This window comes from Enterococcus sp. DIV1375a, assembly GCF_051712205.1.
Classification (GTDB): domain Bacteria; phylum Bacillota; class Bacilli; order Lactobacillales; family Enterococcaceae; genus Enterococcus; species Enterococcus faecalis.
The window spans coordinates 671,372-727,625 of record NZ_JBIOOM010000001.1 but is presented as its reverse complement, the minus strand read 5'-3'; the positions used below and the strand labels follow the sequence as shown (position 1 = coordinate 727,625).

Below are 56,254 nucleotides of genomic sequence, written 5' to 3'. Positions count from 1 at the left end.
TGCTTGTTCGTTTTCACCTTTTGAAGCAGCTTCTTCCGCTTGCTTCTTCAAATATTCTTGGTTTTGTTTTTGCCAAGGTGTCAGTTCAGGTTGAGACTCTTCCGATTTTTTTGGAGGTAATGGTTTTCTTTTTTTGAATATATCGTTCTCGTTACTAATCTTCCACACCTCCTATCTCAGACTAATGTTTTCACAACTTGATACAAACGATCACTTGCATCTGGGATGCCTTCCCCTTTGGACGCCGTTGCCATCTGTTGTCTTTTTTCATTGTTTAATAAAATATCATCAATTGCCGCAACTAAACGAGCGCCGGTCAATTCTGCATCTGGAATCATTTCAACAGCACCAACTTTTACTAAGCTTTGCGCGTTTTTCGTTTGATGATCATTCGTGACGTAAGGACTCGGAATTAAAATTGCTGGTAATCCTAATGCGGTGAACTCCGCAATTGAGGTTGCTCCTGCACGTCCCACCATTAAATCGGTATTAGCCATCACTTCAACCATTTTATCAATATACGGTTGCACACTTATGTTTGTCAATTTCTTTTCAGAAAGCTTTAGACTTTCTTGAAGTTCCTGATAATATCTTTCTCCTGAAGCGTATAAAACTTGATACTCTCTCTCTTCAAACAAAGGAAAGGCCTGTTCAAACGCTTGATTGATTTTCAAGGCGCCACGACTTCCGCCAAATAAAACCACCGTTTTCTTTGCTGGATCCAAGCCAAACTCTGATAAAATAGCTGACTTTTTCACCGTTACGACTTCTTGTCCCCGCGGGTTCCCTGTTAAAATTGTTTTTTCTTTCGGGAAAAAACTAGCGACATCTGGAAAACAAATCGCAATTTTATCCACATAACGACTTAAAAATTTATTTGTCATTCCGGGGATACTATTTTGTTCATGAATAATTGTCGGTATTTTCAATTGGTGGGCCGCATAAACTACTGCACCAGAAACATAACCACCTGTACCAATGACCACATCTGGTTGAAATTCACGAATAATTTTTTTTGCTTTATTAATGCTTGTTAAAAATAAATAAATTGTTTTAAAATTTTGAGGACTCAGCGAACGCTTGAATCCTTGAATTTTAATCGTTTTAAATGGAATTTTCGCCTTTGGCACAATTTGACTTTCTAAACCATTTTCTGTTCCCACATACAAGAATTCTGTTGCAGGTGCTTCTTTTTTGACGTGTTCGACGAAGGATAACGCAGGATAGATATGCCCACCTGTGCCACCACCAGTTACTAGTATCTTCATTTTCTCACATTTCACTTTCTTTTAATTGTTGAACAGCTTGCATAAAGGCTTCCCCGCGTACTTCAAAATTCGGGTATTGATCCCAACTTGCGCAAGCAGGTGATAGTAAAATAGTATCATCTTTTTCCGAATAATCAAAGGCAATGGTAACCGCCGTTTGAACATTTTCAGCAAATAAAATTGTTTCAATGTTCGCTTTTTTAGCAGCTTCCGCCAATTTTTCTTTAGTTTCTCCAAACAAAACAATTGCTTTGAGTCCCAACAGGGCAGGAACCAATTCATCAAATGAGTTACCGCGATCCAAGCCACCCGCAAGTAAAAGTAGCTTTTGGTTGTCAAACCCACTTAACGCCATCTCTGTAGCTAAAATATTGGTTGCTTTTGAATCGTTATAAAAACGTCTTTGCTGAACTTCGCCAACAAATTGCGTTCGATGGGGAACGCCTGAAAAGTTTGTCAAAGTTTGTCTAATCTGAGCATTCGATACATTTTTTAATTTAGCTACACAAATCGCTGCGAGTGCATTTTCAATATTGTGACTGCCAGGAATACCTAACTCATCGGCGGGCATAATATATTCTTCATTAAAATATAATTTCCCATCTAAAAGATAAGCCCCTTCTACTGCTTCTTTCGTTGAAAAAGGCAATACGTTGGCAGCTGTGGTTTTGGCTAACGTTTGAAGCTCTACTTGATTCCAATTTAAAATCAAGGTGTCATCTGCGGTCATGTTTTTTTGAATAGCCCATTTTGCAGCAACATATTCTTTCCGCGAACCATGATAATCCAAGTGTGCCTCAAAAATATTTGTAATTACTGCAATTTGTGGGTGAAACGTCTCAATTCCCATTAACTGAAAACTAGAAAGTTCCATCACAAGATCATCCTTGGCTGTTGCTTCTTGAGCCACCGTACTCGCTGGAAAACCAATATTTCCCGCCAAACGTGCCTCACCAGCCGTTCTGTCAGCGTTTAGCAATAAACCAATCATCGTGGTCGTGGTTGTTTTGCCATTGGTGCCCGTAATGCCGACAATTGGACATTCGGCAATTTGACCTGCTAATTCCACCTCAGTTATGATAGGAATTTTCCGAGTTAGTGCTTCTGCCACAAGTGGATTTGTATAAGGAATACCAGGATTTTTAACGATTAGTTCAAATTCTTCATCCAACAATTCAATTGGATGCCCCCCTGTAACAACACGAATACCCAAGGTTAATAAATCTTGGGCGTCAGGGTTTTGATCAAATTGTTTTGCGTCATTAACGGTAACGAGCGCACCTAACTCATGTAAGAGTTTCGCTGCGCTGACACCACTTTTAGCTAGTCCTAAAACCAACACTTTTTTGTTTTGATAGGTTGTTATTTTTTTCATTGTCAATTTCCCCTTTGATAGATTAGAAAAGAATCCATAATGTGATTCCTGAACAGATTAAACCGACAGACCAAAAGACAAAATCAATTTTCCATTCAGACCAACCACACATTTCAAAATGGTGATGAATTGGTGACATTTTAAAAATCCGTCGACCAAATAATTTAAATGAAGCAACTTGTAAAATAACACTTGCTGTTTCACAAACGTAGACAAGTCCAATTAAAAGTAGCGTCCATTCTTGATGCAAAATAATTGAAATTGCTGCTAACAATCCACCTAATGCTAATGAACCAACATCACCCATGAAGATTTTTGCTGGTTTTCTATTATAAGGGAAAAAGCCAATCAGCCCACCAATTACACTTAGGCAGATAATCACAACATCAAATTGTTGTTGTTTCCAGGCAATAATTGCATAAGTACCAAATGAAATTGTTCCTAAACCAGCAACTAAGCCATCAATCCCATCTGTCAAATTCACGGCATTAGAAAAACCGACTAACCAAAAAATAATAAACACACCATAAAAAATACCTAACGGAACTTCTGCTACTCCAAACAAATCTAAGGTGTCTGAAAAGCCTTCACTTCGATAAACAAAGTAGAAAACCAACCCACCAAAAATTTGACCAATTAATTTTTGACGAGAATTCAAGCCCATGTTCCGTTTTTTAAAGACTTTAATGAAATCATCTAAATAACCTAGCAAACCGTATAATACTAAAATAAATAGAATAATTAGTAGAGACGGCGTAAATTGGTGGAAAAACAACCCCATTGCTAATGAAGTAATCAAGCTGGCTACAAGGAAAACGACTCCCCCCATTGTAGGGGTACCTGTTTTCACGCTATGCCAAGTTGGGCCATCTTCACGAGTAACCTGCCCTTGTTTTTTCATTTGAAAATAGCCAATGAATAGTGGCATTACGCTCACTGTAATGGCAAAACTCACCACTATGGGAATAAAAATCTGTGTCCACTCCATGTTATCTCTCCTAATTATTCTACGTTATTATTCTGTGCCTTCTAAAGTCACGGTTAATTTTTTCTCCGTAATTTCAGTTTCAGCAGCGATACTTTGTTTCGTCACATAGCCTTCACCTTTAAACTCGACAGTCAAACCTAATAGATCACCAAACTTGGTAACATCGCTCTTCGACCAGCCGGTTAAATCAGGCATATAGTTCGTTCCATTTGTAATCAAAATCAATTTCTGATTAGGCATTAATGTTTGACCAGACGGTGTTGATTGTTTCTTGATTTTTTCACCATCACCGATAATCACAGGATCCACCCCGTTCACTTTGGCATTGGCCAACGCTTCCGCTGGTGTCATGTTTTTATAATCAGCAACTGTGACTTTATCAGAAGCTACTTTCGTTGTTTCCGGATCTGTCTCTTTAATGTCTAACGCTAATTTCATTAATGGGTTTGCAATTGCCGCCATTGCTTCTGAAGGCGAACCTGATTTTGCTTGTCTCAGTGTAATATACAAAACATATTCAGGATTATCCGCTGGGACCATTTCCACTACAGAAGACAAGACTTGACTTGCTCCATCAACGTACCCTTTACCATCTGAAATCTGGGCAGTTCCTGTTTTGGCAGCAACATGATAGCCTGGCACTTTATAAATATCATACGCAATCCCGTAAGTCGGGTCTTCAACAGTATCAATCATGTACGTACGAATCTGTTGAGCTGTTTGCGCTTTGATTGGGGTTCCTACGATTTGTGGTTCCGTAATCGTTTCTTTTCCTGTATTTTTGTCAACAATTTTGCTGATGTAATGAGGTTGCAACATTGAACCGTCATTTGCAATAGCTGAGAAACCTTTCATCATTTGGAAATTAGTAACCGTAATTGCTTGACCAAATGCCGACATTGCTCTATCTACAAAGTTTGTTCCTGGCAATTTACCAGCAGATTCACCACTTAAACCTGAATGCGTGCTCGTACCAAAACCAAATTTTTTCAAATACTCCATCCATTTTTCATCACCCATTTTTTGTTCTAGTTTTACCATACCAATATTACTAGACCAAGAAATGGCTTGACGATAATTCAAATATTCTTTGCCGTTCAACCGAGTGTAGTCATGGTCATTCACAGTTACATCCCCAACCTGAATTCCACCAACACGATTGAATAATTCATTAGGATTAAACTGTCCTTGTTCCATAGAAGCAGCTGTTGTAAATAATTTGATTGTTGAGCCTGGTTCATAAGGACTTTCAACTAATAGGTTCTGCCACGTGCCATTATCGTCTAACCCTTGTTTCGTTTCAGGATTAAATGTTGGCCGTTGAGACATGGCAACAATTTCGCCTGTTTTTGCTTCCATTAACATGGCAGTCATAGAAACTGGTTCATATTTTTCATTAACTTGCGTCATTAAATCTTCTAAGGTATTTTGCAAGCGACTATCTAGCGTCGTGTAAATATCTTGACCATCCACTGCTTTTTTCTCTTCCGCCACAGTTCCTGGTAAGGCATTGCCATAAATATCTTTTTCAAAATACACACGGCCATCGGTTCCACTTAAAATATCATTATAGGTCTGTTCTAGTCCCATTGCGCCTACTAAGCCTTCTTTATCATCATCTGGATTGGCTGCTTTTGTATAGCCAATAAAGTGAGAAGCAAACTGACCATTGGGATATAATCTGGCTGGATGTTCATTGAAATAAACACCTGAAATTTTTTTCTTTTTCAAATCTGCTTCAATTTTTTGGCGTGTTTCCAAGGTGATGTTTTGACCACCCGTACCAAATTCCACTTGATATTGTGTTGACCCATCTTCATGGATCCCATTATTCAAGTATTTCAATGCTGTTTTTTTGTCTAGTTTGGTATATTTCGCTAAAATTTCAGCAATATCATCGAAGTCTTTTTTCTCCGCATATAGCTTTTCATTATTTTGTCCCGTATATTTTTTTGATAATACGACATATAACGAATAGGAAGTAGCATCTTCTGCAATTGGATTACCATATCGATCTAAAATTGATCCTCGCTTAGCTTTTACCACTTGGCTTCCTTCATATAGAGAAGCTGTTTTTTCCTTTAGTGATACACCGGCTACTTTGCCTGTTGCCACAATGTATGTCGTTCTAAAGGCAAATAAAAAGAACAATCCAATACTCGTAGCGAATAAAATGATGCCTACTTTTTTACGATTGTTCATCGGATTTAAGTTTTTCTTTTTCATGAATTGTTTAAATTTATGTCTTTTACTCATTATTTAACAGTCCTAACATTGTCGCCGTTATTTTCTAGTCCTTGTTTTTTAGCGACATCTTTGATTCGATCTGATTTAGAAAGTTCGCTTCTTTCTTGTTCCAATTTCAAAGCGTTATCTTCCTTTTCTTTAATGACTGCTTGTGTTTCTGTAATATCGTTCATGGTTTGGACAATTGTCGTTCTTACTTGAATTGTCGCAATTGCAATACCAATCGTTGCACAAACTAATACAACACCGATTAATTTTTCTAGTAAAGAGACATTTTTTAGTTTCTTTTTGGGTAATAGAGTGGGGACAGGTAGTGTTTCCTCTTGCATTTTTCTGTCTTGCTCTGTTGCCACAATTGGCTGATCCATTTCTGGTGCTTCATAATGGAAATCATTTACTTTCTTCAATTCAGCCATGTGTCTACCCCTCTCTCTATCTAGATTTTATTTTTTCGGCAATGCGTAACTTCGCACTTCGTGAACGATTATTCTCAGATAACTCACTGTCACTTGGTAAAATTGGTTTTCTGGTAATTACTTTTAATTCTGGTTGAAATTCTTCTGGTACCACTGGAATGCCTGGTGGCAAATCTTGTACCGTACTGTATTCTTTAAACATTGTTTTAACAATACGATCTTCTAACGAATGGAACGTAATCACACTGATTCTGCCATTTTTCGCTAGCAAATCAATTGCTTGTTCTAGCGACTCTTCAACTGCCCCTAATTCATCATTAACGGCAATGCGAATTGCTTGGAAAATTCGTTTTGCAGGATGTCCACCTTTGCGTCTTGCTGGAGCTGGAATCGCCGTCTTAATAATCTCAACGAGTTCACCTGTTGTTTCAATTGGTTGCTTTTCACGAACACGTTCAATTTCTCGAGCAATCTGTTTCGAAAATTTCTCTTCCCCATAACGAAAGAAAATTTTTACTAACTCACTATAGCTATACGTATTCACCACTTCGCGAGCCGTCAAGGGTGCGTCTTGATCCATGCGCATATCTAAGGGCGCGTCTTGATGATAGCTAAAACCACGTTCTGCTTCATCTAATTGTGGTGAAGAAACACCTAAATCGTATAGAATCCCATCAACATGGAACACCCCGTGTTCTGCCAATTCTTCTTTAATATTTCTAAAATTTGATTTGATGAAGGTCACTTGACCTTTGTCTACATATTTCTGCAAACGAGTCTTAGCATGTGCCAACGCTTTTTGGTCTTGATCAAAGGCATATAAATGACCGTGCTCATTCAATTGTGTCAGTAAGTATTCACTATGTCCGGCACCACCGAGTGTGCAATCTACGTATACGCCATCCGGCTTCACTTGTAATCCATCCACTGTTTCTTTTAAAAGAACGGTGTAATGGCGAAATTCTTCAGTCATCATTTGCCTCATTCCTAAAATCCAAAATCAATCATTGTTTCTGCTAATTCATCAAAGTTTTCTTCAGCTTCATCAGAGAATGCATGCCAACGTTCGTCACTCCAAATTTCAATTCGGTTAGAGACGCCAATAACAACACAGCCTTTTTCTAAACTGGCATGTGTTCGTAAATTCGCCGGAATATTGATACGACCTTGCTTATCAATCTCACATTCTGTTGCAGCGGAATAAAAGAATCGTACAAAGGTACGTGCATCTTTCTTAGCTAAGGGCATTTCTTGAAGTTTTGCTTCAAGTTGTGACCATTCATTTAAAGGATAACCAAATAAACAGCCATCCATCCCTCTCGTTACCACAAATTTTTCACCAAGTTCCTCACGAAACTTTGATGGAACGATTAGGCGGCCTTTGGCATCGATATTATGTTGGTATTCACCCATAAGCATAGCCAATACACCCGCTTTTCCACTTGATAGAACAAGTCTACCACATCCCACCACTTTCTACCACTATAAATCTAAAAACTTCTATTTTTTAACTGTTATTTAAAATTTCTGTAATATTTACAGGGTTTTATGTAACAAGCATCACCCAACAAAAAATGTTATTATAACAAGGTTTTTACTATGTTTTTTATCAAATAACCCCCAAAATAACAAAAAAACCCCACGGAGTGGGGAGTTGTGGGGGACATTTTCCCACAGCGTATTTCCCCTATTGTCTCCACGCTTTATTACAGTAGATAATGACTGATATTTAGCAAGATAAGCAACACATACAACACAAACGTTAGTAAAAACGTCAACCGCCAAAACATCTTGAAATATCGTCTATATAAAATCTCTCCATAATAATAAGCTTGAAACAGGGCAACAGCGACTCCTAATAACAAAATAGAAATCACAAAATACGGCATAATCGATTCATCATAACTATCTTTGGATAACTCATGGATCCCTATGAATAAAAACGGAATGGCCAAATCCGGTGCTTTTATTTTCCAACGTTCCGTTAGGGAAAAAGTGGACACGAGAAAATTGCACGCAAAGAGCACAATTACCGGAAAAATATACCAAAATAACATTATTGCCGAAAACGACACCATTCTCTCAACAAATCCTTTCATTCCACCTGCTATAACTATACTTCATCAACGTTACACAGATGTTTCATTTCGTTTAAATATATGTGCTAAAAGCCCTTTTTGCTTGCTTTTTCATATAAAAAACGGATTACTTATCAAACCATTTTCAAAACGAGGCCTCACCTATCGCGGCCACTTATTTTTGAATGTTTTTTATAAGCTTTTCTTCTCGTATTGTGTCATACTTCTATTATAATGGATTTAGAACAAAAAATGTTGATTCGGGGTGAATCTTTTGATTAATTATTTATTATTGAAAAATGACTATTTTGAACCTTGTTCACCAGACGATGAAGCCCTAAGTTGGATTTCGGTAGAATCTCCTACAGAAGAAGAAATCGAGCGTCTCGTCAATCAATACCACTTACCAACAGATTATCTTACCGGCGTTTTAGATGATGAAGAAAATGCTCGAGTGGAAGGCTTCCGCCACGAAAAATTACAAACGCCTACGTTACTTTTATTTCGTTATCCCAAAGCTAGTATCAGTCCTAGTGGCTATCTGCAAGTAGAAACGGTGCCGATTGCTTTAATCGCAACCATCGATAACAAACTAATTACTGTTAGCAACGGGCCTAACGACATCGTTCATGGGATTCAAAAAGAGGCGTTCACCCATCAAGATCTTTCTATTGAGAAGGCCTTAATTTTAGCCCTTTCATGGAAGATGGCCCTTTCCTTCAATAAAAACTTACAAGCACTTATCCAACAAACCAACAAACTTGAAGGAGAGCTCCAAGTAGCCACAGAAAATAGTCAATTGTATCAGATTATGGACATTCAAAAAAGTCTAGTTTATTTCGAAGCAGCTTTAACGGATAATTTAAAAGTATTAAAACGTTTATATAGCGCTGAAATTTTTAATCATCCAGAAAAACATTTGCCATTTTTAAGGGATATTCTGATTGAACTAGAACAAGGACTGAATACGACTAAAATACAACTAAAATTAGTTGATAACATTAGTAATACTTTTTCAGCAATCGTTTCAAATAACTTAAATAATGTCATGAAAATTTTAACATCCTTAACAATTGTCCTGACCATTCCGACCATCATCGGAGGAATTTACGGCATGAATGTGAAACTCCCTTTTGCAGAGCATGAATATTCTTTTTGGATTATTTTTGCCATCACTACCTTAATCTGCGTAATTAGTATTCGAATTTTAAAGAAAAAGAATCTCTTATAACTTTAGGTTGCTGTTTTCAGGAAAAGGTTGTACACTATTAGCAGAAATTAAAAAGGACGTGTCATTTATGAACGACAAAGAACAAAGTCGCTTTTCAAAAATCACGAAAGTCGTGGTTTGGCTAATGCTGATCGCAATTGTAGGTTCAACTGTTTTAACAGCAATTCTTAGTCTTTAAACTGGAGAACTTTTTCACACATTAAAAGTAAAAAAACAGTCCCTTCTATCAATTGAAGGGGCTGTTTTTTTACTTGCTCAAATAGAGCGGCTATTTTTTCGCCATCGCCAACAGCTCTTGTGCATGTTCAATGGTTAATTTCGTAATTTCACTTCCTGCGAGCATACGCGCAATTTCGTTTACTCGCTCTTTTTCAGATAAAATTCGGACGCTTGTTTCTGTCCGACCCGCCACGATTTCTTTTTCAATAAAATAATGTTCATCGGCAACGGCCGCCACTTGTGGCAAGTGCGTGATACACAACACCTGCGAATTTTCTGAAATTTGATAAATTTTATCGGCAATCGCCTGTGCTACTCGACCACTGACTCCTGTGTCCACTTCATCAAAAACAATACTAGTAATCCCTTGCGTTTGAGAAAAGATTGTTTTCATAGCCAGCATCACTCGCGAAAGTTCTCCGCCAGAAGCCACCCGAACTAACGGTTTTAATGGTTCCCCTGGGTTAGTAGTAATATAAAATTCTACTCCGTCTAAGCCATTTTCTTGTAAATGCTCAAGTTCTGTAAAGCGGACTTCAAATTCCGTTCGCTCCAAATATAGTTCTTTTAATTCGGTTAAAATTTGTTGTTCAAGCTCTTTGGCTAGGCGCTTTCGTTCTTTTCGTAAAGCTAACGCTTGTTGATGAGCCGCTTGTTGTTTCTCTGCAAGCAACGCTTCTAAGTCACCTGTACCACCTTCCAAAAAATCAGCCTCTGCTAACTCTTTGGTGATTTCTTCATAGTAAGATAAAATCGTTTCGATCGAATCACCATATTTACGTTTCATTTGACGGATTAATTCCAAACGATTTTCTACTTCATTCAAGCGGCCTTCATCTAGTTCTAAGCCATCAATCAACCTAGAAAGATCTCCACTAGCTTCTTGTAGTAAGTAGTAAGCATTTTGAACAGTATCTGACAATGATTTATATTCTGGATCAAGGGATTCAATCGAAGCGAGTTCATTCATACTTGTTCCAATTTTATCCAAACTACTATCGTCTTCACCATTTAGTGCGGCATAACTAATCGTCAGTGCATCAGCAATCTTTTGAAAATTGTTCAGTTTATTGCGTTCTTCTAGCAATTGTTCTTCTTCGCCAGCGACTAACTGTGCACTAGCAATTTCATCACTTTGAAAATGAAGCATGTCCATTCTTTGGGCAAATTCTTTTTCATTTTTTTGTCGCTTTCTGACTTTGGCTTCGAGTGCGCGATACTCTTGATATGCCCGTGTATATTTTTCTTTGACTGCTAAAAGTTTTTTCCCACCAAATTCATCTAACATATCAATATGGCGTTCACTTTGCATCAATTCTTGATGTTCGTTTTGGCCATGAATATCTACTAAATATTCCCCAATTCTTTTTAAATTAGTAATGTTGACAATCCGTCCGTTGACACGGCAAACATTTTTACCAGAAGCGGAAATATCTCGTTGAATCACTAAAGAATCTTCTTCTGTTTCAATACCTAATTCTTCTAATAATTTCTTTAATTCTTGACTTTTCGGCATTGAAAAAAGTCCTTCTAAGGTGCATTTATTTGCTCCTTGACGAATATAGTCACTGGAGCCGCGTCCGCCTGTGAGTAATCCCATTGCATCAATAATGATGGATTTCCCCGCACCCGTTTCTCCCGTTAAAACGGTCATACCCATTTGAAACTCTAATTGTAACGAAGAGATAATCGCAAAATTTTTCACGGAAAGTTCTTGTAACATCTTGTTCACCTCATTCTTTATAGATAGCTTAACAGCTCTTTATGAAGTTTTTCTGCTGCTTCCTCAGTTCGTGCAATCATGAGGACACTATCATCATCGTTGATGACGGCAAAAAGTTTCTCTTGGTAATTCTTTTCGATTAAACTACCACACGCCGCCGCATTGCCAGGAATGGTTCGTAATACGACATATTTTTCCATTTGTTCTGCAGCTACAAAGGCATCTTTTAAAAGCTTTGCAAGTTTAGCACTCGTATTAGCTTGTGTTTCTAATGGAAGGCTATATCGATAACCCCCTTCTGCAGATGGAACTTTGATCAGTTTCATATCTTTAATGTCGCGAGAAATTGTTGCTTGTGTTACAGCTACGCCCTTTTCTTGTAAGTAGTTGACAAAATCTTCTTGCTTTTGAATATTTTTTTCAGTCAATAAACGTGTAATTAAACGGTGTCTATCTTGCTTTCTCATGGCGCCGCTCTCCTTTTCAGTTTACTCTTGCTCATCATAGCTTATTTTTATGCATTTTAAAAGATGAATTACTAGATTTATACAAAAAAGAAGCTTTCACCTATAGGCGTCCACTTCTTTCTTCTAACTTTTCTCATCATTCCGCTAATTTTTGATGCGCATGCGCGACAACTTCTTCAATGGATTCTGGCGCTTGATAGGATCCTTCCCCTTCAACAGAAACTAAATGTGCCAAAAATTCAATGTTTCCTTCGCCACCAGTGATTGGTGAAAAATCTAAGTTTTTCACATCATAACCGTTATTCATGGCAAAGCGTGTAATTTCCTCCACAACCATTTGATGGGTTTCTGGATCACGCACGATTCCTTTTTTCCCAACAAACTCTTTGCCAGCTTCGAATTGTGGCTTAATTAACGCCACCACACTACCGCCTTTTTTCAAAATATCATGAAGAGGTGGCAAAATTAAGCGTAATGAAATAAAGGAAACATCAATCGTTGCAATATCCGGCACCCCTTCAGTGAAATCTTCAGGTTTACTATAGCGAAAATTGGTACGTTCCATTACCACCACGCGTTCATCTTGCCGAATTTTCCATGCTAGTTGGTTATAGCCAACATCTAAAGCGTAACTCAAACGAGCCCCATTTTGTAAAGCAACATCGGTAAAACCACCTGTGGAGGAACCAATATCTAACATTGTTTTGCCTTGAACGTTGATTGCAAAAACATTTAGTGCCTTCTCTAGTTTTAAGCCCCCACGAGAAACATAAGGCATTACTTGGCCCTTAGTATGTAAGGGTGTCTCCACAGAAATTTTTTCCCCTGGTTTATCTAAACGTTCATTTTTATCATTGTAAACCAAACCAGCCATCACACTACGTTTGGCTTTTTCTCGTGTTTCAAATAGTCCTTGATTAAACGCCAAGACATCGACGCGTTCTTTTTTCATAAGTGCCTTCTTTCTATCTCAATTGTAACTGAGTTAACAAGTTTGCTAAATGTTCTTCTGAAAAGTTGGGAACATTTGCTTTGATTTTTTCTAAAACAGCGCTACCTTCTGCTAATTGATGTGTTAGCGCATCTTTCGCGCCAGCAATCCCTAGAAGAGCTGGATACGTACTTTTATTCAACGCTTCATCTCGGCCTACTTTTTTACCTAAATCTGCTTCTGTACTTGTGGCATCTAATAAGTCATCACGAATTTGAAAAGCCAAGCCATAGTGATGCGCAAACTGTGTCAGTAAACCAATGACTTCTTCTGTTTGATTGGCTAATACGCCCCCAGCAATTAAGGCGAATTCAATTAGCGCTCCGGTTTTCTTTTCATGAACAGCCGCTAACTCTTCTAAAGTCAAGCTGACTTTTTCTCCTTCAATATCACCCATTTGGCCGGCAACCATGCCTTGATTCCCCGCTGCCTTTGCCAGTTGTTGCATCAGTAAAACTTTTTCACTTAAGCCTAATTGGCTCAAAGAAAGTAACTGAAACGCGCCTGTTAATAAGCCGTCCCCTGCTAAAATGGCAGTCGCTTCACCAAACACTTTATGATTGGTTGGTTTGCCACGACGTAAATCATCATCGTCCATTGCTGGTAAATCATCATGAATTAATGAATACGTATGAATCATCTCTAAAGAGGCAGCCACTTGATAGTCTTGTGTTTCCATCTCTTTTTGAAAAGCGGCCACTGTTGTTAACACTAATAGCGGGCGTAATCGTTTGCCACCTGCGTGTATTGAGTAGAGCATCGCTTCTTTCAAACGCTCATTTTCAGTATATTCTGCGATAAAATCGACCATGACTTTTTCAACCAACGGTAAATGCTGTTGACTAAAATTCGTCATTACACTTCCTCGCTCTCTTCAAAAACAATTTCTTCATTGTTTTCTGTCATCATTTTCGTTAAAGTTTTTTCCGCTTTTTCCAATGTATCTTGACATTGTTTACTTAATGCCATGCCCTCTTGAAAGGCAGCTAAGGCTTCTTCCAAAGGAACATCTCCTCGTTCTAAGCGCTGAACGATTTCTTCTAAGGCATTTAATGATTCTTCAAACGTTTTTTCTTTTGCTGGCATGTTAAAACTCCTCTTTTTTCGCTGTTATTGTTTCGACGTTTGCTTGAACTGTACCGTCAGCATAATGAATCGTTAATTGATCTGCTGGCTGTAACTCGGTAACAGTTTTAACGACACGGTCCTCTTTTGTAGTATAACTATATCCTCGACCCATAATTTTGAGTGGGCTGAGTAAGTCTAATTGTTGAACAGCAGACGTGAATTGCTTTTGTTTGTTTAGGAACAATTGTGTCATTTGTGTTTGCAAGTTTCGTTGTAAAAATGCCAATTGTTGCTGACTTTCTCTTAATTGTCCCTTTGGTGTCTGTTGTTGCAATTGAGCGATAATTCCTTGGGCTTGACGTTGTTTTTGGTGATGAATTGTTGTCATTGCTTGGAAAAGACGTTGCGTCATTCGATCTAATTTAATCGTTTGACCTTCATAAAGCCGCTCAGGTTGCTTAAACACATAAGAGTTTTGTAGTCGTTGGAAACGTTCTGTTCGTTGTTGCAAGAGATATAAAAAGCTTTGTTCTAAACGACTACGCCGTTCACTAATTCTTAATAGTTCTTCATTTAAAACTGGTACCGCTAGTTCCGCTGCTGCCGTTGGCGTTGCTGCACGAACATCTGCTACCATATCGGCAATTGTCACATCTGTTTCGTGACCAACCGATGAAATAATCGGTGTGGTGGCAGCATGAATGGCTCGAGCCACTTTTTCTTCATTAAATGGCCATAAATCCTCGATTGAACCACCGCCACGGCCGATGATCATCGTATCAAAATCGCCTTGCGCATCGGCTCGCTGAATGTTCCGCACAATGTCATCCGCCGCCTGCTCGCCTTGGACCAAGGTTGGAAAAAGGACCAGTTGTGCAATCGGATACCGTCTTTTAACTGTCGTAATGATATCCCGAATAACAGCACCACTAGGACTTGTAACCACAGCGATTCGTTTGGGATAACGAGGCAACTGTTGTTTAGGCCCTTCAAAAAGTCCTTCTTTTCCTAGTTTTTCTCTTAATTCTGCCAATGCTTGATAAAGTGCACCTACACCATCTGGTTCCATATGTTCAATATAAATTTGATAGGAGCCGCTGTTTTCATAAAGCGAAATCCGCCCCACCACCATGACTTTCATGCCTTCTTTTGGTTGAAACTTCAATTTTTGAAAGGCTGATTTAAACATAATTGCAGAAATCTTCGCATGATCATCTTTTAAACTGAAGTACTGATGCGCGTTCGCTCGGAAGCGAAAGTTCGAAATTTCACCTGTTAAATAGACACGTCCTAAGTAAGGGTCTGCATCAAATTTACGTTTTAAATACTTCGTTAAGGCTGTTACTGTTAAATACTGTTGCGTCATTTTTTCACCTTACTTTTGTTTTTTTGCTGCCTCGACTGTTTGATACATTAACATGGTAATCGTCATTGGGCCAACACCTTTGGGAACCGGCGTGATATAGCTTGCAATTTCAGAAACTTCATCGAATGCTACATCACCAATCAGTTTTCCTTCTTGATTGCGATTCATACCCACATCAATCACTACCGCACCTGGTTTCACGAACTCTTTGGTGACAAAATGCCCGCGTCCAATTGCTACAACTAAAATATCCGCTTCTTTTGCAACTTCTGCTAAATGTTCAGTTTTAGAATGGGCAATCGTCACGGTCGCATTTTTCATTAACAATAATTGTGCCATTGGCTTGCCAACAATATTACTTCGACCAATAACCACCGTACGTTTACCTGTTAAATCAATATCATAAGCTTCAAACATCTTCATAATTCCATACGGCGTGCAAGGAATCATTTCAGGTTTGCCTACAAACAAACGGCCTAAATTCATTGGATGGAACCCATCTACATCTTTTTTGGGATCAATCGCTAATAAAATCTTTTCTTCATCAATATGTTTTGGCAAAGGTAGTTGTACAAGAATGCCATGAAAGCGTGAATCTTGATTATATTTGTCAATCTCAGCCAATAATTCTTCTTCTGAAATAGTTTCTGGCAGTTTTTCGACCTTTGACAGAATGCCAATTTTGGCTGCTGCACGTTCTTTATTTCTCACATACGTTTGGCTGGCAGGATTTTCCCCAACTAATAAAACAACTAATCCTGGTTGGATGCCTTGTTGTGTCATCTTTTCTACATCTTTTTGAATCTCTGCTTGCATTTGATCTGCTAATTCACGACCGTTAATTACTGTACTCATTCCTTCGCTCCCTCTATTGTTTCTTTACTTCTTTAATAGTATTTATTTTAGCATATAACCCAGTATCTTAACACCAGTTAGATAGTAAAAAAAGATTCAGAGCTTACGCCTCTGAATCAATTTCTTTCATTACATTTGATAACACACCATTAACAAATTTACGTGAACGATCGTCGCTGTATTTTTTACTTAACTCAACGGCTTCATTTAATGCCACAATGTTTGGCACATCTGAAACGTATAGCATTTCAAAAATAGCTAAGCGTAAAATAACAATATCTATTTTTGCTAAGCGTTGCATAGACCAGTTATTACCTAAATGGTTCGTAATCACTTCGTCTAGTTCTGCTTTGCGGCTACACACACCGCCGACAAGTAAATCTAAATACGTAGGGACTAGGTCTTCGCCATCTTCACTGACGATTTCCCGATTATCATAAGCCAATGCATAATCAATGGCATCTTGTTTGGTTAAATCAGCATTAAAATCTAAAGGAAAAAGGGCTTGGAGCGCTTTTTCACGAATCTCGTGACGGGTTAATTCTGTTTTACTCATTCTCTTCTCCATCTTCATCTTCTGGGAATAATTCATTTAAGTCTGGTTGAGGGATTTTTTCAGGTACTACCGCTACAACATGAATATTCACTTCAACTAAATCAATATCTGTCATAAATAAGACTTGTTGTTTCACACGGTCTTGCATTTCTAATGCAACTTTTGGCACAGAAACACCGTAGTTCAAGTAACAATAGATATCGACTTTTAAGCCTTCTTCTTCTGTTCGTAAATATACACCTTTGCCGTGTGCTGCACGGCCTAATAATTCATTCACATTATTGGCGAACGTGCCACGCATCCCATAAACGCCCTCTACTTTTGAAGCAGCGATTCCGATAATTACTTCAATGACTTCAGGAGCGATCACGATTTCTCCTAAAGAATCGTTTGCATTGATTACAAGATTTTTTTCTTCTGACATTTGGTTGTCCTCCTTATCTATTACGCACAAAATCGTTAAATAAACGATTTATTTGATGAATCACTAAGTCTCTTAAGGATTCTCTTTTAAGCAACGGATGATTCTTAAAAATTAAAACAACACTGGTTTCTTCAGTTAGTTGTGAAAGAACGTCCAAATTTTGCTTATCAATACTCGTTCTTAGTTTATCATTAATTAGCCTATTTCGCTACCAGAAAAGCTAAGTTCTGACTAAAAGAACAGATAATTTCTTGTCATAAATTTCTAATTCAAGCCTTTAGACGTAAAAATAAGAAAGACCAAGTAATTTTGGCTTTCTTATTTTTACGTCTTTATTCTTCAGGATAACGTTCCATTAGTTTCGTCCGATGCTTTTGCATAATCATTTCTAAAGAGATGTCATATTTATCCGCTAAAATAAATAAATTATCCAACACATCGCCTAACTCTTCCGTTAAGTTTTCCAGATTCTCTTCATCCGCCAAAACTGTTTCATCCGGTCGATCACGGCCAATTTCAATTGTCCGAATGGCTCGACACACTTCGCCGACTTCTTCTGTTAAAAAGTTGGAACGAATAAACGGATCATATTGATACCAGTTACGTTTTTTATAAAACGCGCTAATAAACCGCTGATACTCTTGGATATCCATGTTCTCCCAACCTTTATAAAATGATTAATTCTTTTGGCGCATGTGTTAATACACGATTACCTTCAGCAGTAATTAATAAATCGTCCTCAATACGCACGCCACCAATTCCTGGCAAATAAATTCCAGGTTCGTCCGTAATCACATTCCCTGGTACAAACTGTTTATCTGCTCGGAATGAAACATTTGGTCCTTCATGAATTTCTAACCCAATGCCATGACCAGTGCTGTGACCAAACGCATCGCCATAGCCATAGGAAGCAATATGATCCCGTGCAATCGCATCTAATTGAATGCCCGTCAACCCAGGTTTAGCTTCTGCTAACACTTTTAATTGTGCTTCTAAAACAATATCATAAATTTCTTTTAGTTTTGGCTGAATACTACCAATAGCGAATGTCCGTGTCATATCAGAAACATAGCCTTCATAATAACAACCGAAATCCAAAGTGATTAACTCACCTTTTTCGATGACTTTATGGCTAGCAACGCCATGTGGCATCGCTGAACGTAGACCGCTGGCCACAATTGTCTCAAAAGAAACACCACTGGCTCCTTTTGACCGCATGAAGAAATCTAATTGATTAGCCACTTCAATCTCTGTCATTCCAGGTTTAATCATCTCTAAGACAAAGGCAAATCCTTGATCCGCGATGGCACACGCTTTTTCAATAATCGCTACTTCTTCTTCATCTTTCACTTCTCTTAATTCTTCAATCAAACCCATTACAGGAACTAATTCACATGGTAAAATTTCTTCCAATAAGCTATAATCAGCGAAACTAACTTGCGTTTCTTCAAAAGCTAAATTATCTAATTGCAAACGTTCAGCTAAATCTGCTACTTCGTCAAAAATATGTCCTGTGTTTTTAACGATAGTAAAACCAGTTGCTTGTTCCGCAGCTTGTTCCGTATAACGAAAATCCGTTACAAAAAAAGCTTTATCTAATGTAATCATTGCCAAGCCTGTTGTCCCAGTAAAATTGGTTAAATAACGTAAATTATACGGACTTGTCACTAAAAATCCTTGTAAATTATTTTCTTTCATTAACTCCCGTAGCTTTTCGACTCTTGCCATCATTGGTTCGACCTTCTTTCTTTTTTCTCATTTTTCATTATAGCAAATTTACTTCAGAAAAGCATGAATCACCAAAAAACTTCATCGAGAAAGTTTACTGAAAATTTTACCTTTCCTTATTTTTTGCTTAACACTTTTGTAGTAAACTAATTTAGCGATTTCAAGGAGGAAATTATGAACGTTTATTTATTTCTGGCACTATTTTTCATTATTATCGGCATTTTAAGCTATAGTTTTTTTATTGAACCTAAATGCTTAGTCATACACAAAAATCAAATTAAAGTAACAGAATCAGGGAAAACCTTACGGATTGTTCAACTCTCTGATATTCATTTAAAAAAGAATTATTCTGTGAAGGCCTTAAAACAGATTGTTGAAAAAACAAATACATTACAACCAGACATAGTCGTTTTTACAGGAGACTTATTTGATGATTATGCCCGTTTCGGTATCGAAATTCAGGATGAAGTGAGTCAACTTTTCCGTAAAATTAACGCCCCATATGGCAAATTCGCTATTTATGGCAACCACGAGTATAGCGGGTTAGATACCAATTTTTACGAAACAATCTTAGAAGCTGCCGACTTTACCGTACTAAAAAACACGGGCAAATTACTGCCTGTCTCACACCGCATCTCCTTGTACGTCGCTGGTTTAGAAGATTCGTTATATGGACAAACCGACTTAGCTGCAGCTTTAGTCAACCGCCCTACTGGAACGCCCACTCTGCTACTAACCCATGAGCCAGATGTCGCAGACTCAGCAGTCAACAAAAACATTGACCTCATTTTAGCAGGACATAGTCACGGCGGACAGATTCGCTTGCCTTTTTTCACTTACAAAAATCAGCTTGCTAAAAAATATACACATGGGCTTTATCATTTAGAAGATGAAACGCCGCTAATTGTTCACCCAGGAATCGGAACCACTAAAATCAGCGCACGCTTTGGTGTCTTACCAACAATTGAACTGATTGAGTTAACTATTTAACTATGCATTAAAAAGACCGCCCCACGTTAGAGAAAAATTCTCACGTTGGACGGTCTTTGATTATGTTCGATTAATGATGAAAATCTTGCTCGTGATCTTCTTCTACTTTCGCTTTTCCTAGCGTATAAAATTTGCTGCCATTTAACCCGAGAATAAATAGCACAACCACTAGTAAAAGAATTGATAAAGATAACAATAAAGTCTGCAAGCCATCGCCATGTGCAACCATTAATTGACGTAAAATTGCGGTTAAACAAATTAAAATCAAATAACGAATCGGAATATGGTGTCCTTCTTGAATATAGCGAAGAATCATCATAATAAACTCAAATAACATAAAGAATGAAATAATTTCTTGCATGATAACTGAAAAATTATCCGGCGTCATTGGCTTCATGAGATATGTAGCGAGGTCAACTAAATAACTAGCCATAAATACTAATAAGAAAACTCCTAAAATCCCTAACACAATATCCAAAATCAAATTCACGTACTTCTTTACTACACTAAAATTCTTCTGCATAATACCCTTCTTTCTTTTGACTCAATTATTTTATAACATGCTTGTTATTACATTAAATATATCATCAATTAACCTTGTCAGACAAGCAGTTAAACCCAATGTGAGATTTTTTTTATTTTGAGATGTTTCTTTATTTTCCGGCTAACCCTTTATGCAAGACAAAAAAAGCTGAATCCGCAGATTCAGCTTTTTAATCGTATTAGTTAGCTACTGGATAAACTGATACTTGTTTTTTGTCGCGGCCTTTACGTTCGAAACGTACCACACCGTCAACTTTTGCAAATAACGTATCGTCGCCACCGATTCCAACGTTCACACCTGGATAAATTTTAGTTCCGCGTTGACGGTATAAAATTGAACCACCTGTAACTGTTTGGCCATCAGCACTTTTAGCGCCTAATCGTTTAGATTCAGAGTCACGGCCGTTTGATGTAGAACCGCCACCTTTTTTATGGGCAAATAATTGTAAATTCATAGTCAATAACATAGTCTGCACCTCCTATTTCTCAGTGATTGTTTTTATTTGAATAAATTCAGTATTTTCGTTCTCTATTGATTGTAAACCTAATAAAAGATTTTCTAATAGAATTTGGGCAATATTTTTTTGTTCCTGATTGACAGTTGTTAACATCTCGACATAAAGGTAGCCACCTTCTACATCGTCAACTTCCACAATCGGTTCAAAACCTGCTAAGGCATCAATCCCATTGACTGTGCTAATTGCTAAGGCAGAAACTGCCGCGCAAACCACATCGCTGCCATAAGGACCTGCTTCAGCATGCCCGGTTAATTCGAATGAAACGATTCGGCCGGAGCCTGTTCGTTTAAAAGAACCTTTAATCATTGATAGGCCTTCTTTCCTGTCAACAAGAGAGATTAAGCGTTGATTGCTTCGATCATAACTTTTGTATACGGTTGACGGTGACCTTGTTTACGGTGAGAGTGTTTTTTAGGTTTGTATTGGAAAGTCACGACTTTCTTTTGTTTGCCGTGTTTTTCAACAGTTCCTTCAACAGTTGCGCCTGCAACAGTTGGCGCACCAACTTTTGTAGATTCGCCACCTACTAAGATAACTTCGTCAAAAACAACTTTCTCGCCAGCCTCAACGTTTAATTTTTCAACGTAGATTGCTTGACCTACTTCAACTTTCACTTGTTTACCACCAGTTTTGATAATTGCGTACATGCTATACAGCACCTCCTTCTTCTAGACTTAGACTCGCCATCCCAAGTGATGATTACTCATGCTTAAAAACTTGTTCTGTGCGGTTGTAGCTGTGGAGACCACAATTACAACACTAACTATAATAACAGAACCAGAAAACCTCGTCAATATAAACTCTCTATTTTCTTCACTTTCTCTCTCCAAAAAAACTTCTTCTGTTATTTAAATTTCCGATTGACTTTCTAACACTACTTCCATTATAATTAGCTTTGTTGTATTACAACTATTGTCATAGTAGCTCAGCAGGATAGAGCATCCGCCTTCTAAGCGGACGGTCGGGGGTTCGAATCCCTCCTGTGACGTAAAGATAACAAAAGCGCCTCTTAGAAACCAGGGTTTCTAAGAGGCGCTTTTGTTATCCCAAGTTCATCCTAACCTAGTTTAACTTTCTACCAACTTGAAGTACCTCCGAAACCGTCACCGGAGCCATCATCAGAAGAACCCTCGTTGCTTGTAACCCACCAATCATGACGATTCGCATACATACTGGTCTTTTTTAGTTGCCTGTCAGAACGTGAACTTGCTAGAAATTTAGCAATAGACACATTTCCATAAGCAAAACGCATATCATAGTATTCAGGATACGTAGTCTTAATAAATCTTATCGGATAGAAGGATTTTGAAGCTTTTTTGTTGGTAATCTTTTTTTCTCTAATTTTTTTCCGCAATAATTTTTTTTCAATTTTATATTGCTGGTTGTCTAAATCGTTTGCTAATTGTTTTAATGATTTTGATTTTTCTGAACTTACTTGCTGGATATCTTTTAAAAACCTACGGATCATAGAATCCAGGTGCAATCTATTTTGTAAGCCAACACCTATTGATTTTATATAACCAAGTAAGAAAAAGACCGGAATCAAAAAATAGACCAGACTAACCATGGGTACTAAAGAGTCTTCGTCTTCTAAAAATGTCAGAATCTCTGTGATTAGTGTGAAAACTGTCGAAGGAAACGACTGCTCTGATAAACTAACTTGAACATAAATAATCAGAGTCACGGATACCAAAAAAGGATGTTTTAATAAAATCGAAAGAGGAAACAAAATAATTTTTAGGTAAGCAGGTATTAAGTTATCATTAATTCCACTAATCCGACACGCAGGCAGTTTCGTTTCTGGAACTTTTTCCCAATATACTTCACCTATCCAAAAACGCGGTAAGTAGATCCATGGTTGATTCACCTTCCAAAAACAAGCACACATAGAAGAGCTTCTTAAATCTTTCCACTGTGCAACATAATTATAAATAAATTTCTTTGGTGTCACCTCGCCAAAGGCAAAATCCATATCATAGTATGCGGGAATTATTATCTCTTTTTTCGAATTTTCAGGATATAAAATATTTTTCTCCAAACGCGCCTTGGCAGCTTTAAATTCAACTGATTGTTCTCCTAAAACAATTGCCTTAGAGGAAATACCGCCATTATAAAACATAGCTACATCTTCCTTGTAGCGATTTGCCATGTCAACTAGAGCCAACCGGGCACTAAGTTCTTTTCCCGCATTACGTAATTCCCATAAAAAATACAACATAACAATAATAAAAACTATAATTAGCCAGGGCTTTAACGACCTTCCTATTCCTAATAAATATAACCAAATTTTCTGCAAAAAACTAATCTTAGGTAGCGAGGTCGTTTTAGACATAGTATCAGTAGTAAGTAGTTCATTAATTCGAGTGGTGACAATATGTATTCCTGCATTAAAATCCTTTAATTTATAAAAATCTTTCACGGTACTATCTGTTATTTCATCGGTTAAACTATCTGGGATTATCTCTTCAAGCCCATAGCCTACTTCAAGTCTTGCTTGCCTGTCTTTGACAGATACTAAGTAAATCACTCCATTATTATAAAGTTTATTTCCGATACCTAATTTATTACCTATTTGATTAGTAAAACTTTCAATCGTTTCATTTTCAGGAACTTGCTCAACTGTGATAACCATTAGTTGTGGTTTCGTTTCCGTCTTACTAAGTTCTTGATTAATTTTTTGTACATTATTAATGACTTCTTCGTTCAAAATTTGTGCATTATCTGAAACAAAAAGATGATTTTGATTAATTTTTACTACGACATCGTCTGTTGGAGCTGAATAAGTCCTTTCAAATCGTTTTAAGAAACTCATTCCCAAATAGATCCCTATTAAAAGAACAGCTAGATAAACTAAATTCTTCATTATAATACTTTTTACTTTTGTTTTTCGATACTCCCCCACGCTCATTTGTAATTTTATCCCTACTTTATTTTTCCCATACACTGATTTTTTCTCCCTTCCACTCCTACCGAATATTCTAGCTCTGATTTTCCACAGAGCTAAATAAATTTTTTTGTATTAAAAATTTATTTTCTTAATAGTTAGTATACCGAATATAGACGTTCAAATCTTTATCTTTTTAACTAAACTTCTGTTAACACGCAAAAAAAAGAACGTAACGCTTAGTTGATAAGCGTTACGTTCTTTTCAGATAACTAGTTAAACAAACACAAGAATAGTGATTTTTACAGCTCGTTTTCCAAAATCTCAATCCGCTCATCAAAACTCAACTCTTGATAAATTTGGTGGAGCATCCACATGTACCCATACGGATCAACAAACAATGAATTTTTGAGCGCTCCTTCCATCATTTCAGTAATAGGCTGTACTTCTTGACAACCGTTTTCCATTGCCAGTTGATGTGTCTCTTCAATATTTTCTACTGTTATATTAAACCAGATAGTATTGGGATGTTCTTGGGTTGGTGATTTTAAACCATATTCTTCATTGGCATCTAACATGTGAAACCTCGTGCCATAAAGTTGAAAAACCGCTTCATTCATTCCGACAGGGTACTCAGTTGCTTCTACTACCTCTATTTCAAACACCTTTTTATATAAGGCAAGCGCCTTAAGGCTATCACTAACAATAAAATCGATTTCTGTCCCTTTAATCATTTGTTTTTCCTCCTTCAAAGCTACTAACTGTTGATTAATTTTTTTAATCTTTTGCTCCTCCATTTGAATTAAATGTCGCGATTGATCTCGTTTTCTTAACAAAATAGTTTCCAAAAAAGAAGCATCCTTAAGTTTTCTCAAAGTTTCCGCCATCTCTTCAACTTTAAACCCTGAATCTCTTAACAGTAAAATTTGTTTCAATAAAGGAATTTGATGTGCGCTATAATAGCGATATCCTGTTTTTTTATCAATTTCATTTGGAACAAAAATTCCTGCTTTTTCATAATGACGCAGCATCCGTGGGGAAATATCCATTAACTTGGCAAATTGCCCAATTTGATACATAGAGTCTCCTTTTCATTCAATTGATATTCTTATCATAAACCTTGACACCATGTGAAAGTCAATGAAAAAGTTTCTATTCATACATTTCTATTTTATTTGAATATTCCCGTGATCTTTCTCTTGTTATTTTCTAAAAATCTCCTTTACATTTACCAAAACAGTTGATACGATTAGTATACCTTCTTAAAATTAGAATTTTATAATCTTTAATTTACTAAAAGGCAACCAAAATGAAATCATCTAACCATTAACTTTATTCAGGTCATCAATCTCTTATTTTTGAAAAATAAAATACTCGTACTCGACAGTTCATTCATTTTTTTCATATGCGTTTATATGGAATCTAGTTCCTGTGTTAAACTCTGATGGTTATAAAGTTTTAATCACGTTATTCAGTGTAGATGAATTAGAAAATAAAAGAAAAAAACACTTGATTGTAAAGCTAATACAAGCAATTAGTTTGTTATTGGTCATTGAAACAGTCATTAGTTGGTTTGTGTGAGGTGACTAAGTTGTTAGAACTAAATGATTACACATTGAAAATAAATAATAAATTACTTTTAGAACATACAAAAGTTTCATTTAGAAAAGGGGTGATTAATCATATCTTAGGGAAAAACGGTGTAGGGAAATCACAATTTGCTAAGGATTTATTGTTAAACCGAAGTGGTTTAATCCCTTCTGAAATAAGTAAAAATGTTACGATTATTTCAAGCTTTTCTAATGTCCCTAACGATTTAAAAGTCTGCGAATTATTTATTCTTCTAGAGAAAAGATTTGGTTTAGATTCAGTCGCACACTTGGCTCATTCTTTGCACGCTACAAATATTTCTAAAACTTCCTTAATTGGACAATTAAGTGATGGACAAAAACAAAAACTAAAATTACTTTCTTTTTTTCTGGAAGATAAATCAATTATTGTATTAGATGAAATTACCAACGCCTTAGATAAACAGACAATTAATGAAATCTATCTATTTCTACTTGCATATATAAAAAATCATCCTAAAAAAATTATTCTAAACATCACACACAATTTATCAGATTTAAAAAATTTAAAAGGCAACTATTACTTAATTGAAGATTTCAAAATGATTCGTTTTACTAATCAAACTGAAGTTATTCAGAAGTATATTGAGGGGTGAAATTTTGGAATTAAAAAAAACGATTTCCAACAAAATAATGATTATTTTAATTGCAATTATCGTTGCAATCTTTGCAATGGGATGGATTCTACCTATTGGCATCGATAAAGTAACTAGGTTAAGTTACCGAGAATACTTATTTAGTACATATACTGTATTTACACAATTTGGCTTTCTAATGTTTTCGTTTCTAGTCTCTTTCTTTATTAATAAAGAGTACTCAGGAAAAACAATTTTATTTTATCGTATGATGAATACCAATAGCCTTACTTTTTATATAAAAAAAGTTTTGACACTTACGGTAGAGACCCTAGGCAGTATTCTAGTTCTGTTATTTATCGTTTCCTTTATTTTTATGGATTTTTCTGTAATTCTGCAAATGTTTTTTTTATTATCGATGATTTCAATTCAGTATATTTTAATTGTTGCGTTGATCAGTTTTTTATCTGCTAACGTTCTTTTATCTATCGGTTTTAGCATACTCTATTGGATTACAACAGTACTTTTTGTTGCAATTGGTGGATTTTTACGTTTTTTTGCAATATTTGATGCTTCAAACGAATTATATCTAAACGTCCAGAATTTTTTAGAAGGCTCAGAAAACTCAATTAGTTTTGACCACAATTTATTGATTATCTTGTATATTATAGTTCTAACAGTCATCGCGCTGGCTATTGCAAGGGTAAATAATAAACGTTGGCTAAGACTAGGAGTATAAACGACACCCACTTCGCAGATAGGATTCATCTACTTATTCGAGACAATAGATTAAATCAAATACAACTAGTTGAAACTAAAAAAGTATCAATTTTGATACGCCCCAAACTGATATTTTTCTAAACTTTGGGGCGTGTAATCAAAATACAAGCTTCTTAGTGTGGCACTGGATATTTCAACGCATTTTTCTTCAACTTTTCTTCGATAATTTCGTCCAAATCAAACCCTAAATTATCAGCCATCATGTAGGAGTAAATGAGAACATCAGCCAATTCTTCTTTGATTCGTTCTTCTTGTTTGATGCCTTCTTCTGCTGTTTTCCATTGAAAAAGTTCTAACAATTCTGCTGCTTCTAAACAAATTGAGAGCGCCAAATCTTTTTCATTATGGTGGGGGCGCCAATTTCTTTCATCACGAAATTGATTAATTTTTGCCATTGTATCCATTTGTTCCCCTGCTTTCTTATTCATTTGATGGCAACTGAAACCCATCGAACGTTTCACCATCATAGTATTTTAATAACTGTTCTGTAGACAATAATGAGGAGGTTATTTCTTCCTCTTCAACAACTGCTTGATTCTCTTCTCTATACAACAAATAAGCCTGTAAAAGCTGTTGGTAAAGTTTTTTTCGTGAAGAGGCTTCCGCTGAAAGAAACGTTAATTCTTTTAAGTGTCCGCGATAGACAGGCAAATCATCAACGAATTCGATTGGTAATTCTACTACAGTTAACTGAAATTCTTCAAAGACTTCTTCGTACATCTGCCATTCCCTCTTTCTGTCGATATTGTTTTGGGGTCATGCCCATTTCTTCTTTAAAACGTTTATAAAAAAAGGCTTTGTCTTGATAGCCGATTCGTTCAACAATTGTTTGAATCGATAAATCTGTTTGCTTCAAGTAGTTTTTCGCCAATTGGATTCGGTAGGCTAAGACAATTTCCGTAAACGTTTTGTTTGTTTTTTCTTTTAAAAAATTCGATAAGTAATTCGGATGAAAATGAAATTTAGCGGCGACTTCTGCTAAAGTGACATGCGCAATCTGTTGCTCAATATACGCTAAAATCACCTCAACACGTTGATGATTCGACAAATAATTATCTTGCATCTTTAAAGCTTCTCTAGGCAGTTGACCTAGTTCCACCACTAGCAAAACAAAGGCCGCTTTGGTCACTTTATTATTAAAATAGGCCATTTTCACAATTTGTTTCAGCAATAATAGCGAATAGACATGAACATCCGAATTTGGCTGGCTGGCAAAAACGAAATATCGAGGAATGTTTTCAAATTCACTGCTAGCAATTTCTGTAAAAAAACGATACATGACTGGTTCTTCCGCCAGCTGATTTAAGAGCGTATCAAGAAAATAGTGCTTTTTAAAATAAAATATAATCATAGACATTCCTTGCCCCTGATAGCTAACCGAGGTGGCCTCATTGACAATCATGACTTGACCAGCCGAAAACGAACACCTTTGTTGATCCAAATAAGCATTGCCATCTTGCTCTAAACAATAGAGCATCCGAATAAATCCTTTCGGAACGTCAATGGTTTCCGAAGATGCCAACATAAAGCCCGCAATTTCTCGATGCGGATTTTCCTTAAATTGCGCTACTTCCTTTTCAAGAGCACTGGTAGTGGTTAAATAACAATCTAAGGTCTCTAAAAACTGATAAAATGCTGCATATTGTTCTTCTTTGCTTGCCAATTAATCACCTCATAATCCAACACTTTTTACTTTACTCCCTCTATTTTTTTCTTTGGCGTTTCCTTCTATACTAGATACATGGTAACACGAAAAAAGAGATTCAACAGTTTTTAGGAGGAATTTTTTATGAAAATTAGTTTTATTGGTGCTGGAAATATGGCATCCGCTATTGCCAAAGGTGCGCTAAAAAAGCAATTTATTGCCGCAGAAAACCTTTATTTTTATGATATTCAAGTCGAAAAAACCGCCGCTTTTGCACAAGAAATTGGTGCACACGCGGTTGCTTCACCACAAGAAGCCATTGCAGTAGCTGACTTAGTTATTTTAGCGGTGAAACCGCAATTCGTTCAAGCAGCTTTACTTGAAGCAAAAGAAGCAATTTTAGACAAGCAACCGTTAATTGTTTCCATTGCAGCAGGTACGACTATTGCAGAATTATATCAACTGTTTGAGACTACCCAACCGCTTCGTCTTGTTCGTGTGATGCCCAATATGAATGCATTAATTGGCGCAGGTGCAGCAGCTGTCTGTGGTAACGCTTTTGCATCCCCTGAAGACATCCAGACTGTTTTATCATTGTTTCGAGCAGTTGGCCAAGCTTGGGAATTAGAGGAACAGTATTTTTCGATTTTTACTGCTATTGCAGGTAGCACTCCTGCGTATGCTTTCTTATTTATTGATTCGATTGCCCGAGCAGCCGTTAAAAATGGTATGAACAAAGAGTTAGCCTTAGAAATTGCCACACAAGCTGTACTAGGCAGCGCTCAAACTTTGGCAAATAGCACAGAGAATCCTTGGACTTTAATCGACCAAGTCAGTTCCCCTGGTGGAACCACGGTTGCTGGGATTGTCGAATTAGAAAACAATGCGTTTATTTCAACAGTCATCAAAGGGATTGAGGCCACCATCCTTCGGGATCAAGAATTAGCCAAACAAGACTGAGAAGAATAGTTACATGAGCGAGTAAATAAGAAAAAGCGCTGAAAATTCAGCGCTTTTTCTTATTTTAGTTGAATGAGTAAGCCAAAATGATCACTGACTATCGGTGTTTTCCTACCATCAAAAATTACTTCATATTTTCGTACGTGCCACTGTTTTGGAACAAATGCGTAGTCAATCCGCAAGGCTGCTTCATTTTCTTCCCAGCCATCTATTTTTTTCTCTACTGTCGCTTCACCGCTTGTCTCTTCCGCTACAACAAATGCATCTTGAATCGGCAAGTAACTATTTTCCACTAATTGATAGCCAGTTGTACCAGCTGGGTTGTTTAAATCGCCTAAAATGACTAACGGTTGTTGCCCCATCGCTAAGTATTTCTCTAGTTGTAGCCATTCATAGGCAAAACCTGTACAGGGTGTTTCCCACCAAGAAAAGTGACCAGAGACAACAGTAAGCGTACCTTTTGAACTCTCTGTCTCCGCTACTAAGATTTTTCTTGTTCGATAATTCGTTGGTTCTTGGCTTTCTGAAATAAGGAGAGCTTCACTAGTCAACGGACATTTCGAAAGTAGTGCGTTCCCTTCTTCATAAATAGCATAACCAATGTGGCTCATTTCCCAACTCCAATAATAGTGTTGGCCTTTTTCAGCTAGATATTGAACGATTAGATATGCAAAATTATCTTCATGGATTGGCGTTTGGGTCGCTATGGGACAAAAAGTAGTTAACTGTTCTAACGGCACTTTCTTGGAAGCGACTTTCTGATTCACTTCTTGTAAGGCAATTATTTCACTTTCAGAAGATAAAATCACCTTGGCAATCTCCTCTAATTTTTTTAATGGTTCTTCTTCTAACCAGCTATGAGTATTGATTGTTAAAAGATTCATCTTTTCCCCTTCTCTTACATGTTATTAGGTCAGTGAGTGGGACAAAAATCACTTTGGATTTTTGCTTCACGCGCAAAACCTGATAAACGGCGGGAACAGAACCAACTCCTTCGGAAATAAGCCGAAATTATCCAAAAATTAAAAAGCAATTTCCGGAAATTCCTTCTTATTTCTCGGAGTTAAACGGTTCTGTCCCGACCTCATACCTAATCATTTAAATTTCAATCTGTCCGATCACAGTTCCCGCAGTGGTGGTTCCTAGTTGATTAATAACTACTTGTTCCACTTTGTCGCTGTTTGTAAAGGCGACAATAATCGTTGTTTCTTTGCCAGCTTGTTCAATCACATCCAAGTTCATTTTAGCTAGTTTCGTCCCAGCTTTCAATGATTGTCCTTCTTTAACAAAAGATTCAAAAGCAGGTGTTGCCATTTCAACTGTATCAATTCCCATATGGACAAGTACTTCGATGCCTTCTTCTGTTTGTAGCCCAATCGCATGTTTGCTTGGGAAAACACTTAGGACTTTCCCCGAAATTGGTGCCACCACCTCTCCTTCTAGAGGCTTAACTGCAAATCCATCCCCCATCATTTTTTGTGAAAAGACAGGATCATTGACTTGCGCCATTGGAATAACTTCCCCTGTCGCCACAGCCACGAAATCTTTTTTCTTGCCTAAGAAATTCGTTGTTGGCACTCCTGTTGTACTTTCTGCTATAACTGGTTCTGGAATGTCAACGCCGGAAGCTAGTAAATCTTCAATATCGGATTTTAAAACATCGGCTTTTGGTCCATAAACGGCTTGAACGCCATTATCTTTCACAATCAAGCCCATTGCGCCTGCCCGTTTCCACGCCTCTTCCGAACCGACTTTTTCTCGATCCTTTACACTGACACGTAAGCGTGTCATACACGCATCAACTTCTTTGATATTTTGTTTACCACCAAGTAAGTAGACAATTTGCGCGATTTGCTGATCGACGACGCCTGAACCAGCCGCGCCAGATGCGATTTCTTCGCCGTTATCATTGTCGTAGTTTCCATTTCTTCCAGGTGTTGCGTAATTAAATTTTTTAATTAAGAAATTCGCTAAGAAATAAGTGACAACACCAAAAATGATAACCATTAAAACAAAATTGATTAAATCGCCACCTAAACCAGCTTTTATTGCTAGCGGTGTTCTTGTTAACAATTCAATATTTCCAAACGAATGCACACGCAATGGTAAAATATCAGCCATTGCAAAAGCAGCACCTTGGATTACGGCATAAATCACATAAAGCGGCACTGCAGCAAACATAAACATGAATTCTAGCGGCTCTGTCACACCAGTTAAGAAAACAGCTAAAGCAGCAGAAAAATACATTGATTTATATTTAGCTTTTTTATCTGCATCGACATTACGATACATCGCCAAAGCCATCCCCATTAAAATCCCTGAAGAACCAATCATTTGGCCTACTTTGAATCGAGCTGGTGTCCAATTTTCTAAGACAAACTGATACTTGCTCATATCACCAGCGCCTTTAAGATTCACTAAGTCTGTTGCCCAAGCCAACCATAAAGGATCTTGACCAAAGACTTGGGTTCCAGCTTGTGCGCCAGATAAAATTTCATACGTTCCACCTAATTGTGTATAGTTGATTGGAATCGTCAACATATGATGTAACCCAAAAGGTAATAACAAACGTTCCAACGTTCCATATAAGAATGGCGCTAAAATAGGTGCACTGTCTTGAGATTGCGCAATCCATAACCCAAAATTATTAATTCCCGCTTGAATATTTGGCCAAATAAGTGCTAATGCAATTGAGACAATTGTTGACCATAAAATAACGACAAATGGGACAAACCGTTTACCATTAAAAAATGATAGCGCATCTGGTAATTTCCGATAATTGTAATACTTGTTGTAAGCCATCGCACCGACAAAACCAGCAATAATCCCTACAAAAACACCCATATTTAATGCCGGAGCTTCTAAGACACTTGTAAAGAATCCCTTCACCATAATCTTGGTGCCAAATAAGGTATGCGTGAAAGCTTGTTCATCTGCCAACATTTCATTTGTTACACCAAAAATGGCTCCAGTAATACGGTTGATTAAAACAAAAGAAATCCCCGCTGCAAATGCGCCACCTGCACGATCTTTGGCCCAACTGCCACCTATTGCTAACGCAAATAGTAAATGTAAGTTGCCAATAATTGCCCAACCGATACTCTCCAGAACTCCGCCTGTTGTTACTAACAAGCCTAAATTAGGATCGATTAAAGGAAGCGATTTCCCAATACTAATCATTAAACCCGCTGCGGGCATTACTGCCACAACGACCATTAAAGCTTTCCCGAATTTTTGCCAAAACTCAAAACTAAACATTTTTTTCATTCTTGCCACTCCTTACGCAATCGGTTTCGTTATGTTGCCATTATATACTCCTGTTTCCTTTTTGTAAATGCTTTAATTTCAAAAATATTGTGGAAAACAACTCCCTACTACTTAATCCTTTTTTATTTTGTCTTTTAATAAAGCAAATAAAGCTCCTTCTATCCTACCTTTGTTTCAGCTTTTATTCATAAGATTACACTTTTTAAGTATTGACTATTGACTAATGCAATCGGTTGCGTTTATGATAGACCTATCAATAAAATCACTGAGGGGGATTCTCATGAAACAAATCAAACGTTTATTCCAAATTGATCCTTGGAAAATCCGTACTACACACTTAGATAAAGAAAATTTACGTTTACAAGAATCATTAACAAGCATTGGCAACGGCTATATGGGGATGCGGGGAAATTTTGAAGAACACTATTCTGGCGACCACCATCAAGGAACCTATTTAGCAGGTGTTTGGTATCCAGACAAAACACGTGTTGGTTGGTGGAAAAATGGTTATCCTGAATATTTTGGTAAAGTGATTAACGCAATTAATTTCATCGCAATGGACTTACAAATTGATGGACAAACAATTGATTTAGCCACTACACCTTACGAAGATTTTTCTTTAGAATTAGACATGCAAAATGGGGTCCTTTCTCGGCAATTCACCATCCAAACACCGAAGAATAAAGTGCGCTTCTCTTTTGAACGTTTTTTAAGCTTAGAAAAAAAAGAAGCAGCTTACATCCACTTAACAATTGAAATGCTGGAAGGTACAGGCACAATCACTCTTCACTCAAAATTGGATGGCGATGTTCAAAATGAAGACAGCAATTATGAAGAACATTTTTGGGAAGAAATAGCTATTGAAACACAAGAAACACTTGGCTTTGTTACGACTAAGACCATTCCTAACAACTTTGAAATAGAGCGTTTCACAGTGACTGCAGGCATGCGCCATTTCATCGATGGAGCCGCTGTTGTGCCTACATATACACAACAGCCCTTGGCTTTAACCGCAGAATTGACGGTGTCTTTAAACGAAGGCGAAACGACCGCCATCACAAAAGAAGTGCTTGTCGTTACCAGTCGTGATGTGCCAGAAACGCAACAAATCACACGAGTAAACGAATTATTTGCAGAAATGACTACCTTGTACCCTGAAGCAAAAGCTGAGCAAGCTGCCGCTTGGGCAAAACGTTGGCAATTAGCTGATGTTGTTATTGAAGGAGATGACGAAGCCCAACAAGGCATCCGTTTTAATCTGTTCCAACTTTTCTCAACCTACTATGGTGAAGACGATCGTTTAAATATCGGACCAAAAGGCTTTACTGGCGAAAAATATGGTGGTGCCACATATTGGGATACTGAAGCATATGCTGTCCCACTTTACTTGGCGTTGGCTAAGCCCGAAGTTACTAAAAATCTACTGAAATATCGCCACAATCAATTGCCTCAAGCCATTCATAATGCCCAACAACAAGGGTTAAAGGGTGCGCTTTACCCAATGGTTACTTTTACTGGTGTCGAATGTCATAACGAATGGGAAATCACTTTTGAAGAGATTCACAGAAATGGTGCGATTGCTTATGCGATTTATAATTATGTCAACTATACAGGAGACGAAGACTATCTAAAAGATGCTGGTCTAGAAGTACTTGTGGCAATCGCTCGTTTTTGGGCAGATCGGGTCCACTTCTCCCAACGTCATAAACAATATATGATTCATGGCGTAACGGGGCCAAATGAATATGAAAATAATATCAACAATAACTGGTATACCAATACAATCGCTGCGTGGGTTCTACGTTACACCCGTGAGTCTTATTTAAAATTCCAAGAAGAAACAACGCTCAAAATTGCAGACGACGAATTAGCTAAATGGGCAGACATTGCAGAAAATATGTACTTCCCAGTGGATAACGAATTAGGCATTTTTGTACAACATGACACTTTCTTAGATAAAGATTTAATGCCTGTTTCTGATTTACCACTTAGTGAGCTACCTTTAAATCAACATTGGTCATGGGATAAAATTTTGCGGTCTTGTTTCATTAAACAAGCCGATGTTCTTCAAGGAATTTATTTCTTCAATGACGCCTTTTCTTTAGAAGAAAAACGCCGGAACTTTAACTTTTACGAACCAATGACTGTCCATGAATCTTCTCTTTCACCAAGCATTCATGCTGTGTTAGCTGCTGAATTAGGTATGGAAGAAAAAGCAGTGGAAATGTATCAACGAACAGCGCGCCTTGACTTAGATAATTACAATAATGATACAGAAGATGGCTTACACATTACCTCAATGACTGGTAGTTGGCTAGCGATTGTGCAAGGTTTTGCCCAAATGAAAACGGACCATCAACAACTAAAATTTGCACCCTTTTTACCAGCGACATGGACAGCCTACTCGTTCCACATTAATTATCGGAATCGTTTACTATTTGTTGAAGTTGCAGCAGACCAAGTGGCCTTCACTTTACTCGACGGCCCTGCAATTCCATTAACTGTTTACAATCAAGAATACACATTAAAAGATCGATTAGTTTTACCGATCAGAAAGGAAGAAGTTCATGTTTAAAGGCGTTTTGTTTGATTTAGATGGCGTTATTACTGATACAGCAGAATTTCATTACCACGCTTGGAAAAAATTAGGGAACGAAATTGGAATTTCCATTGACCGTGTTTTCAACGAACAATTGAAAGGTGTAATCCGTGAAGATTCTCTGCAGTTACTGTTAAAATACGGAAAAAAAGAAGGCACGTTTTCTTCTGAAGAATTTGCCCAGTTAGCGCAACGGAAAAACGATTATTACTTGGAAATGATCCAAGCAATTACGCCTGAAGATGTCTATCCAGGAATTCTTTCTTTATTAACGGAATTACGTGAAGCCAATATTAAAATCGCCTTGGCTTCTGCAAGTAAAAATGGGCCTTTCCTTTTAGAAAAAATGCAATTGACGCCCCTTTTTGATGCCATTGCTAATCCAGCAGACGTTCAGGCAGGCAAACCCGCTCCAGATATTTTCATTTTAGCTGCGAAAGAAATTGATTTGACACCAGCAGAATGTCTTGGCATTGAAGATGCCAAAGCTGGGATTCAAGCGATTCTTGCTAGTGGAGCGCAACCTGTTGGCGTTGGCCGCAAAGAAGAGTTAGGCGAAGGATTGCCCATCGTACCAGAGACGAGCGCTTTAACGTTTGATTACTTAAAAAAAGTGTGGCTTGATCATGAAGGATAATCGTATCACCGTAACCGATATTCCAAACACAAACTTAAAGAAAATTACTTTGAAGAACGACTTTTTAGAAGTCGTTCTTCTCAATTATGGCGCGCGCCTCCATCAACTTTTGATGCCAAACAAAAATAATCATTGGGAAAATATCCTTTTATCGTATGATTCGTATCAAGATGTATTAAAGGATCAAAGCTTTTTTGGCGCCACTGTTGGACCAGTTGCTGGACGCATTCGTAATGGCCATTGGCAAAATGGAATATTAGAACAAAATAGCGACGGTCATCATATCCATGGTGGCTCAAAGGGGTGGTCTTTTCAATATTGGACAGTCGAGCCCTTTGAAAAAAAAGATATCATTGGCGTTGCTTTTCATTTAACCGATACCATTTCTGGCTATCCTGGACCAATTGAGGCCACCATCACTTATCAGCTAGAGGATAATCATTTACGAATGATCAGTACTGGACGGAGTAAACAGGAAACACTTTTTAATCCTACAAACCACGCCTACTTTAATTTATCTGGCGATGGAAAGTTAGACATTCTGTCACATTTGCTATCTTTGAACTGTCAAGGTATGTTAGAATTAGACGATAATAAGCTGCCTACTGGACGGATTTTACCAGCTTCTGAACTATCCATACGTTTTAATGAACTGACACCTATCGAAACAATCCTCCAACGCTATCCAACCGGGTTAGATGATGTTTTCCCCTTAGTTGGCTCTGACTTAAGACAGCCACAATTATGCTTACAAGAACCTACTTCTGGAAGAAAAATGACGATAGCAACAACGAACCAAAGTATGGTATTATTTTCTACGACTGGTTTTGAGGCTCCATTTTCTATTAATGGACAAGCGATGCATTCAAACTATGGCTTAGCAATTGAACCACAAGAGTATCCAGACATTGTTCATCATCCTCAGTGGGGCTCTATTTTATTACCAGCTAATAAAAAGCAAACCTACCAAACGGTTTATCAATTTAACCTTCTATAATCACTAAGAAAGGCGTGGCAAAAATGGCAATTACAGTAAAAGATGTCGCTAAGAAAGCGGGGGTTGCAACTTCAACCGTTTCGCGTGTCATTAACGATCATCCAAGTATTTCTGAATCGACAAAAAAGAAAGTGCGAAAAGTCATGGATGACTTAGGCTATGTGCCAAATATGACGGCACGGAATTTGGGTAAACGAATTTCAAGTGCCATTGGCGTAATTTTACCTCCTTTAGATTCGAAAGAACGGTTAGGGAATCCATTTTATTTAGAAATTATGGAAGCCATCAACGAGGAAGCCCGTCTTTATGATATGACTACTGCTATTGCAACTGCCAAAAGTTTTGATGTACTATTGGAAAACGTTAAAAGAATGCATCTTCAAAAACAAGTGGACGGTTTTATTCTTGTGTATTCAGATAGTAAGGACCCCGTCATTGATTACTTATATGAAAACAACATTCCCTTTACTTTAATTGGTCAACCTTACCAACATGAAACGGAAATAGTTTACGTGGATAATGATAATCAATTATTAGGGAAACAAGCGACGGAATTTTTAATTGAAAACGGCCATAAAAATATTTTATTTGTGACCAATACAACGCATGAAAGTTTGTACTTTGAACGTTACTTTGGTTATCAAAAAGCAATGATGATGCAAGGATTAACTGTTTTACCAAGCGTTGCGTTAGAAAAACCTGAAGATTACATGGCTTTTGATGACATTCTTCATCAAAATAATGCCACGGCGTTGGTGGTGATTGATGATATCTTTGCTTTGCGGACGATGCAACTTGCGCAAATCTATGGTTATCAAGTTCCTGAAACGTTATCCATTATTAGTTTTAACAACTCAATCTTTTCAACATTGACACATCCTTATCTAACAAGCATTGACATCGACACGTCAGAATTAGGTCGAATGGCGATGAAAAAATTATATGAATTAATCCATGAAGAATTGACGAATGGTGTCCGTCTCGTTATTCCTCACAAATTAATTAAGCGTGAAACAGTTATTCCTATTCATTAAAAAAGAAGCGTAAGCAGTTTAACACTGCTTACGCTTCTTTCTATGTGTACGCTCTTATTCGTATGTATTACTTTTATAAAATAACTTTTTGCGAAATTTTTTTCCAAAACGTTTCTTCTTTTGCATCAAATTGAGCTGGTTCCCCGTCAGACAATTTTTCATTTAATAATGATAATTTTTCTTGATGTTTTGCATACTCATCTTTTTTTATTAGCTCTAAACGATACGCACGATCCAAGATCGACTCTCGATAGTTAACATTCATTTTCGTTGCCTTCGCCATTTCTTACATTCCTTCCCAAAATAAATTTTCATTTTTTCGTTAAATTCTTCTATAATTATAACAAAAATATCAGAAAAATAAATATGAAACAAACGATAATTGCGAAAATTTTGTTTTTTCATGCAATTATCGTTCGATTATTTAAGAAATTAAAATTATTAACCAATAATTAATCAATCAGCAAACGCATTAAATGAACATCTAAAAATTCACCTTGGTCTGTTTTGGCACCCCGAGGCATAATTGCCTCTGTTTCAAACCCTAATTTTTTATAGACATGAATCGCTCGTTGATTGCGATCCTGTACCGTTAATTCCAAGCGACGAATAACATGACTTTCATGCGCCCAGCGAATAAGTTCTTCCATTAGGATACTGCCTAGTCCATAGCCCCAGTATTCTTTTAAAATACTAATGCCAATTTCACCAATATGCTCCATCCGCTTTTTAGAAGAAGCAGACACAGAAGCGGTGCCAATGATCGCTTCTCCCGCTAATGCCACCAATAAAACATTATTTGGCGATTCATAGAGTGTTGCTAGATTTTCAGCCAATTCTGTTGTCGACATGGCCATTCCTCGCTCATCCATCACCAAATAGGGCGTTTCACTCCCAATTTTTGACATCACAGATAGTAATTGATCCGCATCAGTAGGCACTGCTTCTCGAATAGAAAATGTTTGTTCAGTCATATTCGCGAGCCTCCCACGTTTTCAGAATCTCTGCTATTCTTTCTTCTGCCAATGGACCAGTTCCGCGGAATTCAAGAACTCTCTTGTCCGCTTCTTGAGAATCTTTATTTAAAATAATTTCTAAATAATCTTCTGGCAATTCTTCTTCAATCAAGCTGCCCCATTCTACAACGGATAGCCCATCTCCTTCAAAATACTCATCTAACCCTAATTCATCCGCACCCTCTTCAACACGGTAAACATCCATATGGTATAACGGAAGTCGTCCTTGTGGATATTCGCGGATAATCGTATAGGTGGGACTTTTAATCATTTGGGAAATGCCTAATCCTAAAGCAATCCCTTTCGTCATTGTCGTCTTACCGGCCCCTAAATCACCAGTCAGGACAATTACATCACCAGCTTGTGCCTTTTGTCCAATGATTTTAGCAATTGCTTCTGTTTCCAATGGATTGTTCAGGACAATATTCATTTTTTTGCCTCCCATCTGCAAGAATCTATGTATGAAAGTATACCGAAAATTCAATAAGTTGACTAGTGGCAGCTTCAAAAAAATAAAGTTGAGGCCCAAGTGTCCTGGGAACCTCAACTTCTACTTTGCTTATTTATCATGCTTCGACATAGTTAATTAGTCGTTCATTAATGTTTGAGCAGCTGTAATGATTGATAATTTATAAACATCTTCTTCGTTTGCACCACGTGATAAATCAGAAACTGGTTTGTTCAATCCTTGTAAGATTGGGCCAATTGCTTCAAAGTTACCTAAACGTTGAGCAATTTTGTAGCCAATATTTCCTGATTGTAAATCTGGGAATACAAAGACTGTTGCTTCTCCAGCAACTTTTGAGTTGGGCGCTTTTAATTGTGCAACAGAAGATACATAAGAAGCATCAAATTGTAATTCACCATCAATCGCATATTCAGGTGCTAATTCTTGCGCAATTTTTGTAGCTTCAGCAACTTTTGTTACTTCTGGTGCTTTTGCAGAACCTTTTGTTGAAAAACTTAACAATGAAACTTTTGGTTCAATGTCAAATAATTCAGCTGTTTTGGCACTATCAACAGCAATTTCAGCTAATTCTTGTGCAGTTGGGTTCACGTTAATCGCGCAGTCTGAGAATAAATATCTTTCTTGGTCACGACCACGAATCATTAAGAAAGCACCACTTGTACGGCTCACGCCTGGTTTTGTTTTAATGATTTGTAACGCAGGGCGAACTGTATCACCTGTTGAGTGGATAGCACCACTAACCATACCATCAGCAATACCCATGTAAGTTAACATAGTACCGAAATAGTTGACATCTTTTAAGATTTTTTCAGCATCTTCTTTAGTAGCTTTTCCATTACGGCGTTCAACAAATGCTTCGACCATTTCATCCCATTTTTCATAATCATTTGGGTTGATAATAATAAAGTTTGATGTGTTGATTCCACGAGCCATAGCAGCATTTGCGATATCTGTTGGATCACCAATTAAGATTGGTTCTACTAATTCATCAGATTTTAAGCGGGCAGCAGCACCTAAGATTCTAGGATCTGTTGCTTCAGGGAAAACAATTTTGATATTACGGCGTACGACTTTAAATTTTAAGCTATCGAATAATTCCACGATAAACCCTCCAGTTTTATATTTACAAAATCCATCATACACTATTCTCAAAGAAAATAACAGTTTTTTCTAGCTGTATTAGTCAAAAAAAACCAATAATCCGATAAACTTTTCACAAACTAACTCATCTACACTATAACAGCATACACTGTTACATTACACTGTTTCAGGAAGTTGCCAATCAATCGGCGTTTCCCCTAAACGTTCTAGAGCGGCATTCGCTTGAGAAAACGGACGTGAGCCAAAAAAACCACGATGTGCTGACAATGGACTTGGATGTGGCGATTTGATAATCACATGCCGAGTCGTATCAATCATTTTAATTTTTTCTTGAGCTGGACGTCCCCATAAAATGAAAACAACGGGTTTTTCACGCTCATTCAACTTTTCGATAATGACATCTGTCAGTTGCTCCCACCCTTTACCTCGATGGGAATAGGCTTGACCTGCCCGAACGGTCAACACAGTATTTAATAACAACACGCCTTGTTTGGCCCAGCTTTCTAAAAAGCCATGGTTGACGGGTTGGTATCCTAAATCAGCTTGTAATTCTTTGTAAATATTCGCAAGAGATGGCGGCACTTTCACACCTGGCTGGACAGAGAAACTTAGTCCGTGTGCTTGATTGGGTCCATGATATGGATCTTGTCCCAAAATTACTACTTTTACTTCTTCAAAAGGGGTTAGTTCTAACGCTGAAAATAAATGATACATATCTGGATAAATCGTTTGTGTCTGATATTCTTTTTTCAAAAATTCCCGCAATTCTTGATAATACGGTTTTTCAAATTCAGCAGATAAAACGGTTTGCCAACTATTGTGAATAATTTCTTTCATAATGCTCACTCCTTCGCTCTCTAAGCATAACGAATTTCTCCAAACCTGACAAGAAATTTCTGGGTACTTTCTCTTGGAAAAACGTGGTAAACTATAGGTAAGCTTTAAATAGATAATGAGGTGTAGAGAATCGATGATTAAATTAATTGCTTCAGATATGGATGGAACACTTTTAGATGCAAAAATGAGCATCACAAATGATAACGCTTCAGCAATTCGCGAAGCGGAACGTTTAGGAATCGAATTTATGGTTGCTACTGGCCGCGCATATACCGAAGCGAAACCCGCGTTAGAAGAAGCTGGAATTGACTGCGCCATGATTACTTTAAACGGCGCCCAAGTGTTCGACAAAGATGGACACTCACTTTTCACGGCTGGGATCGAAAAAGAAACAGTAACAGAAGTACTAACTATTTTGAGTCAACACAATGTTTACTATGAAATCTCTACAAATAAAGGTATTTTTTCTGAACATCAAGAAAAAAGAATTGAAAACTTTGCCGCTCATATTGCAGAATCCATGCCCCATTTAACTTATAAAGTGGCGATCGCCATGGCTTCAGCACACCTATCTTTATTGCATATTACCTATGTTGATCGTTTAGACGACATTTTAAAAGATGATTCGATTGAAGTCCTTAAAATTATTGGCTTCAGTATGGATGGGCCGAAAGTATTAGGTCCTGCTGGGATGGAAGTAGAAGAACTAGATGATTTGGTTGTTACCTCTTCTGCGCTTAATAATATTGAAATTAACCACCGCCTAGCACAAAAAGGGATTGCGGTTGCGCGCGTCGCTAAAGAACGTGGGATTCCCGCTGAACAAGTCATGACTATTGGTGATAATTTAAATGACGTCAGCATGATTCAATGGGCTGGGGTAAGTTTTGCAATGGGCAACGCCGAACTGGAATTAAAAGAATATGCTAAATATGAAACAGCCACTAATTTAGAAAATGGTGTTGGCGAAGCCATCCTGCGTGCAATAAGAGAAGATTTGTAATAAGCACTACCAGTTACAGCACTCATTTATATATAGAAAGGAGATCGTGTCGTGTCTGAATTTTTTATTCAAGAACAACAGTTAGGAAAAGTTACGCGAACCATCGTGAAAGACCAAGCAGGCCGTTCACTTTTTCTATTGGTGGGGCGCTGGGGCACACGAGGAGATGCGCTTTCTTTATATGCAATGAACGGAGAAATTTTAGCCAGTATTAAACAAGTTTCTTGGACTTTTGGTACACGATTTGAGTTATATCAGCGTTTTGAAAAAGTGGGTACTCTACGAAAACTGTTCAATTTGAATGCTGATTTCTATTATGTTCAAGGCCTTCACTGGGCAGTTGTTGGGGATATCAAAGCGCACCAATATTCAATTTATCAAGTCCATAAAAAAATCATGTCAATGGATAAAACCATGCTTTGTACAGGCGACTATTTTGTTTTAACTGTTGCCAATGATGAGGACGCACCGTTGTGCATCTGCATAGCAGCTGTCCTTGACTACTGGTTATATAATAAGAAAAAACAAAAAACTTCCGATGATTTTGGATTAGATTTTGATCCTTTAACGGATTAATGAAAAATAACGAAGCTAAAGTGATTGACTTTAGCTTCGTTATTTTTACACTTCTTTTTGCATATGATTGTACAAGTGACCACTAATAGTCATTGTTGTGACATCTTTAAAGCCTTTGCTTGCGTATAACTTTCTCGCCCCTGGATTGTCAAAATCAACATTTAGACCCAAGGCTTGCTTCCCGCTAGCTTTGGCTACTTCAGGTAAAGCATCTAATAACTTAGAACCAATTCCCATTCCACGGAAACGTTCATCCACAGAGATCGTGTCTAAATACCATTCATTAGGCAAGGTTTCTTCTTCAATAAATAGCCGAACATCTTCTGCTAAGCCATGTTTTTTAAAGACTTCTCTTAAAGGTTCATCAATAATCTTTTCATCTTCTGCAGGATAGCCGACAGCAATCCCTGCAACTTCACCTGCATGTTCATAAACTAAAATTCGTTGATAGCCATAGCGATAGGTTGGATACGCCGTTGCCTCTGCTAATAGGTCAATCATTTGTTCTTCTGAGACTTCTTCTAAAATTGGTAACTCCATATCTTTTAAAATAACTAAGACCAGCCGAGCAATCGCTTTACCGTCTTCTTTTGTTGCCGAGCGAATCATTGTAATTCTCCTTTACATTTAACTAAAAAAGAACTGGCTACTATCATTACTGACTTAGCCAATTCCTTTTATCTTGTCTTTAGTATAACAAATTTATTATTGAATTTCTACTGTAACCTGACGTCGTCCCCAAAGACGGCATTGGTCTACTGAATCAAAATGAACATCAATAATATTTCCTTGAATAGCGCCACCTGTATCCCCAGCAATAGCAAAGCCATAACCAGAGACTTTCACTAATGAACCTAGAGGAATTACACTTGGATCGACTGCAACTACATTGCTTTCTTTACTTAAGTCAATACCAGTAGCACTTAGATTACTTGCACCAGCTTCGCGCCAAGAATAAGCAGTTGATTCCATCTGAAGCACACGACCAGAGCCAGTTCCTGGTGTTGATGATTCGCCTGTCGATGATTCTGTCGTTGATGACGATTCGGATGAACTAGCTGAACTTGAAGATTCAGTGCTACTGCTTTCCGTACTTGTTGAAGAGCTTGATGCTTGACTGCTTGACTCTTCAGCAGCTTCGGCTTCTAGTTTAGCCGCCGCATCTGCTTGCGCTTGTTTGTCGGCAGCTGCTTGTTTCTTCGCTGCTTCTGCTTTGGCAGTTTCTGCCGCACGTTTTTTCTGTGCCTCAGCTGCTGCTTTTTCGCTGACTAAGCGTTGTTGCTCTTTCTGTTTGTCTGTCGAAATTTGAGCCAATAATTCTTCATTATTCGCCATTTTTTCTTTTAACTCAGAGACTTTATTATTCATTGAAGAAGCTTCAACTTGTAATTTCTCTTCATTTTGTTTTAAAGTTGTTTGCGTATTTTCAACTTTTTCTTGTAATGCAGCTAACTTTTCTTTTTCGCTAGTTAAGCTTTCAATCTTTTCCCGTTCAAAGTTTTGTAAAACGGTCATGGCGTAGGCCCGATTAAAGAAATCTGATAAATTTTCTGCATCTAATAAGGCTTGCCAAGTACGTTGGTCGCCATTTAATTGAATATCCTTCATACGATCGCCAACAGCTTCTTTACGACGAGAAATATTTTTTTCTGTTTTTTCTATTTCCTCTTTCGAAGTTTTCAACGTATCTTCCGCTTTCGAAATTTGCGTTTTTAAACGTTCGATTTCCGCATATTTAGCATTTACATCGTCTAAGGCTGAATTGATTTCTTTACTAATTAACTCCCCAGATTGTTTCGCTTGCGCTTCTTTTTCTTGCAACGAATCAAGTGATTCTGCTGCCGCAGCGACTGGAAGTCCAAAATTGATAAGCATCATTGTTGTTAAAAATGGTATCAACTTTTTAACCTTCACTAAATCCAACACCTTTCCTAACTTATCTAAAACACCTACTCATTATACTAGTCAGGAGGGCTTGTTTTATTTCAATCATGTTACAATTTGTTACAATTTAAATGCAACTCTTTTTTTATCCTGCGTTTATTCATTAGTCCATTTCTATCTCAATTCTTTAAGAATTTCTTAAGACGCCTTAAAAACTAGCTTTTGACGATTTTTCTTTTTTTTATCCCATTAGACCATTGATTGAAATATTTTGTAATATTTTTTGTTAATTATTGGCCCTTTTTCTTCAAATCTTCTAAGAGATGCCGAACTTCTTTGGAATTTTTAATGTTTTTTAAAGTTAGTTTTGGGTAATTGTTAATAAAACGACGTTGTTGGAAATTTAACCGATTTTGGAAATACTCTTTTTTGGTTCGTTCTTTTAACTTCTGCCAATCAGCGGTAGCTATTTCCATTTTTGTGTTCAACCGTTGCTTAAATTCTTGTTGGTTCGTTTCCAACGTTTGGCCCATCTCGGTAATAAGTTTTTTGAAACCTTGCATGTTCAGCAACGTATAAATTAAGTCAAGCCCCATTACAATCACTATGCAAAGTGCTAAGTAGTTGCCAAAGGTTGCTTGTAAAAAACTGACAACTTTGGCGATTTCTGGTTGAATAACTTTGACAATCAAGACACAACCCAATCCCCAAAAAAGAGAAACCGGTAAAGCCACGCGACCGTTTAAATTAAAAGGTACATCATGATAATCCCACCAAGAGGCATGGAACAGTTTTTCCAAGCCATAACTAGTGACATATTCTAAAATCGTCACTAAAACAGCCGATCCGACATACAATACCAAGAGATTGTTTTCAAAGGGTTCCACAAAATAGAGAACGCTTAAGACCCCAAATCCATAAATAGGACAATAGGGCCCTACCAAAAATCCTCGATAAACAAATTTTTTAGCTTTTAATGAACAATACACCGTTTCCCATAACCAGCCGATAAAGGAATAAATAAAAAATAACAAAATAACCTGACTCATTTTTTCCACGTTTCTGTCACACTCCACTTCTTTGCGCTTTTCTTCTATTTTAACAGAAGTTGAGAAAATGTAGCGAACAACTTTCTTTCATTGAAAGATTAGGCTACAATGAGAGCAGCAAAGGGAGGAATCTTATGTTTGGTTTATTGAAATACGCAAAAAATTATCGAAAACAAATTATCCTCGGTCCAGTCTTCAAATTTTTAGAAGCTTGTTTCGAGTTAGTCTTGCCCTTATTCATGGCTCACTTAGTCGATGTCGGTATTCGTCAAAACGACCGACAGACTGTCATAGAAATGGCCCTCTGGATGCTTGTTATGTCGTTAGTTGGTTTATTTTTTGTCATGATTTGTCAATATTATGCTTCAGTCGCTTCGCAAGGTTTTGGGACGGAGCTAAGAAATCAATTAATGAAGAAAATTAATCAGCTTTCACACAAAGAATTAAATAGTTTTGGTACAGATACCCTCATCACTCGGATCACAAACGATATCAACCAGCTTCAATTGGCTTTAGCGATGTTTATTCGGTTGGTCATTCGGACACCTTTTTTAAGTATTGGTTCTGTGGTCATGGCTTTTTACATTGATGTGCAGATGGGCTTTCTTTTCCTATTACTTTTACCAATTTTTAGCCTTATTCTCTTTATTATCATTAAAGTGACTGTGCCTTTATATCAAAAAGTCCAAGAATATTTGGATCGGTTAAACCGTCAAATTAGTCAAAATTTAAGCGGTGTCCGTGTGATCCGTGCGTTTGCTAGAAAGGAAACAGAGCAACGACATGTTGATAAAGCTTCAGATGATTTAGGCGATATTTACATTCGTGTATCGAATGTCTCTGCTTTATTAACGCCTTTAACCACTTTGATTATGAATGTTGGAATTTTATTTTTACTTTATTTTAGTGGCTTAAAAGTTTCTTTCGGTTCCCTGCAACAAGGGGAAGTTTTAGCATTGATCAATTATATGAATCAAATGATGCTCGCTTTAATTGTTGCTTCTAATCTCGTGGTAATTTTTACGCGAGCTGCCGCTTCCGCAAACCGTGTCAATGAGGTTTTAACTGTAGAAAGCCAGTTAACAGATACACCAGAATCAGCAAAAACATCTCCACAATTTGGTGATATTACCTTTGACCATGTAGATTTTCGCTATGAACCAGAGGCCGGTTTGGCTTTGGAAAATATCAATTTTACGATTCCTAAAGGCTCAATTCTCGGCATCACAGGACCTACCGGCAGCGGGAAAAGTACCTTAACCCAACTCATTCCCAGATTTTATGATGTGAGTGCAGGAAACCTTTTTATTAATGGTGTAAATGTGCGCGATTGGCCGCTCTTTACTTTACGCCAACAAGTTGCAAGTGTTCCACAAACTGCCGTCTTATTTACAGGGACTATTCGAGAAAACTTACAATGGGGCAAACCAAATGCAACTGATGAAGACTGTTGGGAAGCATTAGCTATCGCCCAATGTAAAGAATTTGTTGAACAATTAGACCAAGGGTTAGACACGCCTGTTAACGAAGGCGGAAAAAACTTTTCTGGTGGACAAAGACAACGGTTGACTATTGCCCGTGCCTTGATTAGGAAACCACATTTACTTATTTTAGATGATTCCTTGAGTGCCCTCGACTATCAAACAGATTTGAATCTGCGCCGTGCTTTACAAAAAGAACGAGCAGAGACAACCGTTATTTTAATTTCACAACGCGTGAGTTCGATTGCTACGGCGAATCAAATTTTAGTCCTAGATAGTGGAAAAGTCGCTGGCCTTGGCACCCACGAAGAATTACTTACTTCTTCTAAAGAGTATCAAGAAATCGTTGCGTCACAGGAGGAGGATACCCATGCAAACTAAAAAAATTCATTTTGGTGCCTTCTCACGTTTTAAGCCGTATTTACTACGCTATCCAAAAGAAATTATTGGCGCCTTAATCCTAGGAATTCTCAGTGGTTTTTCGACTGTCCTCATGACTTATTATATAGGTAAATCCGTTGATACAATGGTTGGTAAAGGACAAGTCAATGCTGCGCAACTCATCAAAATTTTAGGTTTATTAGCAGGGATTTTACTCGTAACCGTTCTAAGTCAATGGCTGATTCAACGTCTCGGTAATCGCGTGTCTTATTTATCGACCACACAGCTGAGAAAAGACGCCTTTGCCCATTTAAATCAATTACCGTTAAGTTATTATGACCAAACATCACACGGAAATATCGTCAGTCGCTTTACCAACGATATTGACAATATTTCAATGGCTTGCTCGGCTGTCTTCAACCAATTATTTTCTGGCATGGCCACCGTCGTTGTTGCTTTGCTCTTTATGATTCGGCTAAGTCCCCTGCTCACATTAGTGGTTCTTATCAGTACGCCGATTATTTTTATTGTAAACTGGCTTGTTGCAAAAGCTTCACAAAAAAACTTTGCTGCACAACAAACGATTGTTGGTGAAATTTCCGGCTTCGTTTCAGAAATGGTTGGCAACCAAAAAATTGTTAAAGCCTTTCAACAAGAACAAGCTACACAAGAAACATTTGAAGCATTGAATCAAACGTTGTATGAAAAAGGACAGAAGGCTCAGTTTTCTTCCTCCTTAACCAACCCACTTTCTCGATTTATCGACCATTTATCTTACTTATCGATTGGATTAGTCGGTGGCTTGTTAGTTTTAAGTGGCAATCCTTTAGTCACAGTTGGTGTTATTTCCAGTTTCACCATTTACTCTAGTCAGTTTTCTAAACCTTTTATTGAACTCTCAGGAATCACCAACCAAATCCAAGCAGCCTTAGCTGGATTGGAACGTACTTTTGATATGATGGATCAACCAGTTGAACGTCCTGATGCCCCGAACGCAATTGTTTTGAAAGAAGCGCGAGGCCGTGTTGAATTTAAAGACGTTGATTTTTCTTACACGCCGACGCGACCTTTAATCGAAAACTTTAATTTAATTGCTGAACCAGGAGAAACAATTGCCATTGTTGGGCGAACCGGTGCGGGTAAATCAACATTAGTGAATTTGTTAATGCGCTTTTACGAGGTCGACCATGGTCAAATTACGGTTGATACTCACGACATTACTCAAATTACTCGGGACAGCTTGCGAAAAAGTTTTGGTATGGTTCTCCAAGATACTTGGCTATTCGATAGCTCCATTCGGGAAAATTTAACGTACGGAAATCCTGAAGCCTCTGACGAAGAAATTATAGAAGCCATGAAAAAAGCCCATATTTTTGATTTCGTCATGCGTTTACCTCAAGGACTAGATACCGAGATTGGTTCCCAAGGCGTTAAAATTTCTGAAGGACAACGACAATTAATGACTATTGCACGCACGATGATTAGTAATCCGCCAATGCTTATTTTAGATGAAGCGACCAGTTCAGTTGATACGTTGACCGAGCAAAAAATTCAGGATGCTTTTTTACAAATGATGACTGGCCGGACCAGTTTTGTTATTGCCCATCGCTTAGCAACAATCAAAAGTGCTGAAAAAATTCTAGTTATGGACAATGGTCAAGTAGTTGAAATTGGCACCCATGACGAATTATTGCAAAAAGAACAGGGTTATTATCGTGACCTTTACGAAGCACAGTTTAATCAAAAAGCACAATAAAAAAGAGTCACTTTTCTGGGATGATGAAAAGTGACTCTTTTAATTTTAAATTTATTGATCTAATTCAGATAATGGCTTTCCAAATAAACGTTTAAAGGGAATTTTATTGCCTAAATAATAAGTGGCAATTACTTGAATAGGAAAGAAAATAACTGTTTTAATTAAGCGTGGCACCCACCAAGCAAAATTTGCTAGATTGACGCCATACATTAAACTTAACCACAAAGGAGTTAAAATGATATTAATTAAAACGGTGACCAACAATGTCGCCAAAATCACTCGTTGCCATGTCATTTCTTTCTTATAATAGAAATAACCATAAATAGCACCAGCCAAAAAGGCATTTAAAGTAAACCCAGGAAAATAGCCTGCCTTTGGAAAAAGCAACATTCCTACCACATCAGCCACCGCCGTGCCGATTCCAGCCCAAAAAGGTCCGAAAATCATCCCAATCAATGATTCTGGGATAAACGTGAAACTGATTTTTAAAAACGTTGTTTCATACGCAAAAAAGCGTGAAAAGACAACGACCACCGCAATGAGTACGCCCATTAACGCAATGGATTTTGTGCCAAATTTTTTCTTTGTCATTTTTAGCATCTCCTCTAAGAGCTGCTACATGACGAACCATGCAGCGAATGCGAAAACAAAACCGCGAACATTAAAAAGCTGAACGTGTTGTTCTGATGATAAGCAAAGTAAGAACCTTTACTTTCTAGCAACACACTGTTTATGTTCTTCGTCCAAAAGGCAACATCCCATCCTTTTAGCACTTAACGCTTTGTCTCCTACTCTGTTATTTTATTTGGACAAAAGTCCTCATAAAATATACCACAAAATAGTCAAAATAACCATTAAGGTTCTCTAAAAAGCTAACGGTCGACGATCCCCTTCATGGATGACCTCACGGAAGTCCGCAAACCCCGCCTCGACACCTCTCAAAAGAATTTCAGCACTGCCGATATTGGTCGCTAAAGGAATTTCATAGACATCACTTAGACGAATCAAAGCCGTCACGTCTGGTTCATGCGGTTGCGCGGAAAGAGGATCTCTTAAAAAAATAACTAAATCAATGTTGTCTTCTGATATCATTGCGCCAATCTGTTGATCCCCACCTAATGGCCCCGATTTAAAGCAATGCACGGGTAAGCCAGTTGCTTCCATCACTTTCATGCCTGTCGTCCCTGTTGCATACAATTCATGTTTTTCTAAAATATGTTTATAAGCGGTTGCTAGTTTGATCATTAATGTTTTTTTACGATCATGAGCGATTAAAGCGATTTTCATGTTATCCAACTCCTGTCTTTGTTATATTATAACAAAAGTTTATCGATAAATCCGCTGAGAGTGTTTGCCCTTTGTCACCTTGACGAAAAAGTCTTCTTTTTCTTGTGCAACTCTCCCTTGCTGAAAGATAGCGTTTTCATTTAAACTATGAGTAACAAATCAAAAAGAAAAGAGTGACTTATCAAATGGTGGAAATGGCGCTTAGAAATGTGTATAAAAAATATGACAATGCAGAACATTATTCTGTTACAGATTTTAACTTAGAAATTACAGACCGTGAATTTATCGTCTTTGTCGGACCTTCTGGTTGCGGTAAATCAACAACATTGCGCATGATTGCTGGCTTAGAAGATATTACTGAAGGTGAATTATCAATTGGGGACAAAGTCATGAATGACGTTGCACCGAAAGATCGTGATATTGCCATGGTTTTCCAAAACTATGCGCTTTACCCGCATATGACTGTTTTTGATAACATGGCTTTTGGTTTAAAACTAAGAAAATATGATAAAGCTGAAATTAAAAAACGGGTGGAAAATGCTGCGGATATTCTGGGCTTAACAGAGTACTTACAACGTAAACCTGCGGCGCTTTCTGGTGGACAACGCCAACGTGTTGCACTTGGCCGGGCAATTGTCCGTGATGCCAAAGTCTTTTTAATGGATGAACCTTTATCAAACTTGGATGCAAAATTACGTGTAGCCATGCGTGCTGAAATCGCTAAACTACACCAACGTTTAGAAACTACGACAATTTATGTGACACATGACCAAACCGAAGCGATGACCATGGCTGACCGAATCGTAATTATGAAAGATGGCTTTATTCAACAAATTGGTTCACCAAAAGAAGTTTACAATACACCTAAAAATATGTTCGTAGCTGGGTTCATCGGCTCACCTGCCATGAATTTCTTCAAAGTTACCTTAAACAATGGGGTTATTTCTAACCAACATGGCTTAAAGCTAGCAATTCCTGAAGGAAGAAACAAAGAGCTTGTTGAACATGGTTATGAAGGCAAAGAATTAATTTTCGGTATTCGTCCAGAAGATATTCATAGCGAACAAGTGGCTTTAACAGCAATGAAAGATGCGGTGATTAAATCTGAAGTCGTTGTTTCTGAATTATTAGGGGCTGAATCCATGCTTTATACAAAAATTGGTGATACAGAGTTTATCTCAAAAGTAGATGCTCGTGACTTCCACCATCCTGGTGAAATGATTGACTTAGCTTTTGATATTAACAAAGGACATTTCTTCGACCCTCAAACAGAAGAAGTCATTAAATAAAAAATCTCGAGGCATCCGTCACAATGACGGATGCCTCGATTGTTTCTCTTTATGCTAATTTAACCTTCTTCTTTATCACTTTGGGTTGTTTCGCTTCTGTAAAAGTTGGAATATCTACATGTTTACTTAAGGTACTTGCTAAAAAGTAGGCAATACTGAAATCCACCAAACTATGAATTAATCCACCAACGCCCATCAAAAGAAAAATAGAATACATGAAGCCAGCTGTATAATAGGTTCCTGGCAAGTTGCCCATTGTGTAAAATACAGAAACAACCACTAGCTCGGCAGCGGAATGAATCACTCCAATTCCCACGTTAAACAACTGTAATTTCCCATTTAATAAAGTGAATTTCCCCTCTTTATTGATTAAAATTTCTGGATGCTTTTGTAAAATCACTGCGCCAATGACTGCAAAAATCAAATGAGATAAGGCCCGCAAAGCAATAATCGGTGTTGCGGATAAGAAAAAACCAAAACCTGTTCCTAGACTAACCGCAATTGCCACCACTGGAGAAATAAACATGGCAATAAAAACTGGGACGTGACTTGCTAACGTAAAACTGGCTGGACCAATGGTAATTCTTGGCATAACCATTGGAATGATAATCCCCATTGCAATTAAAAGTGCTGAAATTGTTAAACGTTTTACTGAGTTTGTTTTCATTAAAACTGCCTCCTAAAGGTGTCATGACACCTTTTGTTTTTCTCAAGTGTAGCTGAACAGCCGCAATGTGTCAAGACACATAAAAGAACTTTCTGTTATTTCTCATAAATAACAGAAAGTTCTTTTTTATACTGGTTTATTTTTTTCTAAAGCATTACTTAAACGAGCGAATTCTTCTAAAGACAATGTTTCACCACGTCTAGAAGGATCAATTTCTGCTTCAGCTAGGCTCTCTTTTAGCCAAGCCACCGTTTGTTCATCTTTCCCATAAAAATGCGTTAAGTTATTCCACAATGTTTTACGTCTTAATTGGAAACTGGCTTTGGTTAATTTGAAAAATTCTTTTTCATTGGTCACTGTCACTGCTGGTGTAGCACGGCGCGTCAATTTAATAATCGCCGAGTCAACATTGGGCTGCGGCACAAAAACTGTTTTTGGCACAATAAAGGCGACACTTGCTTCCATAAAATATTGGACAGCAATTGATAATGAGCCATAAGCTTTCGTTCCTGGTTTAGCAGCAATTCGATCAGCGACCTCTTTTTGCATCATCACAACCATTTCAGCTACATCTAAAGAAGATTCTAAAAAATGCATCATAATTGGCGTAGTAATATAGTAAGGTAGGTTAGCCACCACTTTAATCGGATACTTCTCTTGAAAAACTTGGTTGGTTGTCTCGACCAAATCAGCTTTTAAAACATCTTGATGCACCACTGTTACATTATCATAGCGACTTAAGGTATCTGCTAAGACAGGAATCAAGCGATCATCAATCTCAAAAGCCACAACTTGTGCCGCGTTCATCGCTAATTGCTCTGTTAATGCACCAATTCCAGGCCCGACTTCGACAACATTTGTCTGCTGATTAATTCCCGCTGTTTCTACAATTTTTCTTAAAATATTAGGCTCTGTCAAAAAATTTTGACCTAAACTCTTTTTAAATGAAAATCCATGCTTTTTTAGTATTTCTTTGGTTCTGGATGGTGTGGCAATTTCTTTATAGTCCGTCACGCTTGTTCCTCCATGTAGTTATTCTTCGTTTGCAAGTTCTTTTAAAATACGTGTCATGCTTTCTTTCAATTCTGCTTCTGTAATCCGAAACATGCTTAACCGTTTGACTAACTGTTTGCTATTTGTATAGCCAATTCTTAGGTCATCTCCTAATAATTCACGGTATTTTTTTGCATTTGCTCCCGCTATTAAACCATATTCAACTAGTGTTTGTCTAGGAATTTCTTGATAGTCCTCACCAGCTTGAACAGGTGTTACGACTTTTTTTAAGGCTTCAATAATTGCTTCATCACTAGCATGTTCAACCCCTAGGCTACCGCCATTTTTTTTAGGCACTGCAACTTTTCTTGATAGAAAAGCATGCTTTGCATCAGGAACGACTTCCATTATTGTTTTACGAATTTTTTCGCCCGAATAATCTGGATCTGTAAAAATAATCACGCCTCTCGTTTCTTGTGCGTGTTCAATTTGTGTCAAAATTTCATCATTGATAGCAGAGCCAATCGTTTCAATCGTATCCGCTGCAACTACCTCTTGAATGCGGCGTGTGTCGTCTTTTCCTTCAACGACAATGATTTCTGCAACTTTCATTTTTTCTTTCATTTATCTATCCGAAACAAGCGATGAGCGTTGACTCTCGTTTGTTCTGCCACTTCTTCAAAGGTTAGTTGTCGTAATTCAGCAATTTTTTCCACTACGTATCGCGTATAGCCTGGTTCATTCCGTTTACCACGATAAGGAACAGGGGCTAAATAGGGTGCATCTGTTTCCACCAACATTCGTTCAAGTGGTACCGCCATCGCCGCTTCTTGAACATCCAACGCCTTTTTAAACGTTACGACGCCACTAAAAGAAATATGCAAACCTAAATCTAAAAATTTCTTCATCCACTCAGCATCGCCACTGAAACTATGCATGATTCCACCAATATCTGAAATTTTTTCATCTTTTAAAATTCGATAGGTATCTTCTAATGCCTCTCTCGTATGCACACTAAACGGTAAATTCATTTCCCGAGCAATCGCAATTTGACGGCGAAAGACTTTTTCTTGCACCTCTTTAGGATCCTCCATCCAGTAATAATCAAGACCGATTTCACCTAATGCTACAATTTTTGGCAACGTTAATTGTTCTTGTAATCGTCGTTCAACCTCTGGCGTATAGCTACCCGCTTCTGTTGGATGCCAACCAATGATACTATAAATATTGGCATATTCCTGACTAAGTAAAAGAGATTTTTCAATCGTTGGTTCATCAAAACCGACCACGGCCATCTCTGTAACACCCAATTCTTGGGCATGTGCAATCGTTTCTGGAATATCATCATTAAATTGTTCTGCATTCAAATGTGTATGTGTATCAAAAATCATTATGATTGCCTCCTTTATCTCCTCTCTACTTTATCATATTTCTTGAAAAATCTGAATGACTAGGCGACAAGATTCGCCATTTCCTCATAAACAGCGCTTGCATTTATGCTAAAAGTAACGTATACTATTCAGTCATGTTATTAAAAGGAGGAATCTCCATGACCGATGAAAAAATTTATGAACAACAGCATTTAACAACGGTTTATCATGAGCTGCAAGCGGCTAAAAAAGTTTACGAAGAGCAATTGGCGAACACAATGAAAGATGGCAAACATATGCTAGAGGAATTTGGTCGCGATTCTAAGCTGAATTTTGATAGTTATGCCGATAATCTAGAAACGTTTGCCATGTTGGAAATGAAGAACCGTGAAATTGATCAGTGGAACTTAAAAAATGAAGCAACGGCTAAAAATTTAGACAAAGTGAAACGCCTATTACAAGTTCCTTATTTTGGCAAAATTGGCGTGACTTTTGAAGACAGCCCTGAAGAGCCAGAAAACTTTTATATTGGCGTAAACGATTTTACTTCTTTAGAAGAAGAAACGCGCATTCACGATTGGCGCTCACCGATTGCTTCGTTATTTTATGACAATGTTTTAGGAAAAACAGCCTACATGGCACATCAACAAACCATTCCTGTACAACTTGATTTGAAAAGACAGTTAATTATTGAAAAAGATCAATTAATCAACTATTTTGACACAACCATTGCGATTCAAGATGATGTGTTATTGCATTCTTTAGAAGAAGATGCTTCTCCTTATATGAAGGACATTACGACAACCATTCAACAAGAACAAAATCAAATAATTCGTGACGAAACGCAGCCACTCCTACTAGTCAACGGGATTGCTGGTAGTGGGAAAACGTCTGCGATTATGCAACGGATTGCTTATTTACTTTATCAACATCGAGCAGAAATTACAGCGGATAATATTTTATTACTTTCACCAAATTCAACATTTATTGATTATATTTCTCAAGTTTTACCGAATTTAGGCGAACGAAATCCCTTGA

61 protein-coding genes, 1 tRNA gene, 1 pseudogene, 1 riboswitch and 1 other annotated feature (2 of these 65 cut by a window edge) are annotated in these 56,254 nt (G+C 37.5%); of the genes and pseudogenes, 17 read left to right on the top strand and 46 right to left on the bottom strand.

Features of this window, described 5'->3' with window-relative positions; all coding sequences use genetic code 11:
- From IGJ63_RS03570 to IGJ63_RS03530, 9 genes are all read right to left on the bottom strand, one after another.
- Nucleotides 1–168, bottom strand: partial view of a cell division protein FtsQ/DivIB gene (locus tag IGJ63_RS03570; RefSeq protein ID WP_002355897.1) — the 5' portion only. 957 nt of this gene lie to the left of the window's left edge; the window shows 168 of its 1,125 coding nt (coding positions 1–168); the start codon lies at nucleotides 166–168; its stop codon lies beyond the left edge, outside the window.
- A gap of 8 nt (nucleotides 169–176) precedes the next feature.
- On the bottom strand, nucleotides 177–1,268 hold the full coding sequence (gene murG, locus IGJ63_RS03565; RefSeq protein WP_002378131.1) for an undecaprenyldiphospho-muramoylpentapeptide beta-N-acetylglucosaminyltransferase: 1,092 nt from the start codon (nucleotides 1,266–1,268) through the stop codon (nucleotides 177–179).
- Between the two features lie 4 nt (nucleotides 1,269–1,272).
- Complete coding sequence (gene murD, locus IGJ63_RS03560) at nucleotides 1,273–2,643, bottom strand: UDP-N-acetylmuramoyl-L-alanine--D-glutamate ligase (protein ID WP_002373622.1); 1,371 nt, start codon at nucleotides 2,641–2,643, stop codon at nucleotides 1,273–1,275.
- A 22-nt stretch (nucleotides 2,644–2,665) separates the two neighbouring features.
- Nucleotides 2,666–3,631: a phospho-N-acetylmuramoyl-pentapeptide-transferase gene (gene mraY / locus IGJ63_RS03555; RefSeq protein ID WP_002355894.1), complete on the bottom strand. Its 966-nt coding sequence runs from the start codon at nucleotides 3,629–3,631 to the stop codon at nucleotides 2,666–2,668.
- 27 nt (nucleotides 3,632–3,658) lie between these two features.
- Nucleotides 3,659–5,887 (bottom strand): penicillin-binding protein, encoded by a 2,229-nt coding sequence (locus tag IGJ63_RS03550; RefSeq protein ID WP_002381310.1) that lies wholly within the window; start codon nucleotides 5,885–5,887, stop codon nucleotides 3,659–3,661.
- Nucleotides 5,887–6,294, bottom strand: a complete 408-nt coding sequence (gene ftsL, locus IGJ63_RS03545) for a cell division protein FtsL (protein WP_002355892.1) — start codon at nucleotides 6,292–6,294, stop codon at nucleotides 5,887–5,889. The genes IGJ63_RS03550 and ftsL overlap by 1 nt, the downstream gene beginning before the upstream one ends.
- 16 nt (nucleotides 6,295–6,310) lie before the next feature.
- Complete coding sequence (gene rsmH / locus IGJ63_RS03540; protein ID WP_002355891.1) at nucleotides 6,311–7,267, bottom strand: 16S rRNA (cytosine(1402)-N(4))-methyltransferase RsmH; 957 nt, start codon at nucleotides 7,265–7,267, stop codon at nucleotides 6,311–6,313.
- 14 nt (nucleotides 7,268–7,281) lie between these two features.
- A complete protein-coding gene (gene mraZ, locus IGJ63_RS03535; RefSeq protein WP_002383402.1) occupies nucleotides 7,282–7,767 on the bottom strand; it encodes a division/cell wall cluster transcriptional repressor MraZ in 486 nt (161 codons plus the stop codon).
- A 233-nt stretch (nucleotides 7,768–8,000) separates the two neighbouring features.
- Entirely contained in the window at nucleotides 8,001–8,393 is a 393-nt protein-coding gene (locus IGJ63_RS03530; RefSeq protein ID WP_002383401.1) for a DUF3397 domain-containing protein, read from the bottom strand.
- Nucleotides 8,394–8,637: 244 nt separating this feature from the next.
- Between IGJ63_RS03530 and IGJ63_RS03525 the strand changes: the two genes are divergently transcribed.
- Both IGJ63_RS03525 and IGJ63_RS03520 read left to right on the top strand, forming a co-directional pair.
- Complete coding sequence (locus IGJ63_RS03525; protein ID WP_002387038.1) at nucleotides 8,638–9,603, top strand: magnesium transporter CorA family protein; 966 nt, start codon at nucleotides 8,638–8,640, stop codon at nucleotides 9,601–9,603.
- Between the two features lie 67 nt (nucleotides 9,604–9,670).
- Nucleotides 9,671–9,781 carry a DUF4044 domain-containing protein gene (locus tag IGJ63_RS03520; protein ID WP_002383399.1) on the top strand — a complete coding sequence of 37 codons (111 nt, stop codon included), beginning with the start codon at nucleotides 9,671–9,673 and terminating at the stop codon, nucleotides 9,779–9,781.
- 90 nt (nucleotides 9,782–9,871) lie between these two features.
- Here IGJ63_RS03520 and recN read toward each other — a convergent pair whose 3' ends face one another.
- The 11 genes from recN to IGJ63_RS03465 all read right to left on the bottom strand — a co-directional run bounded on the left by recN (nucleotide 9,872) and on the right by IGJ63_RS03465 (nucleotide 19,003).
- A complete protein-coding gene (gene recN, locus IGJ63_RS03515; RefSeq protein WP_194178160.1) occupies nucleotides 9,872–11,545 on the bottom strand; it encodes a DNA repair protein RecN in 1,674 nt (557 codons plus the stop codon).
- Between the two features lie 17 nt (nucleotides 11,546–11,562).
- A complete protein-coding gene (locus tag IGJ63_RS03510; RefSeq protein WP_002358881.1) occupies nucleotides 11,563–12,012 on the bottom strand; it encodes an arginine repressor in 450 nt (149 codons plus the stop codon).
- A 136-nt stretch (nucleotides 12,013–12,148) separates the two neighbouring features.
- Nucleotides 12,149–12,964 (bottom strand): TlyA family rRNA (cytidine-2'-O)-methyltransferase, encoded by an 816-nt coding sequence (locus IGJ63_RS03505; RefSeq protein WP_002364633.1) that lies wholly within the window; start codon nucleotides 12,962–12,964, stop codon nucleotides 12,149–12,151.
- A 13-nt stretch (nucleotides 12,965–12,977) separates the two neighbouring features.
- Complete coding sequence (locus IGJ63_RS03500) at nucleotides 12,978–13,859, bottom strand: polyprenyl synthetase family protein (protein WP_002355879.1); 882 nt, start codon at nucleotides 13,857–13,859, stop codon at nucleotides 12,978–12,980.
- On the bottom strand, nucleotides 13,859–14,089 hold the full coding sequence (locus IGJ63_RS03495) for an exodeoxyribonuclease VII small subunit (protein WP_002395761.1): 231 nt from the start codon (nucleotides 14,087–14,089) through the stop codon (nucleotides 13,859–13,861). The genes IGJ63_RS03500 and IGJ63_RS03495 overlap by 1 nt, the downstream gene beginning before the upstream one ends.
- A 1-nt stretch (nucleotide 14,090) precedes the next feature.
- A complete protein-coding gene (xseA, locus tag IGJ63_RS03490) occupies nucleotides 14,091–15,437 on the bottom strand; it encodes an exodeoxyribonuclease VII large subunit (protein WP_002355877.1) in 1,347 nt (448 codons plus the stop codon).
- A gap of 9 nt (nucleotides 15,438–15,446) precedes the next feature.
- Nucleotides 15,447–16,292, bottom strand: a complete 846-nt coding sequence (locus IGJ63_RS03485) for a bifunctional methylenetetrahydrofolate dehydrogenase/methenyltetrahydrofolate cyclohydrolase (protein WP_438745940.1) — start codon at nucleotides 16,290–16,292, stop codon at nucleotides 15,447–15,449.
- Nucleotides 16,293–16,395: 103 nt separating this feature from the next.
- On the bottom strand, nucleotides 16,396–16,848 hold the full coding sequence (gene nusB, locus IGJ63_RS03480; protein ID WP_002355875.1) for a transcription antitermination factor NusB: 453 nt from the start codon (nucleotides 16,846–16,848) through the stop codon (nucleotides 16,396–16,398).
- On the bottom strand, nucleotides 16,841–17,272 hold the full coding sequence (locus tag IGJ63_RS03475; RefSeq protein ID WP_002355874.1) for an Asp23/Gls24 family envelope stress response protein: 432 nt from the start codon (nucleotides 17,270–17,272) through the stop codon (nucleotides 16,841–16,843). Before IGJ63_RS03475 ends, nusB begins: the two co-directional genes overlap by 8 nt.
- 332 nt (nucleotides 17,273–17,604) lie before the next feature.
- The gene (locus IGJ63_RS03470; protein WP_002355872.1) at nucleotides 17,605–17,925 is read right to left on the bottom strand and encodes a MazG nucleotide pyrophosphohydrolase domain-containing protein; all 321 of its coding nucleotides are present in this window, start codon (nucleotides 17,923–17,925) and stop codon (nucleotides 17,605–17,607) included.
- Nucleotides 17,926–17,938: 13 nt separating this feature from the next.
- The gene (locus IGJ63_RS03465) at nucleotides 17,939–19,003 is read right to left on the bottom strand and encodes a M24 family metallopeptidase (protein WP_002391500.1); all 1,065 of its coding nucleotides are present in this window, start codon (nucleotides 19,001–19,003) and stop codon (nucleotides 17,939–17,941) included.
- Nucleotides 19,004–19,174: 171 nt separating this feature from the next.
- Here IGJ63_RS03465 and IGJ63_RS03460 point away from each other — a divergent pair, with 171 nt between their 5' ends.
- Nucleotides 19,175–19,990: a metallophosphoesterase gene (locus IGJ63_RS03460; protein WP_002363393.1), complete on the top strand. Its 816-nt coding sequence runs from the start codon at nucleotides 19,175–19,177 to the stop codon at nucleotides 19,988–19,990.
- Between the two features lie 70 nt (nucleotides 19,991–20,060).
- On the opposite strand, the gene psiE is transcribed toward IGJ63_RS03460, so the two are convergent.
- The 4 genes from psiE to rplU form a co-directional block, all read right to left on the bottom strand.
- Nucleotides 20,061–20,513 carry a phosphate-starvation-inducible protein PsiE gene (gene psiE / locus IGJ63_RS03455; protein ID WP_002355869.1) on the bottom strand — a complete coding sequence of 151 codons (453 nt, stop codon included), beginning with the start codon at nucleotides 20,511–20,513 and terminating at the stop codon, nucleotides 20,061–20,063.
- Nucleotides 20,514–20,712: 199 nt separating this feature from the next.
- Nucleotides 20,713–21,000 carry a 50S ribosomal protein L27 gene (gene rpmA / locus IGJ63_RS03450; RefSeq protein ID WP_002355868.1) on the bottom strand — a complete coding sequence of 96 codons (288 nt, stop codon included), beginning with the start codon at nucleotides 20,998–21,000 and terminating at the stop codon, nucleotides 20,713–20,715.
- Nucleotides 21,001–21,012: 12 nt separating this feature from the next.
- Nucleotides 21,013–21,357, bottom strand: coding sequence for a ribosomal-processing cysteine protease Prp (locus tag IGJ63_RS03445; RefSeq protein ID WP_002355867.1), 345 nt, complete (start codon nucleotides 21,355–21,357; stop codon nucleotides 21,013–21,015).
- Nucleotides 21,358–21,389: 32 nt separating this feature from the next.
- Nucleotides 21,390–21,698 (bottom strand): 50S ribosomal protein L21, encoded by a 309-nt coding sequence (gene rplU, locus IGJ63_RS03440; protein WP_002355866.1) that lies wholly within the window; start codon nucleotides 21,696–21,698, stop codon nucleotides 21,390–21,392.
- A gap of 19 nt (nucleotides 21,699–21,717) precedes the next feature.
- Nucleotides 21,718–21,793 (bottom strand) — a sequence feature (ribosomal protein L21 leader region).
- Between the two features lie 172 nt (nucleotides 21,794–21,965).
- Between rplU and IGJ63_RS03435 the strand changes: the two genes are divergently transcribed.
- A tRNA-Arg gene (locus tag IGJ63_RS03435) sits at nucleotides 21,966–22,039 on the top strand.
- 87 nt (nucleotides 22,040–22,126) lie between these two features.
- Here IGJ63_RS03435 and IGJ63_RS03430 read toward each other — a convergent pair.
- The 3 genes and pseudogenes from IGJ63_RS03430 to IGJ63_RS03420 form a co-directional block, all read right to left on the bottom strand.
- The gene (locus tag IGJ63_RS03430) at nucleotides 22,127–23,995 is read right to left on the bottom strand and encodes a TPM domain-containing protein (RefSeq protein WP_438745939.1); all 1,869 of its coding nucleotides are present in this window, start codon (nucleotides 23,993–23,995) and stop codon (nucleotides 22,127–22,129) included.
- A gap of 242 nt (nucleotides 23,996–24,237) precedes the next feature.
- Entirely contained in the window at nucleotides 24,238–24,669 is a 432-nt protein-coding gene (locus IGJ63_RS03425; RefSeq protein ID WP_023895395.1) for a VOC family protein, read from the bottom strand.
- Between the two features lie 144 nt (nucleotides 24,670–24,813).
- Nucleotides 24,814–25,014 (bottom strand): annotated as a pseudogene (locus IGJ63_RS03420) (MerR family transcriptional regulator); the annotation flags it as partial.
- 503 nt (nucleotides 25,015–25,517) lie between these two features.
- On the opposite strand from IGJ63_RS03420, the gene IGJ63_RS03415 reads away from it, so the two are divergent.
- Entirely contained in the window at nucleotides 25,518–26,159 is a 642-nt protein-coding gene (locus IGJ63_RS03415) for an ATP-binding cassette domain-containing protein (RefSeq protein WP_002385078.1), read from the top strand.
- A gap of 37 nt (nucleotides 26,160–26,196) precedes the next feature.
- Complete coding sequence (locus tag IGJ63_RS03410) at nucleotides 26,197–26,877, top strand: peptide ABC transporter permease (RefSeq protein WP_002401553.1); 681 nt, start codon at nucleotides 26,197–26,199, stop codon at nucleotides 26,875–26,877.
- Nucleotides 26,878–27,031: 154 nt separating this feature from the next.
- Here IGJ63_RS03410 and IGJ63_RS03405 read toward each other — a convergent pair whose 3' ends face one another.
- Genes IGJ63_RS03405 through IGJ63_RS03395 form a run of 3 tightly spaced genes read right to left on the bottom strand, consistent with a single transcriptional unit; the run spans nucleotide 27,032 to nucleotide 28,581 of the window.
- Entirely contained in the window at nucleotides 27,032–27,346 is a 315-nt protein-coding gene (locus tag IGJ63_RS03405; protein WP_002370682.1) for a nucleotide pyrophosphohydrolase, read from the bottom strand.
- The gene (locus IGJ63_RS03400; RefSeq protein WP_002358867.1) at nucleotides 27,339–27,638 is read right to left on the bottom strand and encodes a hypothetical protein; all 300 of its coding nucleotides are present in this window, start codon (nucleotides 27,636–27,638) and stop codon (nucleotides 27,339–27,341) included. The genes IGJ63_RS03405 and IGJ63_RS03400 overlap by 8 nt, the downstream gene beginning before the upstream one ends.
- Complete coding sequence (locus IGJ63_RS03395) at nucleotides 27,619–28,581, bottom strand: helix-turn-helix domain-containing protein (protein ID WP_002403726.1); 963 nt, start codon at nucleotides 28,579–28,581, stop codon at nucleotides 27,619–27,621. Before IGJ63_RS03395 ends, IGJ63_RS03400 begins: the two co-directional genes overlap by 20 nt.
- 126 nt (nucleotides 28,582–28,707) lie before the next feature.
- Here IGJ63_RS03395 and proC point away from each other — a divergent pair, with 126 nt between their 5' ends.
- The gene (proC, locus tag IGJ63_RS03390; protein WP_002355848.1) at nucleotides 28,708–29,523 is read left to right on the top strand and encodes a pyrroline-5-carboxylate reductase; all 816 of its coding nucleotides are present in this window, start codon (nucleotides 28,708–28,710) and stop codon (nucleotides 29,521–29,523) included.
- 59 nt (nucleotides 29,524–29,582) lie between these two features.
- On the opposite strand, the gene mapP is transcribed toward proC, so the two are convergent.
- Nucleotides 29,583–30,407, bottom strand: coding sequence for a maltose 6'-phosphate phosphatase (gene mapP, locus IGJ63_RS03385; protein WP_002358863.1), 825 nt, complete (start codon nucleotides 30,405–30,407; stop codon nucleotides 29,583–29,585).
- A 214-nt stretch (nucleotides 30,408–30,621) separates the two neighbouring features.
- A complete protein-coding gene (locus tag IGJ63_RS03380) occupies nucleotides 30,622–32,790 on the bottom strand; it encodes a PTS transporter subunit IIBC (protein ID WP_002361387.1) in 2,169 nt (722 codons plus the stop codon).
- 280 nt (nucleotides 32,791–33,070) lie between these two features.
- On the opposite strand from IGJ63_RS03380, the gene IGJ63_RS03375 reads away from it, so the two are divergent.
- Genes IGJ63_RS03375 through bopD form a run of 4 tightly spaced genes read left to right on the top strand, consistent with a single transcriptional unit; the run spans nucleotide 33,071 to nucleotide 38,057 of the window.
- Nucleotides 33,071–35,365: a glycoside hydrolase family 65 protein gene (locus IGJ63_RS03375; RefSeq protein WP_438745936.1), complete on the top strand. Its 2,295-nt coding sequence runs from the start codon at nucleotides 33,071–33,073 to the stop codon at nucleotides 35,363–35,365.
- Nucleotides 35,358–36,026: a beta-phosphoglucomutase gene (gene pgmB, locus IGJ63_RS03370; RefSeq protein WP_438745934.1), complete on the top strand. Its 669-nt coding sequence runs from the start codon at nucleotides 35,358–35,360 to the stop codon at nucleotides 36,024–36,026. The genes IGJ63_RS03375 and pgmB overlap by 8 nt, the downstream gene beginning before the upstream one ends.
- Complete coding sequence (locus IGJ63_RS03365; RefSeq protein ID WP_002378115.1) at nucleotides 36,016–37,023, top strand: aldose epimerase family protein; 1,008 nt, start codon at nucleotides 36,016–36,018, stop codon at nucleotides 37,021–37,023. The genes pgmB and IGJ63_RS03365 overlap by 11 nt, the downstream gene beginning before the upstream one ends.
- A 23-nt stretch (nucleotides 37,024–37,046) precedes the next feature.
- The gene (gene bopD / locus IGJ63_RS03360; protein WP_002358859.1) at nucleotides 37,047–38,057 is read left to right on the top strand and encodes a LacI family transcriptional regulator BopD; all 1,011 of its coding nucleotides are present in this window, start codon (nucleotides 37,047–37,049) and stop codon (nucleotides 38,055–38,057) included.
- A gap of 73 nt (nucleotides 38,058–38,130) precedes the next feature.
- Here bopD and IGJ63_RS03355 read toward each other — a convergent pair whose 3' ends face one another.
- The 5 genes from IGJ63_RS03355 to IGJ63_RS03335 form a co-directional block, all read right to left on the bottom strand.
- On the bottom strand, nucleotides 38,131–38,340 hold the full coding sequence (locus IGJ63_RS03355; RefSeq protein WP_002355840.1) for a hypothetical protein: 210 nt from the start codon (nucleotides 38,338–38,340) through the stop codon (nucleotides 38,131–38,133).
- 169 nt (nucleotides 38,341–38,509) lie between these two features.
- Entirely contained in the window at nucleotides 38,510–39,031 is a 522-nt protein-coding gene (locus tag IGJ63_RS03350) for a GNAT family N-acetyltransferase (protein ID WP_002366315.1), read from the bottom strand.
- On the bottom strand, nucleotides 39,024–39,518 hold the full coding sequence (gene tsaE / locus IGJ63_RS03345) for a tRNA (adenosine(37)-N6)-threonylcarbamoyltransferase complex ATPase subunit type 1 TsaE (protein WP_002387026.1): 495 nt from the start codon (nucleotides 39,516–39,518) through the stop codon (nucleotides 39,024–39,026). Before tsaE ends, IGJ63_RS03350 begins: the two co-directional genes overlap by 8 nt.
- Nucleotides 39,519–39,659: 141 nt before the next feature.
- Nucleotides 39,660–40,643: a phosphate acetyltransferase gene (gene pta, locus IGJ63_RS03340; protein ID WP_002355836.1), complete on the bottom strand. Its 984-nt coding sequence runs from the start codon at nucleotides 40,641–40,643 to the stop codon at nucleotides 39,660–39,662.
- 156 nt (nucleotides 40,644–40,799) lie between these two features.
- The gene (locus IGJ63_RS03335) at nucleotides 40,800–41,480 is read right to left on the bottom strand and encodes a uracil-DNA glycosylase (RefSeq protein WP_002363309.1); all 681 of its coding nucleotides are present in this window, start codon (nucleotides 41,478–41,480) and stop codon (nucleotides 40,800–40,802) included.
- A 133-nt stretch (nucleotides 41,481–41,613) separates the two neighbouring features.
- Between IGJ63_RS03335 and IGJ63_RS03330 the strand changes: the two genes are divergently transcribed.
- Both IGJ63_RS03330 and IGJ63_RS03325 read left to right on the top strand, forming a co-directional pair.
- Entirely contained in the window at nucleotides 41,614–42,483 is an 870-nt protein-coding gene (locus tag IGJ63_RS03330) for a Cof-type HAD-IIB family hydrolase (RefSeq protein ID WP_002383369.1), read from the top strand.
- Nucleotides 42,484–42,534: 51 nt separating this feature from the next.
- On the top strand, nucleotides 42,535–43,059 hold the full coding sequence (locus IGJ63_RS03325; protein WP_002355833.1) for an LURP-one-related/scramblase family protein: 525 nt from the start codon (nucleotides 42,535–42,537) through the stop codon (nucleotides 43,057–43,059).
- Nucleotides 43,060–43,104: 45 nt separating this feature from the next.
- Here IGJ63_RS03325 and IGJ63_RS03320 read toward each other — a convergent pair whose 3' ends face one another.
- The 3 genes from IGJ63_RS03320 to IGJ63_RS03310 form a co-directional block, all read right to left on the bottom strand.
- Nucleotides 43,105–43,668: a GNAT family N-acetyltransferase gene (locus IGJ63_RS03320; RefSeq protein ID WP_002388935.1), complete on the bottom strand. Its 564-nt coding sequence runs from the start codon at nucleotides 43,666–43,668 to the stop codon at nucleotides 43,105–43,107.
- A 96-nt stretch (nucleotides 43,669–43,764) separates the two neighbouring features.
- Nucleotides 43,765–44,985, bottom strand: coding sequence for a 3D domain-containing protein (locus tag IGJ63_RS03315; protein ID WP_002386187.1), 1,221 nt, complete (start codon nucleotides 44,983–44,985; stop codon nucleotides 43,765–43,767).
- Nucleotides 44,986–45,233: 248 nt separating this feature from the next.
- The gene (locus IGJ63_RS03310) at nucleotides 45,234–46,001 is read right to left on the bottom strand and encodes a putative ABC transporter permease (protein ID WP_002388868.1); all 768 of its coding nucleotides are present in this window, start codon (nucleotides 45,999–46,001) and stop codon (nucleotides 45,234–45,236) included.
- Nucleotides 46,002–46,126: 125 nt separating this feature from the next.
- Between IGJ63_RS03310 and IGJ63_RS03305 the strand changes: the two genes are divergently transcribed.
- Both IGJ63_RS03305 and IGJ63_RS03300 read left to right on the top strand, forming a co-directional pair.
- Nucleotides 46,127–47,854, top strand: coding sequence for an ABC transporter ATP-binding protein (locus tag IGJ63_RS03305; RefSeq protein ID WP_002364705.1), 1,728 nt, complete (start codon nucleotides 46,127–46,129; stop codon nucleotides 47,852–47,854).
- Complete coding sequence (locus IGJ63_RS03300; RefSeq protein ID WP_002361379.1) at nucleotides 47,844–49,610, top strand: ABC transporter ATP-binding protein; 1,767 nt, start codon at nucleotides 47,844–47,846, stop codon at nucleotides 49,608–49,610. The genes IGJ63_RS03305 and IGJ63_RS03300 overlap by 11 nt, the downstream gene beginning before the upstream one ends.
- A 51-nt stretch (nucleotides 49,611–49,661) precedes the next feature.
- On the opposite strand, the gene IGJ63_RS03295 is transcribed toward IGJ63_RS03300, so the two are convergent.
- Nucleotides 49,662–50,210: a folate family ECF transporter S component gene (locus IGJ63_RS03295; RefSeq protein WP_002385065.1), complete on the bottom strand. Its 549-nt coding sequence runs from the start codon at nucleotides 50,208–50,210 to the stop codon at nucleotides 49,662–49,664.
- Between the two features lie 30 nt (nucleotides 50,211–50,240).
- A riboswitch (THF riboswitch) is annotated at nucleotides 50,241–50,408 on the bottom strand.
- Nucleotides 50,409–50,474: 66 nt separating this feature from the next.
- Nucleotides 50,475–50,897 carry a methylglyoxal synthase gene (gene mgsA / locus IGJ63_RS03290; RefSeq protein ID WP_002355823.1) on the bottom strand — a complete coding sequence of 141 codons (423 nt, stop codon included), beginning with the start codon at nucleotides 50,895–50,897 and terminating at the stop codon, nucleotides 50,475–50,477.
- A 185-nt stretch (nucleotides 50,898–51,082) separates the two neighbouring features.
- Here mgsA and IGJ63_RS03285 point away from each other — a divergent pair, with 185 nt between their 5' ends.
- A complete protein-coding gene (locus IGJ63_RS03285) occupies nucleotides 51,083–52,186 on the top strand; it encodes an ABC transporter ATP-binding protein (protein ID WP_002355822.1) in 1,104 nt (367 codons plus the stop codon).
- A 49-nt stretch (nucleotides 52,187–52,235) separates the two neighbouring features.
- On the opposite strand, the gene IGJ63_RS03280 is transcribed toward IGJ63_RS03285, so the two are convergent.
- The 4 genes from IGJ63_RS03280 to IGJ63_RS03265 form a co-directional block, all read right to left on the bottom strand.
- Nucleotides 52,236–52,853, bottom strand: a complete 618-nt coding sequence (locus IGJ63_RS03280; protein WP_002355821.1) for a hypothetical protein — start codon at nucleotides 52,851–52,853, stop codon at nucleotides 52,236–52,238.
- 126 nt (nucleotides 52,854–52,979) lie between these two features.
- Nucleotides 52,980–53,867 (bottom strand): 16S rRNA (adenine(1518)-N(6)/adenine(1519)-N(6))-dimethyltransferase RsmA, encoded by an 888-nt coding sequence (gene rsmA, locus IGJ63_RS03275; RefSeq protein ID WP_002358849.1) that lies wholly within the window; start codon nucleotides 53,865–53,867, stop codon nucleotides 52,980–52,982.
- Nucleotides 53,868–53,885: 18 nt separating this feature from the next.
- Complete coding sequence (gene rnmV, locus IGJ63_RS03270) at nucleotides 53,886–54,470, bottom strand: ribonuclease M5 (protein ID WP_002368172.1); 585 nt, start codon at nucleotides 54,468–54,470, stop codon at nucleotides 53,886–53,888.
- Entirely contained in the window at nucleotides 54,467–55,237 is a 771-nt protein-coding gene (locus tag IGJ63_RS03265) for a TatD family hydrolase (protein WP_002358846.1), read from the bottom strand. Before IGJ63_RS03265 ends, rnmV begins: the two co-directional genes overlap by 4 nt.
- A gap of 134 nt (nucleotides 55,238–55,371) precedes the next feature.
- On the opposite strand from IGJ63_RS03265, the gene IGJ63_RS03260 reads away from it, so the two are divergent.
- Nucleotides 55,372–56,254, top strand: partial view of a HelD family protein gene (locus IGJ63_RS03260; RefSeq protein WP_002379191.1) — the 5' end (the start) only. The gene runs 1,340 nt beyond the window's last position; only the first 883 of its 2,223 coding nucleotides appear in the window; its start codon is at nucleotides 55,372–55,374; its stop codon lies beyond the right edge, outside the window.

What these genes read in the sequence shown, in the direction of transcription:
- murG (WP_002378131.1), bottom strand. Translation starts at nt 1,268, where the DNA reads ATGAAGATACTAGTAACTGGTGGTGGCACAGGTGGGCATATCTATCCT.
- murD (WP_002373622.1), bottom strand. Translation starts at nt 2,643, where the DNA reads ATGAAAAAAATAACAACCTATCAAAACAAAAAAGTGTTGGTTTTAGGA.
- mraY (WP_002355894.1), bottom strand. Translation starts at nt 3,631, where the DNA reads ATGGAGTGGACACAGATTTTTATTCCCATAGTGGTGAGTTTTGCCATT.
- IGJ63_RS03550 (WP_002381310.1), bottom strand. Translation starts at nt 5,887, where the DNA reads ATGAGTAAAAGACATAAATTTAAACAATTCATGAAAAAGAAAAACTTA.
- ftsL (WP_002355892.1), bottom strand. Translation starts at nt 6,294, where the DNA reads ATGGCTGAATTGAAGAAAGTAAATGATTTCCATTATGAAGCACCAGAA.
- rsmH (WP_002355891.1), bottom strand. Translation starts at nt 7,267, where the DNA reads ATGACTGAAGAATTTCGCCATTACACCGTTCTTTTAAAAGAAACAGTG.
- IGJ63_RS03530 (WP_002383401.1), bottom strand. Translation starts at nt 8,393, where the DNA reads ATGAAAGGATTTGTTGAGAGAATGGTGTCGTTTTCGGCAATAATGTTA.
- IGJ63_RS03520 (WP_002383399.1), top strand. Translation starts at nt 9,671, where the DNA reads ATGAACGACAAAGAACAAAGTCGCTTTTCAAAAATCACGAAAGTCGTG.
- recN (WP_194178160.1), bottom strand. Translation starts at nt 11,545, where the DNA reads ATGTTACAAGAACTTTCCGTGAAAAATTTTGCGATTATCTCTTCGTTA.
- IGJ63_RS03510 (WP_002358881.1), bottom strand. Translation starts at nt 12,012, where the DNA reads ATGAGAAAGCAAGATAGACACCGTTTAATTACACGTTTATTGACTGAA.
- IGJ63_RS03505 (WP_002364633.1), bottom strand. Translation starts at nt 12,964, where the DNA reads ATGAAAAAAGAACGCGTCGATGTCTTGGCGTTTAATCAAGGACTATTT.
- IGJ63_RS03500 (WP_002355879.1), bottom strand. Translation starts at nt 13,859, where the DNA reads ATGACGAATTTTAGTCAACAGCATTTACCGTTGGTTGAAAAAGTCATG.
- IGJ63_RS03495 (WP_002395761.1), bottom strand. Translation starts at nt 14,089, where the DNA reads ATGCCAGCAAAAGAAAAAACGTTTGAAGAATCATTAAATGCCTTAGAA.
- xseA (WP_002355877.1), bottom strand. Translation starts at nt 15,437, where the DNA reads ATGACGCAACAGTATTTAACAGTAACAGCCTTAACGAAGTATTTAAAA.
- IGJ63_RS03485 (WP_438745940.1), bottom strand. Translation starts at nt 16,292, where the DNA reads ATGAGTACAGTAATTAACGGTCGTGAATTAGCAGATCAAATGCAAGCA.
- nusB (WP_002355875.1), bottom strand. Translation starts at nt 16,848, where the DNA reads ATGAGTAAAACAGAATTAACCCGTCACGAGATTCGTGAAAAAGCGCTC.
- IGJ63_RS03475 (WP_002355874.1), bottom strand. Translation starts at nt 17,272, where the DNA reads ATGTCAGAAGAAAAAAATCTTGTAATCAATGCAAACGATTCTTTAGGA.
- IGJ63_RS03470 (WP_002355872.1), bottom strand. Translation starts at nt 17,925, where the DNA reads ATGGATATCCAAGAGTATCAGCGGTTTATTAGCGCGTTTTATAAAAAA.
- IGJ63_RS03465 (WP_002391500.1), bottom strand. Translation starts at nt 19,003, where the DNA reads ATGATGGCAAGAGTCGAAAAGCTACGGGAGTTAATGAAAGAAAATAAT.
- IGJ63_RS03460 (WP_002363393.1), top strand. Translation starts at nt 19,175, where the DNA reads ATGAACGTTTATTTATTTCTGGCACTATTTTTCATTATTATCGGCATT.
- psiE (WP_002355869.1), bottom strand. Translation starts at nt 20,513, where the DNA reads ATGCAGAAGAATTTTAGTGTAGTAAAGAAGTACGTGAATTTGATTTTG.
- rpmA (WP_002355868.1), bottom strand. Translation starts at nt 21,000, where the DNA reads ATGTTATTGACTATGAATTTACAATTATTTGCCCATAAAAAAGGTGGC.
- IGJ63_RS03445 (WP_002355867.1), bottom strand. Translation starts at nt 21,357, where the DNA reads ATGATTAAAGGTTCTTTTAAACGAACAGGCTCCGGCCGAATCGTTTCA.
- rplU (WP_002355866.1), bottom strand. Translation starts at nt 21,698, where the DNA reads ATGTACGCAATTATCAAAACTGGTGGTAAACAAGTGAAAGTTGAAGTA.
- IGJ63_RS03425 (WP_023895395.1), bottom strand. Translation starts at nt 24,669, where the DNA reads ATGATTAAAGGGACAGAAATCGATTTTATTGTTAGTGATAGCCTTAAG.
- IGJ63_RS03410 (WP_002401553.1), top strand. Translation starts at nt 26,197, where the DNA reads ATGATTATTTTAATTGCAATTATCGTTGCAATCTTTGCAATGGGATGG.
- IGJ63_RS03405 (WP_002370682.1), bottom strand. Translation starts at nt 27,346, where the DNA reads ATGAATAAGAAAGCAGGGGAACAAATGGATACAATGGCAAAAATTAAT.
- IGJ63_RS03400 (WP_002358867.1), bottom strand. Translation starts at nt 27,638, where the DNA reads ATGTACGAAGAAGTCTTTGAAGAATTTCAGTTAACTGTAGTAGAATTA.
- proC (WP_002355848.1), top strand. Translation starts at nt 28,708, where the DNA reads ATGAAAATTAGTTTTATTGGTGCTGGAAATATGGCATCCGCTATTGCC.
- mapP (WP_002358863.1), bottom strand. Translation starts at nt 30,407, where the DNA reads ATGAATCTTTTAACAATCAATACTCATAGCTGGTTAGAAGAAGAACCA.
- IGJ63_RS03380 (WP_002361387.1), bottom strand. Translation starts at nt 32,790, where the DNA reads ATGAAAAAAATGTTTAGTTTTGAGTTTTGGCAAAAATTCGGGAAAGCT.
- IGJ63_RS03375 (WP_438745936.1), top strand. Translation starts at nt 33,071, where the DNA reads ATGAAACAAATCAAACGTTTATTCCAAATTGATCCTTGGAAAATCCGT.
- pgmB (WP_438745934.1), top strand. Translation starts at nt 35,358, where the DNA reads ATGTTTAAAGGCGTTTTGTTTGATTTAGATGGCGTTATTACTGATACA.
- IGJ63_RS03365 (WP_002378115.1), top strand. Translation starts at nt 36,016, where the DNA reads ATGAAGGATAATCGTATCACCGTAACCGATATTCCAAACACAAACTTA.
- bopD (WP_002358859.1), top strand. Translation starts at nt 37,047, where the DNA reads ATGGCAATTACAGTAAAAGATGTCGCTAAGAAAGCGGGGGTTGCAACT.
- IGJ63_RS03355 (WP_002355840.1), bottom strand. Translation starts at nt 38,340, where the DNA reads ATGGCGAAGGCAACGAAAATGAATGTTAACTATCGAGAGTCGATCTTG.
- IGJ63_RS03350 (WP_002366315.1), bottom strand. Translation starts at nt 39,031, where the DNA reads ATGACTGAACAAACATTTTCTATTCGAGAAGCAGTGCCTACTGATGCG.
- tsaE (WP_002387026.1), bottom strand. Translation starts at nt 39,518, where the DNA reads ATGGGAGGCAAAAAAATGAATATTGTCCTGAACAATCCATTGGAAACA.
- IGJ63_RS03335 (WP_002363309.1), bottom strand. Translation starts at nt 41,480, where the DNA reads ATGAAAGAAATTATTCACAATAGTTGGCAAACCGTTTTATCTGCTGAA.
- IGJ63_RS03330 (WP_002383369.1), top strand. Translation starts at nt 41,614, where the DNA reads ATGATTAAATTAATTGCTTCAGATATGGATGGAACACTTTTAGATGCA.
- IGJ63_RS03320 (WP_002388935.1), bottom strand. Translation starts at nt 43,668, where the DNA reads ATGATTCGCTCGGCAACAAAAGAAGACGGTAAAGCGATTGCTCGGCTG.
- IGJ63_RS03305 (WP_002364705.1), top strand. Translation starts at nt 46,127, where the DNA reads ATGTTTGGTTTATTGAAATACGCAAAAAATTATCGAAAACAAATTATC.
- IGJ63_RS03300 (WP_002361379.1), top strand. Translation starts at nt 47,844, where the DNA reads ATGCAAACTAAAAAAATTCATTTTGGTGCCTTCTCACGTTTTAAGCCG.
- IGJ63_RS03295 (WP_002385065.1), bottom strand. Translation starts at nt 50,210, where the DNA reads ATGCTAAAAATGACAAAGAAAAAATTTGGCACAAAATCCATTGCGTTA.
- mgsA (WP_002355823.1), bottom strand. Translation starts at nt 50,897, where the DNA reads ATGAAAATCGCTTTAATCGCTCATGATCGTAAAAAAACATTAATGATC.
- IGJ63_RS03285 (WP_002355822.1), top strand. Translation starts at nt 51,083, where the DNA reads ATGGTGGAAATGGCGCTTAGAAATGTGTATAAAAAATATGACAATGCA.
- IGJ63_RS03280 (WP_002355821.1), bottom strand. Translation starts at nt 52,853, where the DNA reads ATGAAAACAAACTCAGTAAAACGTTTAACAATTTCAGCACTTTTAATT.
- rnmV (WP_002368172.1), bottom strand. Translation starts at nt 54,470, where the DNA reads ATGAAAGAAAAAATGAAAGTTGCAGAAATCATTGTCGTTGAAGGAAAA.
- IGJ63_RS03265 (WP_002358846.1), bottom strand. Translation starts at nt 55,237, where the DNA reads ATGATTTTTGATACACATACACATTTGAATGCAGAACAATTTAATGAT.